Genomic DNA, 42,393 nt, shown 5'->3' on the forward strand with positions numbered 1-42,393 from the left:
GGCGCCGGGGCTCCTCACATGATCACGGCCCATCCTCCCGCCCCTCCCCGGCCGGGTGACATCGCTGTCAGGACCGATGCCGCACCCGACCGCGAACCCCCGGGTCATGCCTCACGCGACAGCCTCGCACGCGATCCGGGTGTGCGCTGCGATTCCCCGCACTGGATCTTCGAAACGACGCGATCACATCGGTGGCCGGTACGGATCCGTGCGGGGCCGGTCCCGATCCCTGCGTGGACGGTACGGGAGCGATGTCAGGGCGGTGTCAGGGCTTGGCGACGAGCCCAGGCGATTGCAGGCGAGCTCAAGCGATGCCGGCGAGCCCAGGCGGTCTCAGGGCTTGGCGACGAACACGTGGGAGGCGACGTCCGGCTGCAGCTCGGCCGCCTCGCCGCTGCTGCCGACCAGCACACCGCCGCCCGCCGACTCGGTCACGCTCACCACCGAGCCCGGCTGGACCCCCGCACGGCGCAGCGTGTACATCAGCTGCGCGTCCGTCTGGATCGGCTCGCCGATCCGGCGCACCACGACCGTCTTGCCCTCGCTGCCGGGGTCGAGATCGGCCAGCGACACCATGCCCTCGTCCAGGAACGGGTCCGCGCCGTCCGTCTCGCCCAGCTCCTCCAGGCCCGGGATCGGGTTGCCGTACGGGGACTCCGTCGGGTGCCGCAGCAGCTCAAGGACGCGGCGCTCGACCGCCTCGCTCATCACGTGCTCCCAGCGGCAGGCCTCCGCGTGCACCTGCTCCCACTCCAGGCCGATCACGTCGACCAGCAGACACTCGGCCAGGCGGTGCTTGCGCATCACCCGCGTGGCCAGGCGGCGGCCCTCGTCGGTCAGCTCCAGATGGCGGTCGCTCGCCACGGAGACCAGACCGTCCCGCTCCATCCGCGCCACCGTCTGGCTGACGGTCGGACCGCTCTGATCGAGCCGTTCGGCGATCCGGGCGCGCATGGGGACCACGCCTTCCTCCTCCAGCTCGAGGATGGTGCGGAGATACATCTCCGTGGTGTCGATCAGTCCGGACATACGTGCCCCTTGATGTGATCTGCGTTTGGCTCTGCCGGAGGCTGGACGGCTCACCGGCACGTGTGCTGGCCCAGGACTCAATTCTGACGCATGTCACTGACAAGCGTGCGGCGCCGTGGAAACGGAGTGCTTCGGGGGGCTTTGGTCAACCGATGCGTCAGGTTCTGGCCAAGCCCGTGTCCGCCGCCGGGCACGCCCGCGCCGTCGTGGCCGAGCACGGCATCACCGTATTGACACGGCAGTGGTCCAGACCGCACCGTGATCCGCAACACAGCCACCCGAAGGGATGCCGCATGAGCGACCGCACGCCGGCCGACCGGTTCCTCGACGCCGCGATCGACCTGCTGCACCGGGTCCGCGACGAGGAGGCCGGCTCCATCGCGGCCGCCGGCACGCTGCTCGCCGACACGGTCGCGGACGGCGGACGCCTCTTCGCCTTCGGTGCCGGCCACTCCTCGCTCGCCGCGCAGGACGTCGTCTACCGGGCGGGCGGCCTCGCCCTGATGAACCTGCTCGCCGTGCCGGGCGCCGTCGGCGTCGACGTCACGCCCGCGACACTCGGCTCCGCTCTGGAGCGCGTCGACGGTCTCGCCACCGCCGTGCTCGGCTCCTCACCGCTGCGCGCGGGAGACGCCCTGGTGATCATCTCCCTGTCCGGACGCAACGCGCTGCCCGTGGAGATGGCCATGCGCGCCCGCGCCCTGGGCGTCCGGGTGATCGGCGTGACCTCGGTCGCCTACGCGACGGAGACCACCTCGCGGCACTCCTCGGGGACCTTCCTGAAGGACCACTGCGACGTCGTGCTCGACTCCAAGATCGCGGTCGGCGACGCGGAGCTCACCCTCGACAGCGTCCCCGCGCCCTTCGCCCCCGCGTCCACGGTCGTGACCTCGGCCCTCCTCCAGGCCGTCGTGGCCACCGCCGCCGCCACCCTCGCCGAACGCGGCATCGAGCCCCCGCTGCTGCGCTCCGGCAACGTGGACGGCGGCCACGAGTGGAACGCCCGCATCTTCGAGCAGTACGGGGACCGCATCTTCTACCGGCACTGAGGCCGGTGGAACCGCACTCCGCCGGCACTGAGGGACCACCGGACTCCGCCGACACTGAGCCGGGACCACCGGACTCCGCCGACACTGAGCCGGGACCACCGGACTCCACCGGAACTGAACCGGGACCACCGGACTCCGCCGACACTGAGCCGGGACCACCGGACTCCGCCGGCACTGAGCCGGGACCACCAGGTCCTACCGGCACCGAGCCGGGACCGGGTCTACCGGTCCTCCTCCCCCAGCAGCCCCGCCAGCCCCGCCAGATCCAGCGCCGAGGCGATCCGTACGGCCACGTCCTCGGCGTACAGGGTGTCGGAGCGCTCGAAGGGCGTACGCCCAGCACCCCGCAGAAACGTCACGGCACCCAGGGTGCGCCCGCGGCTGCGCAACGCCGTGCACAGGGCGTGCACCGTGTCCGGCGGCCACTGGCGCGACTCCGCCCACGCCCGCCGCTCCTCCGGGCCCACCTTCCCGGCGTTCGCCCGCACCGAACCGGCCCGCTCCACGCACTGCAGCGCCGGATGCCCCCGCTCGTAGCGCACCGGCAGCCCCGCACCGCCCGCGAGACTGCTCGGCCCCGGCGCCCCCGAGGGCGTGGCCGCGATCCGCACCAGCCGGACCGGACCCTCCTCCGCGCCGTCACGCACCGCACTCTCCACGACCCGGTCGATCAGCGCATGATCGGCGAACCCGGCCAGCGCGAAGTCCAGATGGATCGTCGCCGCCTCCGCCGGGTCCTCGCACTCCGCCGCCGCCCGCGCCGCCCGGTGCAGCTGCTGCGTGCGGAACCTCAGCAGCGAGGCCTCCTGCTCCGCCTGCTTGGACTCGGTCACGTCCTGGAACAGCCAGCCCACGCCCAGCGGAACCGGCTCCTCCGCCAGCGGCGAGGACAACCGCAGGAAGCCGCTGCGCCAGCAGCGCCGCCGCTCGCCCTCCGGCGTGCGCACGCTCACCCAGATCTCCGCCGGCGCCGGCGGCGCGCCCTCCGCCAGCACATGCGTCAGCGCGCTCTCCAGCTCCTCCACACCCTGAGCCAGCAGTTCTCCCAGCGGCCGGCCCAGCACCGACGTACGCCCCGTGCCCAGCGCCTTGGCCGCCGCCGCGTTCACCACCGCCGGACGCAGATCGGCGTCCACCAGCACGACACCCCAGGAGGCGTCCTCCAGCAGCGCCTCGCTCAGCGCGATCGACCGCTCCAGATCGATCTGCGCATGCACCTCGCTGAACGCGCAGTACACCCCGGCCGGCTTGCCGTCCGGGCCGCGCACCGCCGCCGACTGGGTGCGCACCAGCACCCGGCGGCCGTCCTTGGTCAGCAGCGCGAACTCGTGCACCTGGCGGCCGGGCGCGTCCATCGCCGACATCAGCCGCGCCTGGACCTCCTCGGCGTCCGCGGGCCGCACCGCCCATCCCGCGAACCCCTGCCGTCCCACCGCCTCCTCGGCACTCCACCCCAGAATCCGCTCCGCCTCGCGGTTCCAGTGGGTCACCACCCCGTCCGCGTCGAAGGCGCACAGGGCGGCATCCATGCCGTCCAGCAGAGCGGCAAGCAGATCGGACCCGTCCGAGCCGTCCCTGCTCTCCCGCTCGGGCTCGTCGGGCTCCAGCTCGTCCTTGGTTCCAGTACGCCGGGAAGCACTCACCTGGACCCCCTGCAGGCTGCGTGCGCGCTACGGCGCGACGGTTCGCTCACTCGCAATCATTCAACTTGAACGTGATCCAGTGCACACTCAGTTCCCGGAAGCTTGAGTCAATCGTTGTACACGGCCGCTTCCCCGCCGCGCGTCCACCTCGATCTCGATGCGCATCCGGGGATCGGCCAGCTCGCACACCATCATCGTCGCGGCCGGCCGCACCTCGCCGAAGTACCGCCTGAGCACCGGCCAGCACGGCTCGAAGTCCTCCCGCCGGGGCAGCAGATACCGCACCCGCACCACATCGGCGAAGCCGCACCCCGCCTCCTCGAGCGCCGCCGCGATGTTCCGCAGGCACTGCTCGGCCTGCTCGACCACGTCCTCGGAGATCGTCATCGTCGCGTAGTCGAAGCCGGTCGTCCCCGACACATACACCCGGTCCCCGTCCACCACGGCGCGCGCATACCCGATCCGCTCCTCGAACACGGACCCACTCGACACGGCCCACCGCTCCGACGCCTGCTCCGCCCGCTCCGTCTGCCCCGCCTGCTCAGCCCGCTCCATCTGCTCGGCCCGTGTATCGCCCATGGCGGCACGCTAGGTGATCTCCACCGGCTGTCCGGGAGAAATCTCGAAAAGGGCTCGCGAAAAGCGGTTGCTGCGCGGGCGCGGCGCTTCTTAGGGTTCCAGGTACACGAGAAGGGAGGTGGTTCGGCAGATGTATGACTACCGGACGCGTGAGGTGGCTGCGGGCTAGCGGTCCGCCACCACACTCAGTGCGGTGCCGGACCAGCTCGTGAACGAAGCGGGCAGCCGGCCCAATCCCAAGCAGTCACCCGACCCGCGAGTCGCCGGTACGTCCGGCCGGCTCCTCCCGTTGCGGAGGACCCGGGCTCGCGGGTCGTCTGCGTTCCGGGGGCCGGTCAGTGGGCGATCTCGGCGTAGCCCTCGATCTCGCGGGGGTCGCGCGGGCCCGGGCCCACGTAGCGGGCGGAGGGGCGGACCAGGCGTCCGGTGCGCTTCTGCTCCAGGATGTGGGCGGACCAGCCGGCCGTGCGGGCGCAGGTGAACATGGACGTGAACATGTGGGCCGGGACCTCGGCGAAGTCGAGGACGATCGCCGCCCAGAACTCCACGTTGGTGGCCAGCACCCGGTCGGGGCGGCGGGCGTGCAGCTCGGCCAGGGCGGCCTTCTCCAGTGCCTCGGCGACCTCGTAGCGGGGGGCGCCCAGTTCGCGGGCGGTGCGGCGCAGCACGCGGGCGCGGGGGTCCTCGGCGCGGTAGACGCGGTGGCCGAAGCCCATGATGCGCTCGCCCCTGTCGAGGGCCCTCTTGACGTAGCCCTCGGCGTCGCCGGTGCGCTCGATCTCCTCGATCATGCCGAGTACGCGGGAGGGGGCGCCGCCGTGCAGCGGGCCGGACATGGCGCCGACGGCCCCGGACAGGGCGGCCGCCACGTCGGCGCCGGTGGAGGCGATGACGCGGGCGGTGAAGGTGGAGGCGTTCATGCCGTGCTCGGCGGCGGAGGTCCAGTAGGCGTCGACGGCGGCGACGTGCTTGGGGTCGGGCTCGCCGCGCCAGCGGATCATGAAGCGTTCGACGACGGACTGGGCCTTGTCTATCTCGCGCTGCGGCACCATGGGCAGGCCCTGGCCGCGAGCGGACTGGGCGACGTAGGACAGCGCCATGACGGCGGCGCGGGCGAGGTCGTCGCGGGCCTGCTTCTCGTCGATGTCGAGGAGCGGTTTCAGGCCCCAGACGGGGGCGAGCATGGCGAGGGCGGACTGCACGTCGACGCGGATGTCGCCGGAGTGGACGGGGATGGGGAAGGGCTCGGCCGGCGGCAGGCCGGGGTTGAAGGCACCGTCGACGAGCAGGCCCCATACGTTGCCGAAGGACACGTGGCCGACGAGGTCCTCGATGTCGACGCCGCGGTAGCGGAGCGCGCCGCCCTCCTTGTCCGGTTCGGCGATCTCCGTCTCGAACGCGATGACTCCTTCGAGCCCGGGTACGAAGTCGGACATCAGGCGGCTCCTCGTGATGTGGACAGATGCGGATGCGATGCGCTGCGGCAGGCGGTTTGTGCGTCCGGTGGATCCGCGGACTCGTCGAGGTGACGCACGGTTCGGACGTACCCCTGTGATGCCCGGCTGGCGGTCACCCAACCGGGTCAGTGGCAGCACGATATCCCCGAGTGCCACGCTTGGGGAGAGTTCGCGGCACTCAGTGCCACTCAGTGACTAAGGCCACCGTGGCCCCCACCGGTTTGCGTGGATGCGGCAGGATGACGGCGTGACCGATCGAGATGCCGCACCCTTCGATCTCGCCGCGATGCGCAAGCAGTACCGGAGCGAGGGTCTTCTGGAGGCGGACCTGGCCGCCACACCCGTCGAGCAGTTCGCGCGCTGGTTCAAGCAGGCCGCGACGGAGGGCGGGCTGTTCGAGCCGAACGCGATGATCGTGTCGACGGCGGACGCCCGGGGCCGGCCCAGCTCGCGGACGGTGCTGCTGAAGCACTTCGACGACGAGGGGTTCGTGTTCTACACGAACTACGACTCACGCAAGGGCCGTGACCTGGCGGAGAACCCGTATGTCTCGCTGCTGTTCCCCTGGCACGGGGTGGCCCGGCAGGTGATCGTGAACGGTGTGGCGCGGCGGACCGGCCGGGACGAGACGGCCGCGTACTTCCGCACCCGCCCGCACGGCTCCCAGCTGGGTGCGTGGGCGAGCGCCCAGTCGCGGGTGGTGGCCTCCCGCGACGAGCTGGACGCCGCCTATGCCGAGCTGGCGTCCCGCTATCCGGAGGGCGAGCAGGTGCCGGTGCCGCCGCACTGGGGCGGGTTCCGGGTCAGGCCGGAGACGGTGGAGTTCTGGCAGGGCCGGGAGAACCGGCTGCACGACCGGCTGCGCTACGTGGCGGAGCCCGGCGGCGGCTGGCGGGTGGAGCGGCTCGCGCCCTGAGCCTCCGGCCCGGATGCCGGCGCCTAGCCGTCGAGGACGTCGTCCAGCAGCCGGGCCCACTGCTCCACCACGCGTTCCCGGCGGGCGGAGTCGTCGGTGAGGAGGTTGGCGAGGCCGAGGCCGCGGGCCATGTCGAGCAGGCCCTGAACGGTCTCGCGGACCCCGGGGCGGGTCTCGTCGGCGCCGAGGAGGTCCACGGCGATGCGGTGGCTCTCGCGGCCGACGCGGGTCTCCAGCTCGGTGACGCGGGCGCGCAGCTGCTCCTCGTTGGTGGCGGCGACCCACAGGTGCAGGGCGGCGCGGAACAGGGGGCCGGTGTAGAGGTCGACGAGGGCGGCGACCACGGCGTGGCGGTCGGCGGTCCCGGCGCCCTCGGGGAAGAGGGCGCGCAGGGCGGTGGAGCGTTCCTCGGCGACGTACTCGACGGCGGCGGTGAACAGGTCCTCGCGGGTCGGGAAGTGGTGCTGGGCGGCGCCCCGGGAGACGCCGGCGCGTTCGGCGACGACGGAGACCGTGGAACCCGCCCAGCCGTGTTCGGCCAGGCAGGCCACGGCGGCCTCCAGGAGGCGCTGCCGGGTGGCCCGGCTGCGGTCCTGCTTGGGGACTCGTTCGGCACGGTCTGCCGTGCTCACACCACCCATTCCGCATCCCGTCGTTCGAGGAAGGCCGTCATCCCCTCGCGCGCCTCGGCGGAGGCGAAGAGGCGGGCCGAGAGCGCGGTGAGGTCGGCCGCGTCCCGGTCGAATGTCTCCAGCACCCTAGCCGTGAGCAGCCGTTTCGTCTCGGCCAGGGCCTGGGGTGAGGATCGGCGGATCCCGTCCAGGACGGGTTCGAGCACGGCGTCCATGTCATCCATGTCCTCGCCCGCGGCCGTGACCAGGCCGATGCGGGCGGCCTCGGCGGCGTCGAACCGCTCCCCGGTGAGGTAGTAGCGGGCGAGGGCGCGGGGGTCGGTGCGGGGCAGCAGGGTGAGGGAGATGACGGCGGGGGCGACGCCGATGCGGACCTCGGTGAAGGCGAAGGTCGCCTGCGCCGAGGCGGCGGCGATGTCGCAGGCGGCGAGCAGGCCGAGGCCGCCCGCGCGGACGTGGCCGGTGACCCGGGCGATGACCGGTTTGGGCAGCTCGACGATCTGCCGCAGCAGGCCCACCAGGGCGTCGGGGTCGGGCGGGTCGCGCAGGTCGGCGCCCGCGCTGAAGGTGTTGCCGGTGTGGGTGAGCAGCACCGCGCGGACGCCGGTGTCCTTGCCGGCGTCGGTGAGCGCGGCGGCCAGGTCGCCGACGAGGGCGGCGGAGAGGGCGTTGCGGTTGTGCGGGGAGTCGAGGATGAGGGTCTCGACTCCCCGCGTCCGCGTGCGGTCGATCAGGGTCATGTGCGTTCCCTCAGTTCGCGGCGGAGGATCTTGCCGCTGGCGGCGCGGGGCACGGCGTCGATGAAGGTGACGCGCCGGACGCGCTTGTAGGGGGCGACGCGTTCGGCGACGTACATCATCACCTCGCCCTCGGAGAGTTCCGGTGCGGAGGGCTGGCGGACGACATGGGCGTGCGGGACCTCGTTGCCGTCGTCGTCGTAGGCGCCGATGACGGCGGCGTCGGCGATGCCGGGGTGGGTGAGCAGCAGGGCCTCCAGTTCGGCGGGGGCCACCTGGAAGCCCTTGTACTTGATCAGTTCCTTGACGCGGTCGACGACGAAGAGCCAGCCGTTCTCGTCGACGTGTCCGACGTCGCCGGTGTGCAGCCAGCCGTCCTCATCGATCATGGCGGCGGTGGCGTCGGGGCGGCCGAGGTAGCCCTTCATCACCTGGGGGCCGCGGATGAGGATCTCGCCGGACTCGCCGGGGCCGAGGTCCTTGCCGGGGTCGTCGAGGGAGACGATGCGCATCTCGGTGCCGGCGATGAGCTTGCCGACGGTGCCGGGCGGGGCCTCGCGCATGGCGTCCAGGGGCACGACGTGGGTGCCGGGGGAGAGTTCGGTCATGCCGTAGGCCTGGCCGACGGGCGGCAGGCCGAGCCGTTCGGCGCAGGCGACGGCGAGCCGGGCGTCCAGGGGTGCGGCGGCGCTGATGATGTACTTCAGCGAGCTGAGGTCGTACTGAGCGACCAGCGGGTGCTTGGCGAGGGCCAGCACTATGGGAGGCGCCACGTACAGGCCGGTGATGCGGTGGTTCTGGATGGCGGCGAGGAAGGTCTCCAGCTCGAAGCGGGGCAGCACGACCACGGTGGCGCCATGCCGCAGGGGGGCGTTCATCAGGGCGGTCAGCCCGTAGATGTGGAAGAACGGCAGCACGGCGAGGATGCGGTCGCCGGGGCCGGCGTTGATCGCCGAGTTGAGCTGGGCGAGGTTGGTGGCGATCTGCCGGTGGGTGAGCATCACGCCCTTGGGGGTGCCGGTGGTGCCGGAGGAGTACGGCAGGGCGGCGACGTCCTCGGCCGGGTCGATGGCCGGCTCGGGCTCGGGCGCGGTGCTGCCGAGCATGTCGATCAGCGAGCGGTGTCCGGGCGCGCTGTCGCAGACGAAGATCTCCTTCACGCCGCCGGCGAGGTCGGCGGCGCGGCGGGCGGTGTCCAGCAGCGGGGAGACGGTGACGATCCAGCGGGCCGCGCAGTCCTTGAGCTGTTTGCCGAACTCCTCGGCGGTGGCGAGCGGGTGCACGGTGGTGACCGAGGCGCCCGCCCGGGTGGCGGCGTAGAAGGCGGTGGGGAAGGCGATGGTGTTGGGGCTGTGCAGGGCGAGTACATCGCCCTTGCGCACTCCGGCCTCGGCGAGCGCGGCGGCGATCCGCCGGTGGAACCGGTCCACCTGCTCGTACGAGAGGGTGGTGCCGTCGGTGCCGTCGATCAGGGCGGGGGCGTCGCCGAACTCGGCGGCACGTCCCAGGACGGCTTCGTGGATGGGGAGTTCGACGGGCGGGACGTCTGCGTACTCGCTGCGGAACATCGTTCCTCCAAGGCGGCGACGGCGGCCTAGTACGACTTGGGCAGGCCCAGGGTCTGGTGGGACACGTAGTTGAGAATCATCTCCCGGCTGACCGGTGCGATACGAGACACGCGCGCGGCCGTCACCATGGAGGCGAGCCCGAACTCACGGGTGAGGCCGTTGCCGCCGAGGGTGTGCACGGCCTGGTCGACTGCGTGGACGCAGGCCTCCGCGGCCGCGTACTTGGCCATGTTGGCGGCCTCCCCGGCGCCGACGTCGTCGCCGGCGTCGTAGAGGTGGGCGGCCTTCTGCATCATCAGGCGGGCCAGTTCGAGCTCGATGTGCGCCTGGGCGAGGGGGTGGGCGATGGCCTGGTGGGCGCCGATGGGGGTCTTCCAGACGGTGCGTTCGCGGGCGTACTCGACGGCGCGGCCGAGCGCGTAGCGGCCCATGCCGATGGCGAAGGCGGCGGTCATGATGCGCTCGGGGTTGAGTCCGGCGAACAGCTGGAGCAGGCCCGCGTCCTCGTCGCCGACCAGCGCATCGGCGGGCAGCCGGACGTCGTCCAGGACCAGCTCGAACTGCTTCTCGGCGGCGTTGAGCTCCATGTCGATGGGGCGCCGCTGGAAGCCGGGCGTCTCGCGCGGGACGATGAACAGGCAGGGCTTGAGGCGTCCGGTGCGGGCGTCCTCGGTGCGGCCGACGATGAGGGTGGCGTCGGCGAAGTCGACACCGGAGACGAAGACCTTGCGGCCGGTGAGGATCCAGTCGCCGGAGCCGGGGTCGCGGCGGGCGGTGGTGGTGATGCGGTGGCTGTTGGAGCCGGCGTCGGGTTCGGTGATGCCGAAGGCCATGATGCGGGTGCCGTCGGCCAGGCCGGGCAGCCAGTCGCGCTTCTGCTGCTCGGTGCCGAAGCGGGCGATGACCGTGCCGCAGATGGCGGGCGAGACGATCAGCATCAGCAGCGGTGAGCCGGCGGCGCCGAGTTCCTCGAGGACGAGGGAGAGTTCGGCGATGCCGCCGCCTCCGCCGCCGTACTCCTCGGGGAGGTTGACGCCCAGGTAGCCGAGCTTGGCCGCGTCCTGCCACAGCTCGGCGGGGTGGCGGCCCTCGGCGACGGTGCGGGTGAAGTAGTCGCGGCCGTAGCGCTTGCCGAAGGCGGCGACGGCTTCTCGGAGTGCCTTGTGCTCGTCGGATTCGATGTGGGTGGTCACGCGGTCCTCCGGGGTGTGGGTTGTCTGTGACCGGGCCGCAGGCGCATGGGGCGCCTGGGCCCTTGATCCCTGGGCGGGCATCCCTGGGCGGGCATCCCTGGGCGGGCTTCCCTAGGCGGGTTGCACCACGGCCAGCACCGTGCCGGGCTCGACCTGCTGGCCCGGCTTGGCGTTGAGGGTGGTGAGGGTGCCGTCGGCCGGGGCGGTGATCTTGTGCTGCATCTTCATGGCCTCCAGCCACAGCAGGGGCTGCCCCGCCTCGACCGGGGCGCCTTCGGTGAGTCCCTCGGCGACGCGGACGACCACGCCGGGCATGGGGGCCAGCAGGGACCCCGGTGCGTGCTGGTCGGCCGGGTCGGGGAAGCGGGGCAGTGCGGTGAGGCGGGTGCCGCCCACGAAGACGGTGTCGCCGTACCGGGCCACCTCGAACCGGCGCTGCACTCCGCCGGCTTCGAGGACGACGTGCGCGGCGTCCGCGTGCACGACCCGCACCCCGTCGGCCTCCAGTCCGCCCCGGGTGTGCCGGTAGCGGACCTCGTGCTCCTCGCCGTCGATCGCGTACCGCTTGATCTGCGGGGCGGACGGCAGATTGCGCCAGCCGCCGAAACGGGAGCGGCCGTGGGCGTCGGCGAGGGCGGCGGCCAGGGGGGCGAGCGGGTCGGGGGCGCTCCGGGTGAGGTCGGGCAGATGGCGCTCGTAGAAGCCGGTGTCCATCCGCCCCTCGGTGAACTCCGGGTGCCGCAGGGAGCGGACCAGCAGGTCCCGGTTGGTGACCGGGCCGTGGATCGCCGCGCGTTGCAGGGCACTGGCCAGCTTGCGGATCGCCTCGGCTCGGGTGGGCGCGTGGGCGACGACCTTGGCGAGCATCGGGTCGTAGTGGACGCCGATGTCGTCGCCGTCGGTGTAGCCGGTGTCCAGGCGCACGTTGCCGGGGACGGAGAGGCGATGGAGCCGGCCGGTCTGCGGGGCCCACTCGCGCGCGGGGTCCTCGGCGTACAGCCGGGCCTCCACGGCGTGCCCCTGCGCGGCCGGCGGCTCGGCCGCCAGTGCATGCCCCTCGGCGACGCGGATCTGCTCGGCGACCAGGTCGACGCCGAACACCGCCTCGGTGACCGGGTGTTCCACCTGCAGCCGGGTGTTCATCTCCAGGAAGTGCGCCCGCTCGCCCGCGACGAGGAACTCCACGGTCCCGGCGCCCACGTAGTCCACCGCGCGGGCGGCGCGCACGGCGAGGCGGTGGAGTTCCGCGGTGAGGGACTCGGACAGTCCGGGTGCCGGTGCCTCCTCGACGACCTTCTGGTGGCGGCGCTGCAGCGAGCAGTCGCGGGTGCCGAGCGCCCAGACGGTGCCGTGGGTGTCGGCGAGGATCTGCACCTCGACATGGCGTCCGCCCTCCACATAGGGCTCGACGAACACCTCACCGTCACCGAAGGCGCTCGCCGCCTCCGCGCGGGCAGCGGCCAACTCCGCGTCCAGGTCGGCGAGTTCGCGCACCACGCGCATGCCGCGTCCGCCGCCGCCCGCCGCGGCCTTCACCAGCACCGGCAGGTCGGCCTCGGTGACCTCGCGCAGCGGCTCGATGCCCATGAGCTGCTTGGCGCGGGTCTTGGAGGCCATCGCCTCGATCGCCTCCGGCGGCGGCCCGATCCACACAAGACCCGCGTCCCGCACGGCACGGGCGAAGCCCGCGTTCTCGGAGAGGAAGCCGTATCCGGGGTGCAACGCGTCCGCCCCGGCGGTGAGCGCCGCCTTCACGATCAGGTCGCCGCGCAGATAGGTGTCGGCGGGCGCCGAACCCGGCAGCCGTACGGCGCTGTCGGCCATGCGGACGTGCAGGGCGCCCGCGTCGGCGTCCGAGTGCACGGCGACGGTGCGGATGCCCAGCTCGCGGCAGGTGCGGACGATCCGGCAGGCGATCTCGCCCCGGTTCGCGACAAGCACGGAATCAATCACTGTTGCCTCACATCCGGAAGACGCCGAAGCCACCGCGTGCGCCCTCGTAGGGCGCGGTGTGGATGGCGGACAGGCACAGGCCGAGGACGGTGCGGGTGTCGCGCGGGTCGATGACGCCGTCGTCGTAGAGCCGGCCGGAGAGGAACATCGGCAGCGACTCGGACTCGATCTGCTGCTCCACCATGGCGCGCAGCGCCGCGTCCGCCTCCTCGTCGTAGGGCTTGCCCTTCGCCGCGGCGGACTGGCGGGCGACGATGGACAGCACCCCGGCGAGCTGCTGCGGGCCCATCACCGCGGACTTGGCGCTGGGCCAGGCGAACAGGAAGCGGGGGTCGTAGGCCCGCCCGCACATGCCGTAGTGGCCGGCGCCGTACGACGCCCCCATGAGCACCGACAGATGGGGCACCTTCGAGTTGCTGACCGCATTGATCATCATGGCGCCGTGCTTGATGATCCCGCCCTGCTCGTACTCCTTGCCGACCATGTAGCCGGTGGTGTTGTGCAGGAACAGCAGCGGGATGTCGCGCTGGTTGGCGAGCTGGATGAACTGGGCCGCCTTCTGCGACTCCTCGGAGAACAGCACCCCCTGGGCGTTGGCGAGGATGCCCACCGGATAGCCGTGCAGGGTGGCCCAGCCGGTGGTGAGGCTCCTGCCGTACAGCGGCTTGAACTCGTCGAAGTCGGAGGCGTCGACGATGCGGGCGATGACCTCGCGCGGATCGAAGGGGATCTTGAGGTCGTCCGGGACGATGCCGAGCAGCTCCTCCGGGTCGTACTTGGGGGGCTCGGCCGGGCCCGGATCGGGGTACGCCTTGCGGTGGTTGAGGCGGGCGACGACCCGGCGGGCCTGGCGCAGCGCGTCCATCTCGTCGAGGGCGAAGTAGTCGGCGAGGCCCGACACCCGCGCGTGCATCTCGGCGCCGCCCAGGGACTCGTCGTCGCTCTCCTCGCCGGTCGCCATCTTCACCAGCGGCGGACCGCCGAGGAACACCTTCGCCCGCTCCTTGACCATGATCACGTGGTCGGACATGCCGGGAACGTAGGCGCCGCCGGCGGTGGAGTTGCCGAAGACGACGGCGACGGTGGGGATCCCGGCGGCGGACAGCCGGGTGAGGTCGCGGAAGATGGCGCCGCCCGGGATGAAGATCTCCTTCTGGGACGGCAGATCCGCACCGCCGGACTCGACCAGGCTGATGCAGGGCAGCCGGTTGGCGAACGCGATCTCATGGGCGCGCAGCGCCTTCTTCAGGCTCCACGGATTGCTGGCACCGCCACGCACGGTCGGGTCGTTGGCGGTGATCAGGCACTCCACGCCCTCCACGACCCCGATGCCGGTGACCAGGGAGGCGCCGACGGTGTAGTCGCTCCCCCAGCCGGCCAGCGGGGACAGCTCCAGGAACGGGGTGTCGGGATCGAGCAGCGCCTCGATCCGCTCCCGGGCGAGCAACTTGCCGCGCTTCCGGTGCCGTTCGATGTACTTCTCGCCGCCGCCCGCGAGGGCCTTGGCGTGCTCGGCGTCGAGTTCGGCGAGCTTGGCGAGCATCGCCTCGCGGTGCGCCCGGTACTCGGGGCTGTCGGTGTCCACGGCGGTGTCGAGAACCGTCACAGCAGGACCTCCGGTATGTCCAGGTGGCGGGAGCGCAGCCATTCGCCGAGCGCCTTGGCCTGCGGGTCGAAACGGTGCTGGGCGGCGACGCCCGCGCCGAGGATCCCCTCGACGACGAAGTTCAGGGCGCGCAGGTTGGGCAGCACGTGCCGGGTCACGGGAAGGCCGGCGGCCTCCGGGATCAGCTCCCGGAACCGCTCCGCGGTCAGGTGATGTGCGAGCCACCGCCAGGCGGGGTCACTGACCGCCCACACACCGACGTTGGCGTTCCCGCCCTTGTCCCCGCTGCGGGCCCCGGCGACGACACCGAGCGGCGCCCTCCGGGTGGGCCCGGCGGGCAGCGGCTCGGGCAGCGGGGGTTCGGGTACGTCGGTCAGGGGGGCGGTGTCCGCCGGCGGCGGCACCGGGATGCGGCGCCCGTCGTGGAGGACGGCTGTGTGGTCAACGGCATCCTGAGGGACGTACGCCGCCTCGAACACCCCGTAGGGCGAGCCCTTTCCGGGCGGCGAGAGCACATGGAACCCGGGGTAGCTGGCCAGTGCGAGCTCGATGGCGGCGCCGCTCAGCGCCCGCCCGACCTTGGCCTCGTCGGCGTCCCGTACGACGAGCCGCAGCAGGGCGCTGGCGGTCTCCTCGGTGCCGGCGTCGGGGCGGTCGGTGCGCACCAGGTCCCAGCGCACCTCGGCGGGCGGCGACTTGGCGAGCGCCTCGCCCATCTGGGCCCTGACCAGCTCGGCCTTGGCCTCGATGTCGAGCCCGGTGAGCACGAAGACGACCTCGTTGCGGAATCCGCCGAGCCGGTTGAGCCCCGCCTTGAGGACGGGCGGCGGTGCCTCGCCCCGCACCCCGTCGATGCGCACCCGGTCGGTCCCGTCCCGGGTGAGCCGCACGGTGTCGAGGCGGGCGGTGACATCGGGCCCCGCGTACCGGGCTCCCCCGGTCTCGTAGAGCAGCTGCGCGGTGACGGTGCCGGTGTCGACGAAGCCACCGGTGCCGGGGTGCTTGGTGATGACGCTGCTGCCGTCGGCGTGGATCTCGGCGAGCGGGAAGCCGGGGTGCCGGACGTCGCCGTCCCGGAAGAAGGAGTAGTTGCCGCCGGTGGCCTGGGTGCCGCACTCCAGCACATGCCCGGCGATCACGGCCCCCGCGAGTTCATCGTGGTCGTCCGGGGTCCAGCCGAAGCGGGCGGCGGCGGGACCGGTGACCAGGGCCGCGTCGGTGACCCGTCCGGTGACCACGACGTCGGCGCCCTCGCGCAGACAGGCGGCGATCCCGAAGCCGCCGAGGTAGGCGTGGGCGGCCAGGGCGCCCGGGTGGGCGGCGGTGAGGTCGTCGCCCTCGACATGGGCGACGCGCACCGGCACACCGATCTCGGCGGCCAGCTTGCGCACGGCGTCCGCGAGACCGGCCGGGTTGAGCCCGCCGGCATTGCTGACGATTCTGACGCCCCGCTCGTGGGCCAGGCCCAGGCATTCCTCGAGCTGGCGCAGGAAGGTGCGGGCGTATCCGGCGTCCGGGTTCTTCAGCCGGTCGCGGGCCAGGATGAGCATGGTCAGCTCGGCGAGATAGTCGCCGGTGAGGACGTCCAGGTCGCCGCCGGTGAGCATCTCGCGCATCGCGTCGAAGCGGTCGCCGTAGAAGCCGGAGGCGTTGCCTATGCGCAGGGGCGACCCGGCCTTCGCCGTCCCGGTTGCCGTGCCCGTCACGGGGCCGCCTCCCCCTTGGACTCACGACCTGCCTCGGCCTCACGACCTGCCTCGGGCTCACGACCTGCCTCGGGCTCACGACCGGCCTCGGGCTCACGACCGGCCTCGGGCGCACGTCCGCCCTTGGACTCACGTCCGCTCTTGGACTCACGTCCGCTCTTGGGCTCACGTCCGCCGCCCGGAGGCCCGGCGAAGGCCTGGGCGATGTCCAGCCAGCGGTCGGCGTCGGGACCGTGGGCGGTGAGGGCGAGATCGCTGCGGTGGGCGCGCTGGGTGACCAGCAGACAGAAGTCGAGCGCGGGGCCGGTGACGGACTGGGCCGCGTCCTCGGGCCCGTACACCCACCGGTCCTCACCGCCCGGTGCGGTGAGCTCGACCCGGAAGGGGTCGGCGGGCGGGGTGAGCTGGTGCACCGCGTAGGCGAAGTCCCGGGTGCGGACCCCGAGCCAGGCCACATGCCGGAGCCGGTCCGTAGGCGGCCGCACCACACCGAGCCCGTCGGCGATGTCCAGGCCGTGCGCCCAGGTCTCCATGAGCCGGGCGGTGGCCATGGAGGCGGCGGACATGGGCGGGCCGTACCAGGGGAAGCGGGCCCCGGCGGGGGCGGCCCGCAGGGCGTCGGCGAGCGCGGCACGGTCCTCGCGCCACCGCGCCAGCAGCTCGGCGGGCTCGGCCCGGGCCCCCTCGTCGGCACCCTCGTCCACGAACGAGTACGGCGCGGCGAGGGCCGCCTCGACGAGTTTCTGGAAGCCGTCGGCATCGGTGACGGCGAGCAGGGCGGACCGGTCGGTCCAGGCGAGGTGCGCGATCTGATGAGCGACGGTCCAGCCGGGCGCGGGAGTCGGAAGCCTCCAGCCGTCCTCCCCCAACCCGGCCACCAGCCGGTCGAGTTCGTCGCTCTCGGCACACAGGTCGTCGATGACGGGCGTCGGGTCGGCCATGAGGGGGAGCATGGCAGTGACCCACTAAACAATCAAGCATGCTTGCATGAATTTCTCGCCGGGCTCCGGAGGCACCCGCCGACCCCGGAGGGCGAGGCAACGCGAAACAGGCGGGGCGGCGTCCGCCCGCCGCCGAAGTCGCCTCCTACACCCCGGACGACACCTTGCGCTTGCCCGGCCGCGGCCCCGCCTGGGTCCGCACCGCGCCCATGCTCGCCACGATGACCAGGGCGATGGCGGCGGCCTCGGGGGCGGTGAGGGTCTGGTTCAGGAGCAGGAAGCCCGCGGTCGCGGCGATGGCCGGCTCCAGGCTCATCAGGATGGCGAAGGTGGAGGCGGGCAGGCGGCGCAGGGCGAGCAGCTCCAGGGTGTAGGGGAGCACGGAGGAGAGCAGGGCGACCGCTCCGCCGAGGGCCACGGTCGTCGGGTCGAGCAGCTTGGTGCCCGCCTCGGCGACACCCAGCGGCAGGAAGAGCACCGCAGCCACGGCCATGGCGAGCGCGAGCCCGTCGGCCTGCGGGAAGCGGCGGCCGGTGCGGGCGCTGAAGACGATGTACGCGGCCCACATGCCGCCGGCGCCCAGCGCGAACAGGACACCCAGCGGATCGAGGCTGCTGAACCCGCCACCGCCGAGCAGGAACACACCGACGAGGGCCAGCGCGGCCCACACCAGATTGATCGCGCGGCGGGAGGCGACGACGGAGAGGATGAGGGGCCCGAGGACCTCCAGCGTGACCGCGGGGCCGAGCGGAATGCGGTCGACGGACTGATAGAACAGCCCGTTCATCCCCGCCATGGCGAGGCCGAAGACGACGACCGTCCCCCAGTCGGTCCGCGAGTGCCCGCGCAGCCGGGGCCGGCAGACCGCCATCAGCACCACGGCGGCCACCAGCAGCCGCAGGGTGACCACCCCGAGCGCACCGGCCCGGGGCATCAGCATCACCGCGAGCGCGCCGCCGAACTGTACGGATATCCCGCCGGCGAGCACCAGCCCGACCGGCCCGAGGGACCCCCAGCCGCGCGGCGCACCACCCGGCACGGAGGCCGGGTCCTGGCCCGCCGGGGTGACGGTGGACGGAGTCGTGGAGCTGGGCGTGGTCACGGGGCCTTCCTGAGCGTCGGTACCGCGAGACAAGGGGTTCACCCTGCCGATAGTGCAACACGATGCACTGTCCAGTCCACCAAATTAAACTAGGCCAGGATCAGGTCAGGACCGTGAACCGCTTACATACCTGACCATGCGACTCCCACCCACCCCTGGTCAAGCCGCTCCGGCATACGGACGCCCGCCTTCCGTCCCCCTCGCTCACCGATCACGAACGGCCGCCATGGGCGCTGCAGTACTGTTCGTGGATTTGACACAAGGCCAACTGGACCGGACGGGGGACGAGGCCGGATGGCGCCATCGGGAGACCGGCTCATGCTCGACGCCATCTTGCGGCTCACTCGCCGAGGTGGCGCCCTGCTCGCCTCGGAGATGGCGCTGATCGACATCTTCACCGGCGCCCACGCCGGCGTGCCGGCCCTGGTCCGCTACGTGTTCATCCTGGGCGCCCCCGTCTCCATCACCGCGGTGTGCCTGTGGGAACTGCGCCGCCTGCGCATCCACTACGGACGGGACCTGCGCGGGCTGCTGATGCGCTAGGGGGTGTCCACGGCGTCCAGCCCCTCCGCCAGTACCTCCGCGAGGTGGCGGACCCGGACGCCGGCCAGTTGTTCCAGTTGGGTGCGGCAGGAGAAGCCGTCCGCCAGGACGACGGCCGTCTCTCCGGCCTTGCGGACCGCGGGGAGGAGCTGTTCCTCGGCGCAGGCGGCCGAGATGTCGTAGTGGCCGTCCTCGAAGCCGAAGTTGCCGGCGAGGCCGCAGCAGCCGCCGGTCAGGTCGCCGGTGAGGCCGGCGGCGGTGCGCAGCCGGCGGTCGGCGGCGTCGCCGAGCACCGCGTGCTGGTGGCAGTGGGTCTGGCCGGTGACGGGGCGGTCCAGCCTCGGCGGGCTCCAGTGCGGGGCGTACTCCTCCAGGGTCTCGGCGAAGGTGCGGATGCGGGAGGCGAGGCGCGCGGCCCTCGGATCGTCGTGCAGCAGCTCCGGCGCGTCCGAGCGCAGGGCGGCGGCGCAGCTCGGTTCCAGGACGACCACCGGGGCGTCCGTCTCCAGCACCGGTTCCATGAGGTCGAGGGTGCGGCGCAGCACCGACCGTGCCCGGTCGAGCTGGCCGGTGGAGAGGTAGGTCAGCCCGCAGCAGACCCGGCCGCGCCGGGCGGTCAGCAGCCGTGCCGCCGACCGTGAGCGCGCGTCCCCCACCGGCCGGCCGCGCAGCCGCAGCGACGGGGGCAGGGCCACCCGCAGGCCCGCCGCCTCCAGCACCCGCACGGCCGCCCGCCCCACCGAGGGCGACAGATGCTCGGTGAACGTGTCGGGCCAGAGAACGACCAGGGGGGCGTCCGCAGGGGCTGCGGCACCGCGGCTCCGCCACCAGCGTGTGAACGTCCGGCCCGCGATGCGTGGGAGCTCCCGCTGCTGTGCGAGGCCGCCCAGGCGTTTCCCGAGCCGGGCCAGCGGCCCCACCGACGCCAGCGCGTTGACCAGGGCCGCCGTCCGGGTCCGGGCCACCCAGCGCAGCCAGAGCGGCAGCCGGCCCATGGTGTAGTGGGCGGCCGGGCGGCGGCGGCCGGCGTAGTGGTGGTGCAGGAACTCCGCCTTGTAGGTGGCCATGTCGACCCCGACGGGGCAGTCCGAGCGGCAGCCCTTGCAGGACAGGCACAGGTCGAGCGCGTCCCGCACCTCGGTGGAGTGCCAGCCGTCCGTCACCAGTTCACCGGCGAGCATCTCGTGCAGCAGCCGGGCGCGCCCGCGTGTGGAGTGCTCCTCGGCGCCGGTCGCCCGGAAGGAGGGGCACATCACCGCGGGGCCGGACACCGAGGTGGTACGGCACTTGGCGACGCCCACGCAGCGGCGCACCGCGGCCGAGAAGTCCCCGTCGTCGGCCGGGTAGCCGAAGGCGACGCCGACCGGCTCGCGGGGCAGCACGGAGAAGCGGAGGTGGGTGTCCAGCGGAGCGGGGCGGACCAGCATGCCCGGGTTCAGCAGGTCGCCGGGGTCCCAGACGGCCTTGGTCCGCTCGAAGAGGGCCACCATCTCCTCGCCGTACATCCGCGGCAGCAGCTCGGCCCGGGCCTGCCCGTCCCCGTGCTCCCCGGACAGCGAGCCGCCGTGCGCCACGACCAGGCCGGCCAGTTCCTCGGAGAAGCGGCGGAAGCGGGCGATGCCCGGCTCGGTGAGGAGGTCGAAGTCGATGCGGACGTGGATGCAGCCGTCCCCGAAGTGCCCGTAGGGGGTGCCGCGCAGGCCGTGCGCGGCCAGCAGCCCCCGGAAGTCCCGCAGATACGCGCCGAGGCGGGCGGGCGGCACCGCGCAGTCCTCCCAGCCGGGCCAGGCCTCGGTGCCGTCCGGCATGCGGGTGGCGGTGCCGCTCGCGTCCTCCCGGATCCGCCACAGCGCCCGCTGCCGCGCCGGGTCGGTCACCACCAGGTGGTCCACGACGTCGGCCGCGCGCACGATCGTCTCCGCCCGCGCCCGCGCCTCGTCCTCGGTGTCGCCGCCGGTCTCCACGAACAGCCAGGCCCCGCCGCGCGGCAGACCGGCCGGCGAGGGCACCAGGTCGGCCGCCATGCCCTCCACCGTCAGCGGTCCGTACGGCAGCAGCCCCGCCGCCGCCTCCGCGGCCCCGCTCTCGTCCGCGTACGCCAGCACCGCGAGCGCCCGCACCCGCGGCACCGGCACCAGCTCCACCACCGCTTCCGTCAGCACGCCCAGGGTGCCCTCGGACCCGCAGAAGAAGCGGGCCACATCGGCGCCCCGCTCCGGCAGCAGCGCGTCCAGCGCGTACCCGGAGATACGCCGGGGCAGCTCCGGGAAGCCGGTGCGCAGCCGGGCCAGCTCCCCCTCCACCAGCTCCCGCAGCCCGGCCGGCGCCCCCGCCCACCGCCGGCCGAGCTCCAGCCGCTCGCCTCCGGAGGTGACGACCGACAGCGAACGCACGCTGTCCGCCGTCGTTCCCCAGGCGACGGAATGGGAGCCGCAGGAGTTGTTGCCGATCATTCCGCCGAGAGTGCAGCGGGAGTGGGTGGACGGATCGGGGCCGAAGCGCAGGCCGTGCGGGGCGGCGGCCTCCTGGAGGCGGTCGAGCACGAGTCCCGGCTGGACCACGGCGGTGCGCGCCTCGGGGTCGAGGTGGAGGACGCGGTTCATGTGCCGGGTGAAGTCCAGCACCACCCCGGTGCCGGTCGCCTGCCCCGCGATCGACGTCCCCCCGCCGCGCGCCACCACCGGCACGCCGTGCGTCCGGCACACCGCGAGCGCGGCCGCCACGTCGTCGGCGTCCCGCGGCGCGACGACACCGAGCGGGACCCGCCGGTAGTTGGAGGCGTCCATGGTGTTCAGCGCCCGCGCGGTGATGCCGAAGTCCACGGACCCGCGTACGGCCCTGGCCAGTTCGTCCCGCAGCTGCCGGTGCTCCGTCGTTCCGGTGGTCATTCCCTCAGCATGCCCGCAGGGACCGTCCGCGCCTCCCGTCGCCTGCCCCCCGCGCCCCGCGCCCGTCTCACCGGACGGACGACGTTTCGCCCGGCTTTCCCGGAGCCGATAGGCTCCGACCGTGGCTGAGATCCAGATTCCCGCTGACATCAAGCCCGCCGACGGACGTTTCGGCGCGGGTCCCTCCAAGGTGCGGACGGAAGCGCTGGACGCGCTGGCCGCGACCGGTACGTCCCTCATGGGCACCTCCCACCGCCAGGCCCCCGTCAAGAACCTGGTCGGTCAGGTACGCGAGGGCATCCGCGAGCTGTTCCAGCTCCCGGACGGCTACGAGGTGATCCTCGGCAACGGCGGCTCCACCGCGTTCTGGGACATCGCGACCCACGGCCTGATCGAGAACAAGTCGCAGCACCTCAGCTTCGGCGAGTTCAGCTCCAAGTTCGCCAAGGCGGCCAAGCTCGCCCCCTGGCTCGCCGAGCCGGACATCATCTCCACCGACCCGGGCACCCACCCGGAGCCGGTCGCCGCGGCCGGCGTGGACGTCTACGCCTTCACCCACAACGAGACCTCCACCGGTGTGGCCATGCCGATCAAGCGCGTGGCCGGCGCCGACGAGGGCGCGCTGGTCCTGGTGGACGCCACCTCCGGCGCCGGCGGCCTGCCCGTCGACATCGCGGAGACGGACGTCTACTACTTCGCCCCGCAGAAGTCCTTCGCCTCCGACGGCGGCCTGTGGATCGGCATCTTCTCCCCCGCGGCCATCGAGCGCGCCGAGCGCATCCACGCCTCCGGCCGCCACATCCCGGAGTTCTTCAGCCTCCCCACGGCGATCGACAACTCCCGCAAGAACCAGACGTACAACACCCCGGCCCTCGCCACCCTGTTCCTGCTGAACCAGCAGCTGGAGTGGCTGAACGGCCAGGGCGGTCTTGACTGGGCGGTCCGCCGCACGGCCACCTCCGCCCGCACGCTGTACGGCTGGGCCGAGGACATCAAGTACGCCAACCCGTTCGTCACCGACCCGGCCAAGCGCTCGGCGGTCATCGGCACGATCGACTTCACGGACGAGATCGACGCCGCCGCCGTCGCCAGGACCCTGCGGGCCAACGGCATCGTCGACACCGAGCCGTACCGCAAGCTCGGCCGCAACCAGCTCCGTGTGGCGATGTTCCCGGCGATCGACCCGGCGGACATCGAGGCGCTGACGAAGTGCGTCGACTACGTGATCGAGCGGCTCTGACGGACGTGTCCGCCAGCGCCGTGCGCTGACGGAACGCACACGTGAAGGGGCGCCCGGCCATCGCCGGGCGCCCCTTCGCCTGTCCGTGCCTCGACCAGCCCCCTGGCTGCGAATTGCCGGCTTCCGCCTACCGGCACAGGCGCTGAAAGCGCCGCACCGCCACCGCCACCGCCAGGAAGAGGACCGTCAGCATGACCGGCCACAGCCCCGCCATCAGCAGCGCATGCTGCTCGACCCAGGAGTCCCCGCCGCCGACCGGCGTCCCGAACAGCTCGCGCGTCGCCGCGGCCGTGGAGGAGAGCGGGTTCCAGATGTGCGTGACCACCCGCCGCGCGGCCGCGGCCGACGGCTCCTCGGTGCCGCCGGCCGACGGCTCCTCCTCAGCCCCGGGGCCCGCCGACTCCTCCTCAGCCCCGGCGCCCGGCGACTCCTCCTCAGCCCCGGCGGCGGAACAGCCGTCGTAGCCCGAGCAGTACGGCGATCGCGGCGATCACCGCGATCGCCCCCGAAGTCAGCGTCGGGGCACCGAACTTGCCGTCACCGGAGGCACCGGCGGCGTCCCCCTTCCCGGAGGACGACCCCTCGCCGTCACCACCGCCGCCCGGGGCCTCCCGCGCCACGACCCCGCTGCCCTCTCCCTCGCTGCCGAACAGTAGCCGCGACCCGTCGGCGGAGTAGGTGACGGACTCCCCCTGCCCTTGGATCGGCACGCTCAGCCGCCCCTTGCGCCGCAGCTTCCCGCCGTTCCAGTCGTAGTGGACGCCGCCGAAGTACCCGCGCACGGCGAGCTGTTGACCGTCCGGCGAGAGCGCGGCGTCGGTCGCCCAGATCTCCACGTCGGCGACCGGCCGGAAGACATTGGTGCCCGAGGGGCTCAACTCGGCGGGTCCCGCGTAGAGATGCCCGCCTTCCTCCTGCTTGTCGATGATGTAGACGCGCCCGGTCCTCGGGTGCACGACCATCGATTCGGCGTCGCGGCTGCCGTCCGAGTACTTCACCACGTACTGGGTGGCCCGGACCGTCTGGTCCTTGAGCACCTTCGGCTCGGGCAGCCGGTAGATCCACACATACGGCCACTGCACACCGTCGTTGTCGCCGATGTCGCCGACGTAGAGCTGGTTGTCCGGGCCCATCGAGATCGCCTCGACGTCACGCGGGGTGCCCACCCCGGTCAGGGTGATCGTCGCGACGGTCTCGCCGGTGCGGCTGTCCACGGCGTAGAGGAAGGCGCCCCGGTCCTGGTCGTTGTGCGTCCAGTAGATGCCCTTGTGGCGGCGGGAGGCGGCCAGCCCGCTGGACTCGGTGATGCGCGGATCCTTGATCTGGAACCCGCCGTCACCGTCGTCGCTGCCGGCGGCGGAGGCGGTGGGGACGGCGGTGACGGCGAGAGCACCCGCCAGAAGTCCCGCGGCGAGCAGGGCGAAAGATCGGCGCATGTCCCAAGAGTGCCACCCCGCGCGGCGGTGCGAGGGCTGGTGGCCGGACTCACATCGCGGCGACCGGTGGTTTCGTCCATGATGATCGTGTGCTCAGGTTGATGCCCGTAGGCGACTCGATGACCATCGGGAGCGCGGGTGAACACACCTGGCGTTACCGGCTGTGGCAGCACCTGTGCGGGGCGTACGGCAGACCCTTCACCTTCGTCGGACCGCGCGAGACGCTCCGGGACCCGGCGACGGACGAACCCACCTCGTACGCCTACGCCGACCCCGACTTCCCGCGGGCGCATCTGGCCGGGTGGGGCGAGGGCTGGTGCCATATGGCCCCGCTGATCGGCGAGGCGGTCCGCACCTGCCGCGCCGACGTGCTCCTGGTCTCCCTCGGCCTGATCGACCTGGGCTTCTACACCAACGCCGAGCAGACGGCGGCCAACGTCCGCACCTTCGTCGACGAGGCGCGGGCCGCCCGCCCGGGCATCCGGATGGTCCTGCTGCCGGTGATCCCCAACATCCGCGCCCAGCAGGACGCCCCCTTCGCCGCCCAGGTCACCGAGTTCAACGAGCGCCTGGCCAAGACCGCGGCCGACCTGGACACCCCCGCCTCCCCCGTCCTGCTGGCCAACCCGGCCCCGTCGTACGACATCCACGCCGACACCTACGACGGCACGCACCCCAACGCCAGCGGCGAGCACAAGCTGGCGGCGTCCTTCGCGGACGCGATGTGGCAGAGCTGGGGTCTGGGCGGCCCCTACGAGGTGCGGGACCGCATCGGCGGCCGGGGCCGCTGACCGGCACCCCGTCATGGCGCGCAGCACGTCGGTGTGCGCTACGGGGTCGACAGCCGGGCGGGCGGAGGGCCGCGGGACGTCCCCTTGCTTAGAGCGCACTCCACGACGTTGGCTGGACAGTCATGAAGTACACGCAGCTCGGACGCACCGGACTCAAGGTCAGCCGACTCGTCCTCGGCACGATGAACTTCGGTCCGCAGACCGACGAGGCCGGCAGTCACGCCATCATGGACGCGGCGCTGGACGCCGGGATCAACTTCTTCGACACCGCCAACGTCTACGGCTGGGGCGAGAACAAGGGCCGCACCGAGAGCATCATCGGCAACTGGTTCGCCAAGGGCGGCGGCCGGCGCGACAAGGTCGTCATCGCCACCAAGGTGTACGGGAACATGGGCACCGACGGCGAGGTCTGGCCCAACCACGACAAGCTCTCCGCGGTCAACATCCGCCGGGCCGTGGACGCCAGCCTCAAGCGGCTCCAGACGGATCACATCGACCTCTACCAGTTCCACCACATCGACCGGGCCACCCCGTTCGAGGAGATCTGGCAGGCCATCGACGTCCTGATCCAGCAGGGCAAGATCATCTACGTCGGCTCCTCCAACTTCCCCGGCTACAAGATCGCCCAGGCCAACGAGCTCGCCGCCCGCCGCGGCGGCACCATCGGGCTGGTCAGCGAGCAGTGCCTGTACAACCTCTACGAGCGGCGCGCCGAGATGGAGGTCATCCCGGCCGCGCAGGACTACGGGCTCGGGGTGATCCCCTGGTCGCCGCTGCACGGCGGGCTGCTGGGCGGGGTGCTGAAGAAGCAGGCCGAGGGCGGGCGGCGGGCCTCCGGGCGGGCCGCCGAGACGCTGCAGGACCCAGCCGCCCGCGCGAAGATCCAGGCGTACGAGGATCTGGCCGACAAGCACGGGCTGAAGCCCGGCGAGCTGGCCCTGGCCTGGCTGCTCACCCGCCCCGGCGTCACCGGCCCGATCGTCGGCCCGCGCACCGCGGAGCAGCTGACGTCCGCGCTGCGGGCGGCGGAGCTGGAGCTGAGCGAGGAACTGCTGGCCGGCCTGGACGAGATCTTCCCCGGCCCGGGCCCGTCCCCGGAGGCCTTCGCCTGGTAGCGGGCGGGACCGGACGTTCCCGCACACGGAAGCCGGCTGCGGCGCCAGGGGCTGTCTTTCGGATCTTGCCGCTTCCGGTGGCGGTGCCCTTGCAGCCGGCCCGAGCGGGGTCTGGTGCGTGCAGCTGCAAGGCGGAGGAGGGCGGCGCCGCGATGGGGGTCCCTCCCGCGCGAGCGCAGCCGAGCGCGGGGGAGTCGCCAACCGACGACAACGCCGCAGATGCGCGTGCCGGACCCCGCGACCGGCGGCAAGATCCGAAAGCCAGGCCCTGGAACTAGTTCCCGAGCACCGCCGCCAGCGCCACCACGACGAACATCAGCACGAGCGCACCGGCCATGATCCGGTTACGGGTCTTCGGGTCCACGCCTTCGAGCCTAACCGGCCGCCCCGAGCATCCGGCGCGCGACCGCCTCGTAGCGGGGCTGCTCGCCCGGCACCCCGGACGTCGGCAGGTTGCTGCGCACCAGCGCCAGCTCCGCCACGGTCCAGGTACGGCTGCGGAACGCGCGCAGCTGCGCGACGAAGGGCCGGGCGTCGATGCCGTCCCGGCTGCGGGCCACCGTCAGATGCGGCTTGTACCGGCGGTGCTCCCCCATGTCGATGCCCGCCTTGCGCGCCGCCGACTCGGCCCGTCCGGCGAGCACCCCGAGGGCCCGCACATCGCCGTCCGCCCCGGCCCACAGGGCCCTCCCGCGCCCGAACTGACCCCCGCCGCTGAGCGCCAGCGCGAACGGCTCCGTACGGGACGCGGCCCGCCCGAGCCGCTCGGTCAGCGCGGGCACCAGCTCCTCGTCGACCTCCCCGTAGAAGGCCAGCGTGAAGTGCCACCCCGGCTGCCCGGTCCACCGCAGCCCGTCGGCCCCCGGCAGCGTCTTCAGCGCCGCCACCTCCGCCGCAAGCTCCGCGACGACGTCCTCGGTCGGCAACACGGCAGCGAACAGTCTCATGGGGGCCAGTCTGCCCCGGGTGACCCGGTCACCGTGCGTATCGTTGTACTGCGCGGCTGTACGCATCGAGCGGCCAGCCGGGGAGGAGCGCCACGATGACCGTCCTTGATGACAGGATCGAGATGGCCGAGAGCGGCGACGAACTCACGCTCGACATGATGTTCGAGTGGCTGGAGAGGATGCCCGTCCCCGAGGGTTACAAGGCCGAGATCGTCGGGGGGCACATTTTCATGACGCCGCAGCGGGACACCCACTGGGACATCATCGCGGACATCTACGACCAGCTGCGGACCAAGTATCCGCGCAAACGCGTCAAGTCCGATGTCCGCATGGACTACCCGGGCCGCCTCAACGGTTTCGCCTCCGACATCGTGGCGCTGGCGGAAGGCGCTCAGAAGGACGCCAAGGGCCTCTGGCGCCATGAGGACGTCGAGTTCGTCGCCGAAGTCATCTCCAAGGACACCGCGTCCAACGACTACGGGCCCAAGAAGGACACCTACGCGGCGGCCGGCGTCCCCGTGTATCTGATCGTCGACCCGTACGCCGGTGAATGGCACCTGCACACCCTGCCGCAGGACGGCAAGTACCACAGCAGCGTCAGCTTCGGCTTCGGCGTCGACATCGACCTCACCGACACCCCCGTCGGCCTCGTCCTCAAGACCGACGACTTCCCCCGCGACTGACCGGCGCGCCCGGCCGGCCACCCGTCCGCTACACCGCCCGGGCCAGCTCCTCCTCGCGCTGCTCCCTCGGGACGAAGCGGATGTGGGGGTGGCCGTGGTGCCAGCCGATGGTGAGGCGGAGGTTGCCCACGCGGGCCAGGATCAGGCCGATGACGGCGGCGGCGGTGATGGCGACGGCACCGCCGGCGGCGAAGCCGATGCGGGCGCCGTAGGTGTCGGTGAGCCAGCCGACGACGGGCGCGCCGACCGGGGAGCCGCCGAGGAAGACCATCATGTAGAGGGCCACGACGCGGCCCCGGACGGCCGGGTCGGTGGACATCTGGATGGAGGTGTTCGTGGTGACGTTGACCGTCATCGCGAACAGGCCGATCGGGATCATCAGCAGGGCGAACATCCACAGCTCGGGGGCGGCCGCGGCGAGGATCTCCAGCGTGCCGAAGGCCAGCGCGGCCAGGATCAGCAGGCGCAGCCGGGCCGTGCCGCGGCGGGCGGCGAGCAGGGCGCCGGCCAGCGAACCGACCGCCATCAGCGTGTTGAACATGCTGTAGACGCCCGCGTCCCCGTGGAAGACGTCGTCGGCGAAGGCGGAGAGGTAGACGGGGAAGTTGAAGGCGAAGGTGCCGATGAAGCCGATCAGCACGATGGGCCAGATCAGCTCGGGGCGGCCGGCCACATAGCGCAGGCCCTCGCGCAGCTGGCCCTTGCCGCGCGGCGCGCGCTCCACGGCGTGCAGCTCACGGGAGCGCATCAGCAGCAGGCCGGTGAGCGGCGCCACGAAGGACAGGCCGTTGAGGAGGAACGCCCAGCCCGTGCCGACGCCGGTGATCAGCAGGCCGGCGACGGCGGGGCCGACCAGGCGGGCGGACTGGAAGTTCGCCGAGTTCAGGCTGACCGCGTTCTGCAGCCGGCGGGGGCCGACCAGCTCGGAGACGAAGGACTGGCGGGCCGGATTGTCGACCACGGTGGCCAGGCCGACGGCGCAGGCGGCGACGTAGACGTGCCAGACCCGCACCTGCCCGGTCAGGGTGAGGACGGCGAGCGCGATCGCGGTGAGCGCCATCGCGGACTGGGTGACGAGAAGCGTGGGGCGCTTGCGCAGGCGGTCGACGAGCACGCCGCCGTACAGGCCGAACAGCAGCATCGGCAGGAACTGCAGGGCGGTGGTGATGCCGACGGCGGCGGAGGAGCCGGTGAGGCTGAGCACCAGCCAGTCCTGGGCGATGCGCTGCATCCAGGTGCCGATGTTGGAGACGACCTGGCCGAGGAAGAACAGGCGGTAGTTCCTGATCCTCAGCGAGGAGAACATCGACGTCTTGCGGGGGGTGGTCTCGCGGGCGGGTTCGCGGGTGTCCGGTGCGGGGGCGGAAGGTGCTCCGGGTCCCGTACTCAAAAGGTTCGCCTCCTCGCGAATCGACGTCCTACAGGTGCGCCAGCTTCTCCAGCACCGGGGCCGCGACGCGCAGCTTGGCCCACTCCTCCTCGTCGAGCTCCTCCACCAGGGAGGCCAGGAAGGCGTTGCGCTTGCGGCGGCTCTCCTCGAGCATCGCCTCTGCCCGCTCGGTCTGCGTCACGACCTTCTGGCGCCGGTCGTCCGGATGTGGCTCCAGCCGGACCAGCCCCTTGGACTCCAGCAGCGCCACGATGCGGGTCATCGACGGCGGCTGGACGTGTTCCTTGCGGGCGAGCTCGCCCGGGGTGGCGCTGCCGCAGCGGGCCAGGGTGCCCAGCACCGACATCTCGGTGGGGCTGAGCGACTCGTCGACCCGCTGGTGCTTGAGCCGACGGGACAGCCGCATCACGGCGGATCGGAGTGCGTTCACGGCGGCCGCGTCGTCGCCATGGCTGAGGTCCGGCATGTTGTTTAGGTTATCTCATTACCCTGGCTAAGGACCACTGGAGAAGTCCATGGATGCCCGTGACGACCGCCACTCAGACACCGGATCACTCATATGGGTGATCCTTCAACGGAACCTGACACACCGCACCGAAGGGTGCGGCAACGCTCATGAGCCATGGGGACCGAAGTGCTCAGCCTCCGCATAGACCACGAACTGCTCGAACGGCTCAAGGAGCATGCCGCCAGACGCGGCATGAGCGTCCAGGACTATGTCGTCCGGACGCTCATGCGCGATGACTTCGACCAGCGGTTCCAGGCCGCCGTCGAGGAGACGGAGAAGTTCTACGGGGTCACCTGAGCCCTGCCGAGGGCGCGGGCGGGGACCCCGCCGGTCAGGTCAGGCCCAGTGCCGGCATCAGGTAGTAGAAGGCGAACACCGCCGCCACCACGTACATCGCCGGCGGGACCTCCCGGCCGCGCCCGACCGCCAGGCGCAGCACCACGAAGGTGATGAAGCCCATCCCGATGCCGTTGGTGATCGAGTAGGTGAACGGCATCATCAGCATCGTCACGAAGGCCGGGACGGCGATCGTGTAGTCCGCCCAGTCGATCTCCTTGACCGACCCCGCCAGGATCAGGAAGCCCACCGCGACCAGCGCGGGCGTGGCCGCCTGCGACGGGACCATGGTGGCGACCGGCGTGAGGAACAGCGCCACGGCGAACAGCGCACCGGTGATCACATTGGCGAAGCCGGTGCGCGCGCCCTCGCCGACACCGGCGGTGGACTCCACGAAGCAGGTGGTGGCCGAGGCCGAGCCGGCGCCGCCCGCGGCGACCGCGATGCCGTCGACGAAGAGCACCTTGTTGATGCCGGGCATCTGGCCCTCGCCGTCGGTCAGCCTGGCCTCGTCGGAGACGCCCATGATCGTGCCCATCGCGTCGAAGAAGCACGACAGCAGCACGGTGAAGACGAACAGCACGCCCGTCAGCACCCCGACCTTGCCGAACCCGCCGAACAGGCTGACCTCGCCGATCAGGCCGAAGTCAGGGGTCGCCACCGGGTTGCCGGGCCAGGTCGGGCTGGTCAGACCCCAGGAGGGGATGTCGGCGAAGGCGTTGATGATCATGGCGACGACCGTCATCACCACGATCGACAGCAGGATCGCGCCCGGCACCCGGCGCACGATCAGCGCCAGCGTGAGCAGCGCGCCGAGCACGAAGACCAGCACCGGCCAGCCGGTGAGGTGACCGTCCGCGCCGAGCTGCAGCGGGACGGTGGTCTGGGCGGCGTCGGGGATGCGGGAGACGAAGCCGGCGTCCACCAGGCCGATCAGCATGATGAACAGGCCGATACCGATCGCGATGGCCTTGCGCAGCCCGTAGGGCACGGCGTTCATCACGCGCTCGCGCAGACCGGTGGCGACCAGCAGCATCACCACGAAACCGGCCAGCACCACCATGCCCATGGCGTCCGGCCAGGACATCCGCGGGGCGAGCTGGAGCGCGACGACCGAGTTCACGCCGAGCCCCGCGGCCAGCGCGATCGGGACGTTGCCGATGACGCCCATCAGCAGCGTGGCGAACGCCGCCGTCAGCGCGGTCGCGGTGACCAGCTGGCCGTTGTCCAGCTGGTGGCCGTACATGTCCTTCGCGCTGCCCAGGATGATCGGGTTCAGCACGATGATGTAGGCCATCGCGAAGAAGGTGGCGAAACCGCCGCGGACCTCGCGGGCGAGGGTGCTGCCGCGCTCGGAGATCTTGAAGAAACGGTCGAGCGCTCCGGACGCCGGGCCGGACCCCGGCTGGTCGGGGCTGGGGGCCTTGGCGGGGGCCGAGGTGGACATGCGGGACCTCATCACCAGCGGGCCTCCCCCAAGACCCTTTGGTGTTTCCTACGAACAGAAGTGGTCAGAGACAAACGGATTCAGTATGAACATATGGCGGCCGCAAATCCATCTACTCGCGTAGAGAGGCAGGCCCCGTAAGCTGTCGCTCATGGCAGGGCTTTTCTCGGGTACCCCGATCAGGCACGAGGCGCCGGAGCCCCTGGAGGGGCCGGTCGTCGGCACCGTCGTCGGCGGCACGATCGTCTGGTTCGTCCTCTTCCTGGTGCAGCTGCCCTTCTACAGCTGGTTCGAAGAGCACGGCCACACCTGGTGGCTGTGGACCTGCCTGGCCGGCGGCGGACTCGGGCTGATCGGCATCTGGTACGTGCGCAAGCGGGACGCGGCGATCAAGCGGGCGCAGGCGGAGCGCGAGGAGCGGCAGTCCGCCTCCTCGTGACTGCCCGTCGGCCCACCGCCTGCCCCCGTCGTACGACCACGGCACGACAAGGCCCCGAGGCCCGTCCCACCGTGGTCTGAACTCCGCGCCTCCGGCGGGTGAATGCCCCCGTCCGCACGTACCGTCGAATGCATGACGCATCTCGACGCGGGCACCCAGGCCGACGTCGCGCGAGCCGGCTTCCGCATCACTCCGGCGACCGGACTGACCTCCGCCGAGGTCGCCGAGCGGGTGGCCCGCGGCCGCGTCAACGACGTGCCGGTGCGCAGCAGCCGGTCGCTGACCGACATCGTCCGCGCCAACGTCTTCACCCGCTTCAACGCGATCATCGGCGTGCTCTGGGTGATCACGCTGGTGGTCGCGCCCATCCAGGACAGCCTGTTCGGCTTCGTGATCCTCGCCAACACCGGCATCGGCATCGTGCAGGAGTGGCGGGCGAAGAAGACCCTGGACTCGCTGGCGCTGATCGGCGAGGTGCGGCCCACGGTGCGCAGGGACGGGACGGCCACCGAGGTCAGCACGTCCGGGATCGTGCTCGACGACCTCATCGAGATCGGGCCGGGCGTCAAGATCGTCGTCGACGGGGTGTGCGTCGAGACCGACATGCTGGAGATCGACGAGTCGCTGCTCACCGGCGAGGCCGACCCGGTGGTCAAACGGCCCGGGGACCAGGTGCTGTCCGGAAGCTTCGTGGTCGCGGGCGGCGGCGCCTTCCAGGCGACCAAGGTGGGCCGCGCGGCATACGCGGCGCGGCTCGCCGAGGAGGCCTCCCGCTTCACCCTGGTCCACTCCGAGCTGCGCTCGGGCATCTCCACGATCCTCAAGTACGTGACCTGGATGATGATCCCGACCGCGATCGGCCTGATCATCAGCCAGCTGGTGGTGAAGGACAACGAGCTGAAGGACTCCATCGCCCGCACCGTCGGCGGCATCGTGCCGATGGTCCCGGAAGGGCTGGTGCTGCTCACCTCCATCGCCTTCGCGATCGGTGTGATCCGGCTCGGCCGCAAGCAGTGCCTGGTGCAGGAGCTGCCCGCCATCGAGGGGCTGGCGCGGGTCGACACGGTGTGCCTGGACAAGACCGGCACCCTGACCGAGGGCGGCATGGACGTCACCGAGCTGCGGGTCTTCGACGGGTACGAGGAGCCGTACGTCCACGGGGTGCTCGGGGCGCTCGGCGCCTCCGACCCCCGCCCCAACGCCTCCCTCCGGGCGATCATCGACCGCTACCCGGCGGCCGGCGGCCGGCGCTGCACCGAGGCGCTGCCCTTCTCCTCCGCCCGCAAGTACAGCGGGGCCGTGCTCGAGGAGGACGGCGGCCGCGGCGGGACCGTGACCTGGCTGCTCGGGGCGCCCGACGTCCTGCTGGCCGCCGGCCACCCGGCGCTGAAGGACACCGACCGCCTCAACCGGCGGGGGCTGCGGGTGCTGCTGCTGGCCCGCACCGGCCGGGCCCTGTCCGCCGAGGACGTCGCCGAGGGCGCCCGGCCGGCCGCGCTGGTGGTGCTGGAGCAGCGGCTGCGCCCGGACGCCGCCGACACCCTGCGCTACTTCGAGGAGCAGAACGTCCGCGCCAAGGTCATCTCCGGCGACAACGCGGTGTCGGTCGGGGCGGTCGCCTCGAAGCTCGGCCTGGAGGGCAGGACGGTCGACGCACGCCGGCTGCCCGCCGACCGGGACGAGATGGCCGAGGCGCTGGACGAGGCGACCGTCTTCGGCCGGGTCACCCCGCAGCAGAAGCGGAACATGGTGGGCGCGCTGCAGTCGCACGGGCACACCGTGGCGATGACCGGCGACGGCGTGAACGACGTGCTGGCGCTGAAGGACGCGGACATCGGCGTGGCGATGGGCTCGGGATCGGAGGCGACCCGGGCCGTCGCGCAGATCGTGCTGCTGAACAACAGCTTCGCCACGCTGCCGTCGGTGGTGGCGGAGGGCCGCCGGGTCATCGGCAACATCACGCGGGTGGCGACGCTGTTCCTGGTGAAGACGGTGTACTCGGTGCTGCTGGCCATCCTGGTGGTCTGCTCGCAGGTGGAGTACCCGTTCCTGCCCCGCCATCTGACCCTGCTGTCCACGCTGACCATCGGCGTCCCGGCGTTCTTCCTGGCCCTTGCCCCCAACCGCGAGCGGGCCCGCCCCCACTTCGTCCGCAGGGTCATGCGGTACGCCATCCCCGGCGGAGTACTGGCCGCGCTCGCCACCTTCGCGACGTACCTGCTGGCCCGCGCCCACTACTCCGGCGAGGGCGCCCTGGAGGCGGAGACCAGCGCGGCGACCCTGACCCTCTTCCTGATCTCCATCTGGGTCCTGGCGGTCATCGCCCGCCCCTGCACCTGGTGGCGCATCGCCCTGGTCGCGGCGATGGCAGGAGCCTTCCTGCTGGTGCTGGCGGTGCCGTGGCTGCAGGAGTTCTTCGCCCTGAAGCTGGTCGGCATGACGCTGCCGTGGATCGCGGTGGGCGTGGCGGTCGCGGCGGCGGTCACCCTGGAGTTCGTGTGGAGGTGGGTGGACCGCCGCTTCCCCGCCTGACCCCGGTCGGCCGGCGGGCCGCATGCCGCGTCCGCCGCGCGCCGTCCGCCGTGCGGGATCGGTACCCGGACGAAGACATCAGGCTGAGGTGGGACCACGACGCCTGCGCGCGGTCGATGGCGGTCTGACACTGGCACGAGGCCATCACCAGCACCTCCGCGACTGACCGAGAAAGCGGAGGCAAGCCCCTGGATGCCCCGCCGGCGCACGCCGGCGGGGCATCTCAGTGCCCGGCCTCAGTCGAACCAGCGGTCCCGGGCCAGTTCCTCCGTGCGGGACGGGTCCTCCAGGAGGGCTGCCACCTCGAAGCGGCGGGGCCACTGGCCGGCTGCCCAGGCGAGGCCTGCGGCGACGCCCTCGAGGGTGGCGGCGTGGACGACGCCGTCGTCGGTGAGGCGCCAGTCGATCTCGATGCCGTCGACGACGAGTTCCTCGTGCTCGACGTAGGAGGAGGGCGTGCGCGGGCCGAGCAGGACGCGTACGGAGTCCGGGACCTCGTGCTCCGTGCCCTTGCTGTGCACCTCGCCGGTGACGGACTCGCTCAGGCGGCGCACCTGGAAGAGTTCGGCGAGTTCGGCGGCGCGGGTGGGGCGGACCGGGAGGAGGGGGACGCCCTCGGTGAAGGGGAGCAGGTCGGGCGAGTCGACGACCACCGCGTCGGCCGCGTCCACGACCCGCACTTCCCCGTCGACGACCGCGCGCAGCTCGTCCGGCAGGGTCACCTGCTCGGGGTCCAGTTCGGCCAGCGCGGTGTACAGGGCGTGCAGTTGGGGTGCGGTGACCTCGCGGTCGGGGTCGGCGAGGCGGTCAAGGAGTTCGGCCGCGCCGCCCGGCTCGTCGAGCAGGGCCGACACGGAGGTGCGCACGCCCAGCGCGCGCAGCACCTGCTCGTCGTCGAAGCCGGTCGCGTCGGCCTCGTCGTACAGCCCGCGCAGCAGCGGGTCGCCGCCGGCGGCGCGCAGGCCGGCCGGGCGGCGTCCGTCGAGCACGGGGTGGCCGCGCAGCCACCAGGCGGTGTAGGGCCGTACGACCTCGTGGGTGCCGTCCGGCAGCAGGATCCGCACCGGCTGGGTCAGCGCGTCCCGCAGCGGCGGGCGGGACAGCAGGGCGAGGGCGCGGGGCCACTGGTCGTCGTCGACCAGGTCCAGGTCGCGGACGGCGACGATCTCGGTGGCGACCGGCGGCACGGGCGTGTCGGGGAAGCGGTCGAGGATGTCCTCGCACCACACGTCCACCGCGTCCAGCAGTCCCGCGTCGTCCGGCTCGGGGTAGTCGCCCTCGCGCGGCTCGAGTTCGTCGGGGTCGAGGACGACGTCGGTGGCGCGGATCAGGGTGAAGTTCACCAGGACGCCGCAGGCGGCCAGCGGCTGCTCGCCCCACCGTTCGGCCAGCTCGGCGTCGACGGCGGCGAGTTCGCCCTCGCGCATCACGGAGGCGAAGGGGCCGCCGGGGAAGACCAGTTCGCAGGCGGGGGACAGCTCGCCGTCCTCGTCGGGCAGCGCCAGGGCGCCCAGCCAGGGCTCGTCGCCGGGTTCCAGGCCCGCGTCCCGCACCAGGCCCAGCACGAGGTCGGCGAGTTCCTCGGCGTCGAGGCCCTCCTCCTCCCAGTTCAGCGGCCCCTCGTCGTCCAGCGAGGCGGCGACGGCGGCCCGCACCTGCGGGGTGGTGAGCACGGCGCGCGGGGTCGCCGGGAGCGCGCCGAGCTTCTCCAGCAGGGGGTGCGCGGCGTCCGGGTGGGCGACCTTCAGGCCGAGCCGGCCCAGCACCTCCGGGTCGATCCGCGCGGCGTCCGGGCCCGGCAGGAGCACCTGCCGCGGCCCGATGGTGGTGCGCCCGTCGGCCAGCGGCACCGGCAGCCCGGACAGCCGGTCGGGGTCGACGCCGGCGAGGCTCTCGTAGAGGCGCCGCCACCAGTCGGGGGCCTTCTCCAGGCCGGCGAGCCGGTCGATCGCGTCGGTGAGCGGGATGCGGGCGACGCCGAGCGTGCGCAGCTCGACCCGCCGCTCCAGACCGGCGGGCAGCAGCGTCGGCAGCACCTGGGCCAGCACCCGTACGGTGTCCGAGCCCGCGCCCTCGACGATCTCGGCGTCCCGCGGGCGCAGTGCCTCCGGCAGCTCGCTGTCGTCGCCCCCCTCGCCGGGCGGGACGGCCGGCGGCAGGAACGCGGTGCGCGGCAGCCGTTCCAGGATCGCCCGGCGCAGCGCCCCGTCCAGCTCGCCCCTGCCGAGCGGGCCGGGCACCAGGTCGATGATCCCGGTGGTCACGGGCCGCCACTCGGCGAGGAGTTCGGCGTAGGTGTCGGCGGCGCGCTCGACGAGGAAGTCGGTGAGCGGGCCGGAGGCGGCGTGCCGCCGGGTGAAGTCGAGCGGGAAGGAGGCGATGAGCAGGGCCGGGACGCCGAGCGGCTCGTCGCTGGGCGTGGGGGCGTGCAGGACGGGGCTGGTGCGGGGGCGGCCGGGGCTGCCGTCGTCGTCGGCGGGGACGGCCCAGGTCACCGACCAGTGCGGGCGCAGCCGCTCCTCGACGGGCCGGTCGGCGAGCAGCTCGGGGGCGATCGGGCCGTGCGCGGTGGCGGTGCGCCACCGGGTGGTCCCGTCCCGGGAGTCCTCCACGACGGTGAGGCCGGCCTCGGCGCGCCGCCGCAGCGTGCGGGGCTGGTCGTCGCCGGTCTCGACGACGACCTCCTCGAGCCCGGGCAGGGTGAGCAGCAGCGCATCGTCGACGGCGTTCAGCAGCCGCTCGGCGAGGTCGGCGGCCGCGGCGTCGCGCAGCGGCAGGATGACGGCGGTGTCGTACGGGGCGGGCGGGGTGCCCTCGGCGGCGAAGGGCAGCCGCAGCAGGGGCACATGTCCGTCGCGGCGCCGGATCTCGTCGCCGAGGCCGGGGCTGTGCCGGGCGGTCTCCTGGGCCAGTTCCCGCGCCTCGGCGAGGGACCAGCGCACACCGCCGTGCCGTCCGACGACGGCGGGCTCGTCGGAGACGGCGAGCACGGCGGCGAAGCCGACGCCGAACCGTCCCACGGCCCGCTCCGGCTCGTCCCGCTTGGCGGAGGCGCGCAGGGTGGACAGCGACTCGACTCCGGCGGCGTCCAGCGGGGCGCCGGTGTTGGCGGCGACCAGCACTCCGTCCCGCAGGGTCAGCCGGAGCCGGCCCGGCACTTGGGCGCGGGCGGCGGCGTCGGCGGCGTTCTGCGCGAGTTCGACGACGAGCCGGTCCCGGTAGCCGCCGAGGACCAGGTCCTCCTCGGCGTTGGCGTCCTCCCGGAACCGCGCGGGGCTGGTGGCCCAGGCGTCCAGCACCCCTCGCCGCAACCGGGCCGTCCCGAACGGATCGGCCCCCTCTGCGGCGGGCCGCACGAACATGCTCACGTTGATCTCTCCTCCGGGGCCCACATCGGCGCGTGTGGTCGAAGGTACCGCCCCGGCGGCCACACCCACCAAGATCCGCAGCGCAGGCCGGCGGGCGAGCACCGGTGCCGGGTCGGCCCTGGTCGCGGACAGGCCCGGCGATCACCCCTCACTCGCCCGGGTGAACCTCCCGCGATCACCCGCACGCCGCCCCGGACAACTCCCCTACGCTCGCTCCGAGTTCCCCGTGGCATATGCAAGAAGCAAGGAAGCGCATGGTCAGTCCGCCGCACGAGGCGATGCATCGCATCTTCCAGCACGACCCCGGCCTCTTCAGCCGTGTCTCGCGCTTCCTGGGTGTCGACATGCCACCCCCGGTGGGCGCCGCGATCCTCCCGACCGACCTCACCGAAGCGAGCCCCGTCGAACGCCGGGTCGACACGCTGCTGCGTCTGGAGACCGCCGAGCAAGGAGCCTTCCTCCTGGCCGTCGAGGCCCAGGGGAAGAAGCACCCGGAGAAGCAGGCGAGCTGGGCCTGCTACGTCTCGTACCTGTGGACGAAGTACCGGCTGCCCACCGCGCTCCTGGTGGTCTGCCAGGACCACACCACCGCCAAGTGGGCGGGGCAGCAGGTCAGCAGCGGGCCCGCCCAGGTGCCCACGCTCACCCTGCGACCCCTGGTCGCCGGCCCGCACAACATGCCGGTCATCACCGACCCGGAGGAAGCCCGCGCCGATCTCGTCCTGGCCAGCCTGGCGGCCATCACTCACGCCGCCGAGCCGGCCGTCAATGGGATACCGAAGGCCCTGTCCGCCGCGTTGCAGGACGCGCCGGAAGCCGTCGCGGATCCCATCATCGAATTCACCGCTCAAGGCCTGGCAAGAAGCCCGGCCAAGGATCTCTGGAGGAACCTGGTGGCCGTGGACCTCTCCTTCTACAAGTCGTACATCGCCGAGGAGATCCGCACTGAGGGCGAGATCCACAGAGGCGCCCAAGACGTTCTGCTTGTCCTCGAGCAGCGCGGCCTCGACATCCCCGACGCCGTACGCAGCCGTGTCCTGGAATGCCACGACCCCGAGATCCTGCGCCAATGGCTCGCCCGAGCAGTGATCGCGACCGAGGCAGAGCAGATCTTCGGAGACGAGTGACCCCCCGCCCCTGAGTGACCGCCCGCTCTACGAGTGCCCCAGTTCCGCCGAGTCCTCGTCCTCCGTGGAGGGGACGGAGCCGGAGTCGGGGGACGGGCGGAGGGGGAAGGGGTCGACCCGGGTCTCGTCGATGACCGGCGGGGCCGGGCGCGGCGGCTTCGGCATGACCGCCGCCTCGGAGTGGCCGCCGCAGCCGTAGGCGAGGGAGACCACGTGGCCGTCGGCCGGGGAGTACTCGTTGGCGCAGATGCCGAAGGCCTGGCCGAGGGAGCCGCCGATGGGGACGAGGAAGCCGCAGCTGACGCAGGAGGCGGGGGCCGCCTGGGCCATCGGGGTCTTGGGGCCGAACGCCTCCTCCCAGCGGTCCGCCGCGCTGTGCAGGCCGTAGCGGGACAGCACGCGGGCGCGGCCCAGGCCCAGTTCCTCGGCGACCGCGGCGATCGAGCCGCGCGCCGGGGCGGGCTGGTGCGCGGGCGTGCCCGGGGTGACCTCCGCGTCCTCCGCCTCGGCCAGGTCGGCGATCTCCTCGGAGAGCACCGAGTTGGGCGGGACCTCGTCCGCGCCCGTGTAGCCGGGTTCGAGCCGCAGGTCCTCCGCGTCGGTGGGGAGCAGGTCGCCGGGCCCGAGGTCCCCGGGGCGCAGCCGCTCGCTCCACGGCACCCACTCGGGTGCGAGCAGCGCGTCGGGGCCGGGCAGCAGCACCGCCTCGTCCACCGTGACGATCCTGGCGCGGGAGGCGCGGGCGACGGTGACGGCCCAGCGCCAGCCGCGGTAGCCGAGTTCCTTGCACTCGAAGAAGTGCGTGACGACCCGGTCGCCCTCGGAGACGCAACCCTCGTACTCGCCCACGACCCCGGGCGCGGCGGCTTCCTCGGCTGCGGCGCGCGCGAGGTCGACCGCCTCGGCGCACAGACGGTCGGGGGTCCGGCTTCGCGTTGCTGCGCTCACAGGTATCGCTTCTCTCCTACGCCGTCTCACGAGTGCGCCGCTCAAGCGCGGGGGGCGGACGGAGCGGACCGGTGGACCGCGTCGACGTCCGCGCCGAATCGTGCTCGGGCGCGCCTCCATCCATTCTGCGGGATGGCTGAGATACGCACGCTACCTTCTCGCGTCCGCTGGGCCTACACCGACGGTTGATCTCGCCGTCCGCGCGCCGCCCGGCACGCCGCCGGCCGCCGTCAGCCGTCATCAGCCGCCGTCGCCGTTGCGCCGGACAGCCGCACCGCCGCCGCGTCCCGGCCGATGAAGCACTAGGGAGCCGCTTCTCGGGGCACTATGGCGTCGTGGCTACCGCGAGGACACCCCGCGGCGCCACCGGGAGCGGTGGGCCGAAAGGGGTCAAGGGAAGGCGGGCGGGCCGTCTCCGTGCGGTCGGCCGCGCGCTGCATCTCCCGTTCACCGGAGCCGCACGCGGGATCCGCAAGGCCACCCATGCGCACGGCGCCGGGGAGTCCGGCCTCGGCAAGCTGATCGAGCTGCACGGCGTGAACGGCGCCGGCGACGTGATGATCACCGTGGCGCTGGCGTCGACCGTCTTCTTCTCCGTGCCGACGGACGAGGCCCGCGGGCGGGTCGCCCTCTACCTCGCGATCACCATGCTGCCCTTCACCCTGCTCGCCCCCGTCGTCGGCCCGCTGCTGGACCGGCTGCCGCACGGCCGCCGCGCGGCGATGGCCGGCGCGATGCTCGCCCGGGCGCTGCTGGCGCTGGTGCTGTCCGGAGCGGTCGTCAGCGGCAGTCTGCAGCTGTATCCGGCGGCGCTCGGCGTGCTGGTCGCCTCCAAGGCGTACGGAGTGGTCCGCAGCGCGGTGGTGCCGAGGCTGCTGCCGCCCACGTTCTCCCTGGTCAAGGCGAACTCACGGGTCACCCTCGGCGGGCTGCTTGCCACCGGGATCGCCGCGCCGATCGGCGCCGGGCTGCAGCAGATCGGGCCCCGCTGGCCGCTCTACGGCGCGTTTGTGATCTTCGTGGTGGGGACGGTGCTGTCCTTCACCCTGCCGCCGAAGGTGGACTCCGCGAAGGGCGAGGACACCGCCCTGCTCGCCGCGGACGCCCAGCATCTGCACGGGCCGCACCTGAAGCCGGTCAAGCGGCCGGGGCTGCGCACGGTCGGCCCGGCCGTCATCAACGCGCTCGGCGCCAACGCCTCCATTCGCTGCCTCACCGGCTTCCTGATCTTCTTCCTGGCGTTCCTGCTGCGCGAGCATCCGATGACCGGTCAGAGCGCCGCCGTGTCGCTGGGGATAGTGGGCGTGGCAGCCGGCACCGGCAACGCGCTCGGCACGGCGGTCGGCGCCTGGCTGAGATCCCGCGCCCCGGAGATCATCATCGTGACGGTGGTGGCCTGCGTGGCGGGCGCCGCCGTCATCGCGGCGGTGTTCTTCGGCGCCTTCCTGGTCGCCTGTCTCGCCGCGATCGCCGGGTTCGCGCAGGCGCTGGCCAAACTGTCCCTGGACGCGCTGATCCAGCGGGACGTGCCGGAACTGGTGCGCACCTCGGCGTTCGCCCGCTCCGAGACGCTGCTGCAGATGTCGTGGGTACTGGGCGGCGCCATCGGCATCGTCATGCCGCTGATCGGGCCGCTGGGCCTCGCGGTCGGCGCGGGCATCGTCGGCACCGGGTGGCTGCTCACCGTCCGGGCGCTGATCGGTTCGGCCCGGCACGGGGGTGCCCGGCGGCCGCGAGTGGCGTAACGCTCCGGCCACGCCGCACCCCGCGTGGGAAGCGGACCGGATGCGCCCTATAGCCTTCGTGCCATGACCAGGTTGCAATCCGCTGTGCGACGCCGCCGCGCTGTCGCCGCCGCCGGCGCCGTATCCGCCGGACTGCTCGTCCTGTCGGCCTGTGACAAGCCCACGCCGCTGGCCACGATCACCGTGGGCGACTCCTCGGTGAGCTCCGAGGCCACCTGCGGCGGCGAGGGTGCGACGCTCAGGCCCGACGACATCAACAAGTGCCTGAAGGACAAGGGCGTCGAGGAGATCAAGGTCGACCCGGACGCCACCGTGCGCTTCGGTGTGGACCCGGACATCGCCGACGAGGGCTGGACGATCCTGATGAACGGCCGCCCGCTGACCGACTCCAGCACGAAGACGTACCGGACCATCCCCGGCAGCGTGTTCTTCAACGAGCAGTACGGCGCCCAGGGCGACTCGACCCTCGTGTCGATCAAGGAGGGCGAGACCGACGCCACCGGGCTGTGGTCCTTCCGGCTGAAGAAGGACGCCTGATCACGTCGTCCGCACGCATCCTCGTGGCCACCGCGGTCCCCGCCGAACGGGACGCGGTGGCCCGGGCGTTCCCGGGGCAGGTGCGCGAGACCGAACTGCCCGGTGCGGCCCTGCGCCGGGTCGGCGGCGGCCCCGACCTCCTCGCCGCCGGGGTCGGCCCCGCGCTCGCCGCCGCCTCCACCGCCGCCGCGCTCACCGCCGCCGCGCTGGACGGCCGCCCCTACGCCCTGGTGATCTCCGCCGGGATCGCCGGCGGCTTCGC

General features: G+C 72.5%; 33 protein-coding genes and 3 pseudogenes. 14 read left to right on the plus strand and 22 right to left on the minus strand.

The window, feature by feature from the left end; all coding sequences use genetic code 11:
- Positions 1-333 precede the first annotated feature (333 nt).
- On the minus strand, positions 334-1,029 hold the full coding sequence (locus ABD207_RS31715) for an iron-dependent transcriptional repressor DtxR (RefSeq protein WP_344016767.1): 696 nt from the start codon (positions 1,027-1,029) through the stop codon (positions 334-336).
- A 293-nt stretch (positions 1,030-1,322) separates the two neighbouring features.
- Between ABD207_RS31715 and ABD207_RS31720 the strand changes: the two genes are divergently transcribed.
- On the plus strand, positions 1,323-2,078 hold the full coding sequence (locus tag ABD207_RS31720; protein WP_344016768.1) for an SIS domain-containing protein: 756 nt from the start codon (positions 1,323-1,325) through the stop codon (positions 2,076-2,078).
- Positions 2,079-2,299: 221 nt separating this feature from the next.
- Here the strand turns inward: ABD207_RS31720 and ABD207_RS31725 are convergent, their stop codons facing one another.
- From ABD207_RS31725 to ABD207_RS31735, 3 genes are all read right to left on the minus strand, one after another.
- Entirely contained in the window at positions 2,300-3,721 is a 1,422-nt protein-coding gene (locus tag ABD207_RS31725) for a PAS domain-containing protein (protein ID WP_344016769.1), read from the minus strand.
- Positions 3,722-3,808: 87 nt separating this feature from the next.
- Positions 3,809-4,300 (minus strand): RidA family protein, encoded by a 492-nt coding sequence (locus tag ABD207_RS31730; protein WP_344016770.1) that lies wholly within the window; start codon positions 4,298-4,300, stop codon positions 3,809-3,811.
- A 335-nt stretch (positions 4,301-4,635) separates the two neighbouring features.
- Positions 4,636-5,736, minus strand: coding sequence for a citrate synthase 2 (locus tag ABD207_RS31735; RefSeq protein ID WP_344016771.1), 1,101 nt, complete (start codon positions 5,734-5,736; stop codon positions 4,636-4,638).
- A 250-nt stretch (positions 5,737-5,986) separates the two neighbouring features.
- Here ABD207_RS31735 and pdxH point away from each other — a divergent pair, with 250 nt between their 5' ends.
- On the plus strand, positions 5,987-6,673 hold the full coding sequence (pdxH, locus tag ABD207_RS31740; RefSeq protein ID WP_343998979.1) for a pyridoxamine 5'-phosphate oxidase: 687 nt from the start codon (positions 5,987-5,989) through the stop codon (positions 6,671-6,673).
- Positions 6,674-6,696: 23 nt separating this feature from the next.
- Here pdxH and ABD207_RS31745 read toward each other — a convergent pair whose 3' ends face one another.
- From ABD207_RS31745 to ABD207_RS31785, 9 genes and pseudogenes are all read right to left on the minus strand, one after another.
- Positions 6,697-7,314, minus strand: coding sequence for a TetR/AcrR family transcriptional regulator (locus tag ABD207_RS31745; protein ID WP_344016772.1), 618 nt, complete (start codon positions 7,312-7,314; stop codon positions 6,697-6,699).
- Entirely contained in the window at positions 7,302-8,045 is a 744-nt protein-coding gene (locus ABD207_RS31750; RefSeq protein ID WP_344016773.1) for an enoyl-CoA hydratase family protein, read from the minus strand. The genes ABD207_RS31745 and ABD207_RS31750 overlap by 13 nt, the downstream gene beginning before the upstream one ends.
- Positions 8,042-9,610 carry a 4-coumarate--CoA ligase family protein gene (locus ABD207_RS31755; protein WP_344016774.1) on the minus strand — a complete coding sequence of 523 codons (1,569 nt, stop codon included), beginning with the start codon at positions 9,608-9,610 and terminating at the stop codon, positions 8,042-8,044. The genes ABD207_RS31750 and ABD207_RS31755 overlap by 4 nt, the downstream gene beginning before the upstream one ends.
- A 26-nt stretch (positions 9,611-9,636) precedes the next feature.
- A complete protein-coding gene (locus ABD207_RS31760; protein WP_344016775.1) occupies positions 9,637-10,803 on the minus strand; it encodes an acyl-CoA dehydrogenase family protein in 1,167 nt (388 codons plus the stop codon).
- 111 nt (positions 10,804-10,914) lie between these two features.
- Positions 10,915-12,756 carry an ATP-binding protein gene (locus ABD207_RS31765; RefSeq protein WP_344016777.1) on the minus strand — a complete coding sequence of 614 codons (1,842 nt, stop codon included), beginning with the start codon at positions 12,754-12,756 and terminating at the stop codon, positions 10,915-10,917.
- Between the two features lie 7 nt (positions 12,757-12,763).
- On the minus strand, positions 12,764-14,362 hold the full coding sequence (locus ABD207_RS31770; RefSeq protein WP_344016778.1) for an acyl-CoA carboxylase subunit beta: 1,599 nt from the start codon (positions 14,360-14,362) through the stop codon (positions 12,764-12,766).
- Positions 14,359-16,068 carry an acyclic terpene utilization AtuA family protein gene (locus ABD207_RS31775; RefSeq protein ID WP_344016779.1) on the minus strand — a complete coding sequence of 570 codons (1,710 nt, stop codon included), beginning with the start codon at positions 16,066-16,068 and terminating at the stop codon, positions 14,359-14,361. The genes ABD207_RS31770 and ABD207_RS31775 overlap by 4 nt, the downstream gene beginning before the upstream one ends.
- Before the next feature lie 152 nt (positions 16,069-16,220).
- A pseudogene (locus tag ABD207_RS31780) lies at positions 16,221-17,009 on the minus strand (TIGR03084 family metal-binding protein); the annotation flags it as partial.
- A gap of 145 nt (positions 17,010-17,154) precedes the next feature.
- Positions 17,155-18,111 carry an EamA family transporter gene (locus ABD207_RS31785; RefSeq protein WP_344016781.1) on the minus strand — a complete coding sequence of 319 codons (957 nt, stop codon included), beginning with the start codon at positions 18,109-18,111 and terminating at the stop codon, positions 17,155-17,157.
- Positions 18,112-18,429: 318 nt separating this feature from the next.
- Between ABD207_RS31785 and ABD207_RS31790 the strand changes: the two genes are divergently transcribed.
- Positions 18,430-18,654: a hypothetical protein gene (locus ABD207_RS31790; RefSeq protein WP_344016782.1), complete on the plus strand. Its 225-nt coding sequence runs from the start codon at positions 18,430-18,432 to the stop codon at positions 18,652-18,654.
- Here ABD207_RS31790 and ABD207_RS31795 read toward each other — a convergent pair.
- A complete protein-coding gene (locus tag ABD207_RS31795) occupies positions 18,651-21,542 on the minus strand; it encodes an FAD-binding and (Fe-S)-binding domain-containing protein (RefSeq protein ID WP_344016784.1) in 2,892 nt (963 codons plus the stop codon). The genes ABD207_RS31790 and ABD207_RS31795 overlap by 4 nt on opposite strands.
- Before the next feature lie 121 nt (positions 21,543-21,663).
- Here ABD207_RS31795 and serC point away from each other — a divergent pair, with 121 nt between their 5' ends.
- The gene (gene serC, locus ABD207_RS31800) at positions 21,664-22,782 is read left to right on the plus strand and encodes a phosphoserine transaminase (protein WP_344016785.1); all 1,119 of its coding nucleotides are present in this window, start codon (positions 21,664-21,666) and stop codon (positions 22,780-22,782) included.
- 127 nt (positions 22,783-22,909) lie between these two features.
- On the opposite strand, the pseudogene ABD207_RS31805 reads toward serC, so the two are convergent.
- Together ABD207_RS31805 and ABD207_RS31810 are read right to left on the minus strand one after the other, a co-directional pair.
- Positions 22,910-23,092: pseudogene (locus ABD207_RS31805) on the minus strand (ABC transporter permease); the annotation flags it as partial.
- Between the two features lie 124 nt (positions 23,093-23,216).
- Complete coding sequence (locus ABD207_RS31810; RefSeq protein WP_344016786.1) at positions 23,217-24,218, minus strand: WD40 repeat domain-containing protein; 1,002 nt, start codon at positions 24,216-24,218, stop codon at positions 23,217-23,219.
- Positions 24,219-24,307: 89 nt separating this feature from the next.
- Here ABD207_RS31810 and ABD207_RS31815 point away from each other — a divergent pair, with 89 nt between their 5' ends.
- Positions 24,308-25,009, plus strand: coding sequence for an SGNH/GDSL hydrolase family protein (locus tag ABD207_RS31815; protein ID WP_344016787.1), 702 nt, complete (start codon positions 24,308-24,310; stop codon positions 25,007-25,009).
- A gap of 122 nt (positions 25,010-25,131) precedes the next feature.
- A complete protein-coding gene (locus tag ABD207_RS31820; RefSeq protein WP_344016788.1) occupies positions 25,132-26,124 on the plus strand; it encodes an aldo/keto reductase in 993 nt (330 codons plus the stop codon).
- A 374-nt stretch (positions 26,125-26,498) separates the two neighbouring features.
- Here ABD207_RS31820 and thpR read toward each other — a convergent pair whose 3' ends face one another.
- Entirely contained in the window at positions 26,499-27,071 is a 573-nt protein-coding gene (thpR, locus tag ABD207_RS31825; RefSeq protein ID WP_344016789.1) for an RNA 2',3'-cyclic phosphodiesterase, read from the minus strand.
- Between the two features lie 95 nt (positions 27,072-27,166).
- Between thpR and ABD207_RS31830 the strand changes: the two genes are divergently transcribed.
- Complete coding sequence (locus ABD207_RS31830; protein WP_344016790.1) at positions 27,167-27,754, plus strand: Uma2 family endonuclease; 588 nt, start codon at positions 27,167-27,169, stop codon at positions 27,752-27,754.
- Positions 27,755-27,782: 28 nt separating this feature from the next.
- Here the strand turns inward: ABD207_RS31830 and ABD207_RS31835 are convergent, their stop codons facing one another.
- The gene (locus ABD207_RS31835) at positions 27,783-29,144 is read right to left on the minus strand and encodes an MFS transporter (protein ID WP_344016791.1); all 1,362 of its coding nucleotides are present in this window, start codon (positions 29,142-29,144) and stop codon (positions 27,783-27,785) included.
- 28 nt (positions 29,145-29,172) lie between these two features.
- A complete protein-coding gene (locus tag ABD207_RS31840) occupies positions 29,173-29,610 on the minus strand; it encodes a MarR family winged helix-turn-helix transcriptional regulator (protein ID WP_343999019.1) in 438 nt (145 codons plus the stop codon).
- 156 nt (positions 29,611-29,766) lie between these two features.
- Here ABD207_RS31840 and ABD207_RS31845 point away from each other — a divergent pair, with 156 nt between their 5' ends.
- The gene (locus tag ABD207_RS31845; protein ID WP_344016793.1) at positions 29,767-29,949 is read left to right on the plus strand and encodes a ribbon-helix-helix protein, CopG family; all 183 of its coding nucleotides are present in this window, start codon (positions 29,767-29,769) and stop codon (positions 29,947-29,949) included.
- Between the two features lie 34 nt (positions 29,950-29,983).
- Here the strand turns inward: ABD207_RS31845 and ABD207_RS31850 are convergent, their stop codons facing one another.
- Positions 29,984-31,435, minus strand: coding sequence for an NCS2 family permease (locus ABD207_RS31850; RefSeq protein ID WP_344016794.1), 1,452 nt, complete (start codon positions 31,433-31,435; stop codon positions 29,984-29,986).
- A gap of 151 nt (positions 31,436-31,586) precedes the next feature.
- On the opposite strand from ABD207_RS31850, the gene ABD207_RS31855 reads away from it, so the two are divergent.
- Positions 31,587-31,874, plus strand: a complete 288-nt coding sequence (locus ABD207_RS31855; protein WP_344016795.1) for a DUF2530 domain-containing protein — start codon at positions 31,587-31,589, stop codon at positions 31,872-31,874.
- Positions 31,875-32,006: 132 nt separating this feature from the next.
- Positions 32,007-34,406 carry an HAD-IC family P-type ATPase gene (locus tag ABD207_RS31860; RefSeq protein WP_344016796.1) on the plus strand — a complete coding sequence of 800 codons (2,400 nt, stop codon included), beginning with the start codon at positions 32,007-32,009 and terminating at the stop codon, positions 34,404-34,406.
- A 236-nt stretch (positions 34,407-34,642) separates the two neighbouring features.
- Here the strand turns inward: ABD207_RS31860 and ABD207_RS31865 are convergent, their stop codons facing one another.
- Positions 34,643-37,774, minus strand: coding sequence for a sacsin N-terminal ATP-binding-like domain-containing protein (locus tag ABD207_RS31865; RefSeq protein ID WP_344016797.1), 3,132 nt, complete (start codon positions 37,772-37,774; stop codon positions 34,643-34,645).
- Between the two features lie 254 nt (positions 37,775-38,028).
- Here ABD207_RS31865 and ABD207_RS31870 point away from each other — a divergent pair, with 254 nt between their 5' ends.
- Positions 38,029-38,901 (plus strand): hypothetical protein, encoded by an 873-nt coding sequence (locus tag ABD207_RS31870; protein ID WP_344016798.1) that lies wholly within the window; start codon positions 38,029-38,031, stop codon positions 38,899-38,901.
- Between the two features lie 27 nt (positions 38,902-38,928).
- Here ABD207_RS31870 and ABD207_RS31875 read toward each other — a convergent pair whose 3' ends face one another.
- Entirely contained in the window at positions 38,929-39,849 is a 921-nt protein-coding gene (locus ABD207_RS31875) for a DUF3027 domain-containing protein (protein ID WP_344016799.1), read from the minus strand.
- 335 nt (positions 39,850-40,184) lie between these two features.
- Here ABD207_RS31875 and ABD207_RS31880 point away from each other — a divergent pair, with 335 nt between their 5' ends.
- The 3 genes and pseudogenes from ABD207_RS31880 to ABD207_RS31890 form a co-directional block, all read left to right on the plus strand.
- Complete coding sequence (locus ABD207_RS31880) at positions 40,185-41,594, plus strand: MFS transporter (RefSeq protein WP_344016800.1); 1,410 nt, start codon at positions 40,185-40,187, stop codon at positions 41,592-41,594.
- An 84-nt stretch (positions 41,595-41,678) separates the two neighbouring features.
- The gene (locus ABD207_RS31885; protein ID WP_344016801.1) at positions 41,679-42,131 is read left to right on the plus strand and encodes a DUF2771 domain-containing protein; all 453 of its coding nucleotides are present in this window, start codon (positions 41,679-41,681) and stop codon (positions 42,129-42,131) included.
- 23 nt (positions 42,132-42,154) lie between these two features.
- Positions 42,155-42,393 (plus strand): annotated as a pseudogene (locus ABD207_RS31890) (futalosine hydrolase); the annotation flags it as partial.

It is taken from the genome of Streptomyces thermospinosisporus (genome assembly GCF_039526425.1).
Lineage (GTDB): Bacteria > Actinomycetota > Actinomycetes > Streptomycetales > Streptomycetaceae > Streptomyces > Streptomyces thermocarboxydovorans.

Bases quoted from the DNA above. Each gene is read 5' to 3' on its own strand.
- ABD207_RS31840 (WP_343999019.1), bottom strand. From the start codon at position 29,610: ATGCCGGACCTCAGCCATGGCGACGACGCGGCCGCCGTGAACGCACTC.
- ABD207_RS31845 (WP_344016793.1), top strand. From the start codon at position 29,767: ATGGGGACCGAAGTGCTCAGCCTCCGCATAGACCACGAACTGCTCGAA.
- ABD207_RS31755 (WP_344016774.1), bottom strand. From the start codon at position 9,610: ATGTTCCGCAGCGAGTACGCAGACGTCCCGCCCGTCGAACTCCCCATC.
- ABD207_RS31745 (WP_344016772.1), bottom strand. From the start codon at position 7,314: ATGGGTGGTGTGAGCACGGCAGACCGTGCCGAACGAGTCCCCAAGCAG.
- ABD207_RS31795 (WP_344016784.1), bottom strand. From the start codon at position 21,542: ATGACCACCGGAACGACGGAGCACCGGCAGCTGCGGGACGAACTGGCC.
- ABD207_RS31715 (WP_344016767.1), bottom strand. From the start codon at position 1,029: ATGTCCGGACTGATCGACACCACGGAGATGTATCTCCGCACCATCCTC.
- thpR (WP_344016789.1), bottom strand. From the start codon at position 27,071: ATGAGACTGTTCGCTGCCGTGTTGCCGACCGAGGACGTCGTCGCGGAG.
- ABD207_RS31720 (WP_344016768.1), top strand. From the start codon at position 1,323: ATGAGCGACCGCACGCCGGCCGACCGGTTCCTCGACGCCGCGATCGAC.
- ABD207_RS31735 (WP_344016771.1), bottom strand. From the start codon at position 5,736: ATGTCCGACTTCGTACCCGGGCTCGAAGGAGTCATCGCGTTCGAGACG.
- ABD207_RS31870 (WP_344016798.1), top strand. From the start codon at position 38,029: ATGGTCAGTCCGCCGCACGAGGCGATGCATCGCATCTTCCAGCACGAC.
- ABD207_RS31810 (WP_344016786.1), bottom strand. From the start codon at position 24,218: ATGCGCCGATCTTTCGCCCTGCTCGCCGCGGGACTTCTGGCGGGTGCT.
- ABD207_RS31860 (WP_344016796.1), top strand. From the start codon at position 32,007: ATGACGCATCTCGACGCGGGCACCCAGGCCGACGTCGCGCGAGCCGGC.
- ABD207_RS31790 (WP_344016782.1), top strand. From the start codon at position 18,430: ATGCTCGACGCCATCTTGCGGCTCACTCGCCGAGGTGGCGCCCTGCTC.
- ABD207_RS31855 (WP_344016795.1), top strand. From the start codon at position 31,587: ATGGCAGGGCTTTTCTCGGGTACCCCGATCAGGCACGAGGCGCCGGAG.
- pdxH (WP_343998979.1), top strand. From the start codon at position 5,987: ATGCGGCAGGATGACGGCGTGACCGATCGAGATGCCGCACCCTTCGAT.
- ABD207_RS31730 (WP_344016770.1), bottom strand. From the start codon at position 4,300: ATGGGCGATACACGGGCCGAGCAGATGGAGCGGGCTGAGCAGGCGGGG.
- ABD207_RS31750 (WP_344016773.1), bottom strand. From the start codon at position 8,045: ATGACCCTGATCGACCGCACGCGGACGCGGGGAGTCGAGACCCTCATC.
- ABD207_RS31820 (WP_344016788.1), top strand. From the start codon at position 25,132: ATGAAGTACACGCAGCTCGGACGCACCGGACTCAAGGTCAGCCGACTC.
- ABD207_RS31850 (WP_344016794.1), bottom strand. From the start codon at position 31,435: ATGTCCACCTCGGCCCCCGCCAAGGCCCCCAGCCCCGACCAGCCGGGG.
- ABD207_RS31830 (WP_344016790.1), top strand. From the start codon at position 27,167: ATGACCGTCCTTGATGACAGGATCGAGATGGCCGAGAGCGGCGACGAA.